The sequence below is a fragment of the Ectopseudomonas oleovorans genome, assembly GCF_003052605.1.
In the GTDB taxonomy this organism is placed as follows: domain Bacteria; phylum Pseudomonadota; class Gammaproteobacteria; order Pseudomonadales; family Pseudomonadaceae; genus Aquipseudomonas; species Aquipseudomonas oleovorans_A.
In genome coordinates, this window is sequence record NZ_QASO01000050.1 from 1 (window position 1) to 46,104 (window position 46,104).

At 64.0% G+C, this 46,104-nt stretch carries 39 protein-coding genes and 2 pseudogenes; 20 read left to right on the top strand and 21 right to left on the bottom strand.

The genetic code is table 11. The features are described 5' to 3' along the window. The first annotated feature begins 407 nt into the window (after positions 1-407). The gene (mapR, locus tag DBO86_RS09565; protein WP_108233556.1) at positions 408-1,820 is read left to right on the top strand and encodes a GntR family transcriptional regulator MpaR; all 1,413 of its coding nucleotides are present in this window, start codon (positions 408-410) and stop codon (positions 1,818-1,820) included. Positions 1,821-1,871: 51 nt separating this feature from the next. On the opposite strand, the gene DBO86_RS09570 is transcribed toward mapR, so the two are convergent. Beyond that, positions 1,872-2,837, bottom strand: coding sequence for a glucokinase (locus DBO86_RS09570; protein WP_108233557.1), 966 nt, complete (start codon positions 2,835-2,837; stop codon positions 1,872-1,874). 322 nt (positions 2,838-3,159) lie between these two features. On the opposite strand from DBO86_RS09570, the gene ubiM reads away from it, so the two are divergent. Next, positions 3,160-4,332, top strand: coding sequence for a 5-demethoxyubiquinol-8 5-hydroxylase UbiM (gene ubiM / locus DBO86_RS09575; RefSeq protein WP_108233558.1), 1,173 nt, complete (start codon positions 3,160-3,162; stop codon positions 4,330-4,332). A 4-nt stretch (positions 4,333-4,336) separates the two neighbouring features. On the opposite strand, the gene DBO86_RS09580 is transcribed toward ubiM, so the two are convergent. Both DBO86_RS09580 and DBO86_RS09585 read right to left on the bottom strand, forming a co-directional pair. Next, a complete protein-coding gene (locus DBO86_RS09580) occupies positions 4,337-4,993 on the bottom strand; it encodes a TIGR04211 family SH3 domain-containing protein (RefSeq protein WP_108233559.1) in 657 nt (218 codons plus the stop codon). A 231-nt stretch (positions 4,994-5,224) separates the two neighbouring features. Beyond that, entirely contained in the window at positions 5,225-6,406 is a 1,182-nt protein-coding gene (locus DBO86_RS09585; protein WP_244185531.1) for a putative bifunctional diguanylate cyclase/phosphodiesterase, read from the bottom strand. Between the two features lie 675 nt (positions 6,407-7,081). Between DBO86_RS09585 and DBO86_RS09590 the strand changes: the two genes are divergently transcribed. From DBO86_RS09590 to DBO86_RS09600, 3 genes are read left to right on the top strand one after another with little or no spacing between them, the layout of a single operon-like run. Further along, on the top strand, positions 7,082-7,624 hold the full coding sequence (locus tag DBO86_RS09590) for a chalcone isomerase family protein (protein WP_108233560.1): 543 nt from the start codon (positions 7,082-7,084) through the stop codon (positions 7,622-7,624). An 8-nt stretch (positions 7,625-7,632) separates the two neighbouring features. After that, the gene (locus tag DBO86_RS09595; protein ID WP_108233561.1) at positions 7,633-8,166 is read left to right on the top strand and encodes a DUF3833 domain-containing protein; all 534 of its coding nucleotides are present in this window, start codon (positions 7,633-7,635) and stop codon (positions 8,164-8,166) included. After that, positions 8,163-8,861, top strand: a complete 699-nt coding sequence (locus DBO86_RS09600; RefSeq protein WP_108233562.1) for an SDR family NAD(P)-dependent oxidoreductase — start codon at positions 8,163-8,165, stop codon at positions 8,859-8,861. Before DBO86_RS09595 ends, DBO86_RS09600 begins: the two co-directional genes overlap by 4 nt. 6 nt (positions 8,862-8,867) lie before the next feature. Here the strand turns inward: DBO86_RS09600 and DBO86_RS09605 are convergent, their stop codons facing one another. Further along, the gene (locus DBO86_RS09605) at positions 8,868-9,269 is read right to left on the bottom strand and encodes a hypothetical protein (RefSeq protein ID WP_075748802.1); all 402 of its coding nucleotides are present in this window, start codon (positions 9,267-9,269) and stop codon (positions 8,868-8,870) included. Between the two features lie 116 nt (positions 9,270-9,385). On the opposite strand from DBO86_RS09605, the gene DBO86_RS09610 reads away from it, so the two are divergent. Then, complete coding sequence (locus DBO86_RS09610) at positions 9,386-10,063, top strand: DUF4197 domain-containing protein (RefSeq protein ID WP_075748804.1); 678 nt, start codon at positions 9,386-9,388, stop codon at positions 10,061-10,063. Positions 10,064-10,284: 221 nt separating this feature from the next. Here DBO86_RS09610 and DBO86_RS09615 read toward each other — a convergent pair whose 3' ends face one another. From DBO86_RS09615 to DBO86_RS09635, 5 genes and pseudogenes are all read right to left on the bottom strand, one after another. Beyond that, on the bottom strand, positions 10,285-11,064 hold the full coding sequence (locus DBO86_RS09615) for an EAL domain-containing protein (protein WP_084341110.1): 780 nt from the start codon (positions 11,062-11,064) through the stop codon (positions 10,285-10,287). Positions 11,065-11,115: 51 nt separating this feature from the next. Then, positions 11,116-11,322 (bottom strand): annotated as a pseudogene (locus tag DBO86_RS09620) (methyl-accepting chemotaxis protein); the annotation flags it as partial. A gap of 210 nt (positions 11,323-11,532) precedes the next feature. Then, complete coding sequence (gene acs / locus DBO86_RS09625; protein WP_074858492.1) at positions 11,533-13,494, bottom strand: acetate--CoA ligase; 1,962 nt, start codon at positions 13,492-13,494, stop codon at positions 11,533-11,535. 268 nt (positions 13,495-13,762) lie between these two features. Then, a pseudogene (locus tag DBO86_RS09630) lies at positions 13,763-14,037 on the bottom strand (C4-dicarboxylate ABC transporter); the annotation flags it as partial. 117 nt (positions 14,038-14,154) lie between these two features. After that, complete coding sequence (locus DBO86_RS09635) at positions 14,155-15,075, bottom strand: LysR family transcriptional regulator (protein ID WP_108233563.1); 921 nt, start codon at positions 15,073-15,075, stop codon at positions 14,155-14,157. 168 nt (positions 15,076-15,243) lie between these two features. Here DBO86_RS09635 and DBO86_RS09640 point away from each other — a divergent pair, with 168 nt between their 5' ends. Together DBO86_RS09640 and DBO86_RS09645 are read left to right on the top strand one after the other, a co-directional pair. Next, positions 15,244-16,446 (top strand): CaiB/BaiF CoA transferase family protein, encoded by a 1,203-nt coding sequence (locus DBO86_RS09640; RefSeq protein ID WP_074858500.1) that lies wholly within the window; start codon positions 15,244-15,246, stop codon positions 16,444-16,446. 157 nt (positions 16,447-16,603) lie between these two features. After that, positions 16,604-17,539, top strand: a complete 936-nt coding sequence (locus DBO86_RS09645; RefSeq protein ID WP_108233564.1) for a hydroxymethylglutaryl-CoA lyase — start codon at positions 16,604-16,606, stop codon at positions 17,537-17,539. Between the two features lie 378 nt (positions 17,540-17,917). On the opposite strand, the gene DBO86_RS09650 is transcribed toward DBO86_RS09645, so the two are convergent. The 6 genes from DBO86_RS09650 to DBO86_RS09675 form a co-directional block, all read right to left on the bottom strand. Then, complete coding sequence (locus DBO86_RS09650) at positions 17,918-18,913, bottom strand: TRAP transporter substrate-binding protein (protein WP_108233565.1); 996 nt, start codon at positions 18,911-18,913, stop codon at positions 17,918-17,920. A gap of 130 nt (positions 18,914-19,043) precedes the next feature. Then, positions 19,044-19,865 (bottom strand): HpcH/HpaI aldolase/citrate lyase family protein, encoded by an 822-nt coding sequence (locus tag DBO86_RS09655; protein ID WP_003462158.1) that lies wholly within the window; start codon positions 19,863-19,865, stop codon positions 19,044-19,046. Between the two features lie 109 nt (positions 19,866-19,974). Beyond that, positions 19,975-21,177, bottom strand: coding sequence for a CaiB/BaiF CoA transferase family protein (locus DBO86_RS09660; RefSeq protein WP_108233566.1), 1,203 nt, complete (start codon positions 21,175-21,177; stop codon positions 19,975-19,977). A gap of 14 nt (positions 21,178-21,191) precedes the next feature. After that, on the bottom strand, positions 21,192-22,544 hold the full coding sequence (locus DBO86_RS09665; RefSeq protein ID WP_108233567.1) for an MmgE/PrpD family protein: 1,353 nt from the start codon (positions 22,542-22,544) through the stop codon (positions 21,192-21,194). 10 nt (positions 22,545-22,554) lie between these two features. Then, entirely contained in the window at positions 22,555-23,718 is a 1,164-nt protein-coding gene (locus DBO86_RS09670) for an acyl-CoA dehydrogenase family protein (RefSeq protein WP_084341116.1), read from the bottom strand. Positions 23,719-23,847: 129 nt separating this feature from the next. Then, positions 23,848-24,675 carry an HTD2 family dehydratase gene (locus tag DBO86_RS09675; RefSeq protein ID WP_108233568.1) on the bottom strand — a complete coding sequence of 276 codons (828 nt, stop codon included), beginning with the start codon at positions 24,673-24,675 and terminating at the stop codon, positions 23,848-23,850. Between the two features lie 200 nt (positions 24,676-24,875). Between DBO86_RS09675 and DBO86_RS09680 the strand changes: the two genes are divergently transcribed. Together DBO86_RS09680 and DBO86_RS09685 are read left to right on the top strand one after the other, a co-directional pair. Then, a complete protein-coding gene (locus DBO86_RS09680) occupies positions 24,876-25,763 on the top strand; it encodes a LysR family transcriptional regulator (protein WP_108233580.1) in 888 nt (295 codons plus the stop codon). 228 nt (positions 25,764-25,991) lie between these two features. Beyond that, positions 25,992-26,546, top strand: coding sequence for a nucleoside deaminase (locus DBO86_RS09685; protein WP_003462169.1), 555 nt, complete (start codon positions 25,992-25,994; stop codon positions 26,544-26,546). Between the two features lie 86 nt (positions 26,547-26,632). On the opposite strand, the gene DBO86_RS09690 is transcribed toward DBO86_RS09685, so the two are convergent. Further along, positions 26,633-28,186, bottom strand: a complete 1,554-nt coding sequence (locus DBO86_RS09690) for a sigma-54-dependent transcriptional regulator (RefSeq protein WP_104727579.1) — start codon at positions 28,184-28,186, stop codon at positions 26,633-26,635. Between the two features lie 256 nt (positions 28,187-28,442). Between DBO86_RS09690 and phhA the strand changes: the two genes are divergently transcribed. The 5 genes from phhA (at position 28,443) to ggpS (ending at position 34,923) form a co-directional block, all read left to right on the top strand. Beyond that, positions 28,443-29,228 carry a phenylalanine 4-monooxygenase gene (gene phhA, locus DBO86_RS09695; RefSeq protein ID WP_108233569.1) on the top strand — a complete coding sequence of 262 codons (786 nt, stop codon included), beginning with the start codon at positions 28,443-28,445 and terminating at the stop codon, positions 29,226-29,228. 176 nt (positions 29,229-29,404) lie between these two features. Then, the gene (locus DBO86_RS09700) at positions 29,405-29,758 is read left to right on the top strand and encodes a 4a-hydroxytetrahydrobiopterin dehydratase (RefSeq protein ID WP_108233570.1); all 354 of its coding nucleotides are present in this window, start codon (positions 29,405-29,407) and stop codon (positions 29,756-29,758) included. Then, positions 29,755-30,951, top strand: a complete 1,197-nt coding sequence (locus DBO86_RS09705; RefSeq protein WP_108233571.1) for an amino acid aminotransferase — start codon at positions 29,755-29,757, stop codon at positions 30,949-30,951. The genes DBO86_RS09700 and DBO86_RS09705 overlap by 4 nt, the downstream gene beginning before the upstream one ends. Positions 30,952-31,155: 204 nt before the next feature. Then, complete coding sequence (locus DBO86_RS09710) at positions 31,156-32,406, top strand: MFS transporter (protein ID WP_108233572.1); 1,251 nt, start codon at positions 31,156-31,158, stop codon at positions 32,404-32,406. A 258-nt stretch (positions 32,407-32,664) separates the two neighbouring features. Further along, the gene (gene ggpS, locus DBO86_RS09715; RefSeq protein ID WP_108233573.1) at positions 32,665-34,923 is read left to right on the top strand and encodes a glucosylglycerol-phosphate synthase; all 2,259 of its coding nucleotides are present in this window, start codon (positions 32,665-32,667) and stop codon (positions 34,921-34,923) included. A 77-nt stretch (positions 34,924-35,000) separates the two neighbouring features. On the opposite strand, the gene DBO86_RS09720 is transcribed toward ggpS, so the two are convergent. From DBO86_RS09720 to zwf, 4 genes are all read right to left on the bottom strand, one after another. Continuing rightward, positions 35,001-36,923, bottom strand: a complete 1,923-nt coding sequence (locus DBO86_RS09720; protein ID WP_108233574.1) for a methyl-accepting chemotaxis protein — start codon at positions 36,921-36,923, stop codon at positions 35,001-35,003. Positions 36,924-37,064: 141 nt separating this feature from the next. Continuing rightward, on the bottom strand, positions 37,065-37,736 hold the full coding sequence (locus DBO86_RS09725) for a bifunctional 4-hydroxy-2-oxoglutarate aldolase/2-dehydro-3-deoxy-phosphogluconate aldolase (protein WP_084341123.1): 672 nt from the start codon (positions 37,734-37,736) through the stop codon (positions 37,065-37,067). Position 37,737: 1 nt separating this feature from the next. After that, positions 37,738-38,451: a 6-phosphogluconolactonase gene (gene pgl, locus DBO86_RS09730; RefSeq protein ID WP_074858532.1), complete on the bottom strand. Its 714-nt coding sequence runs from the start codon at positions 38,449-38,451 to the stop codon at positions 37,738-37,740. Further along, positions 38,438-39,907: a glucose-6-phosphate dehydrogenase gene (gene zwf, locus DBO86_RS09735; RefSeq protein ID WP_108233575.1), complete on the bottom strand. Its 1,470-nt coding sequence runs from the start codon at positions 39,905-39,907 to the stop codon at positions 38,438-38,440. Before zwf ends, pgl begins: the two co-directional genes overlap by 14 nt. A 203-nt stretch (positions 39,908-40,110) precedes the next feature. Between zwf and DBO86_RS09740 the strand changes: the two genes are divergently transcribed. The 4 genes from DBO86_RS09740 (at position 40,111) to sugE (ending at position 42,536) form a co-directional block, all read left to right on the top strand. Further along, a complete protein-coding gene (locus DBO86_RS09740) occupies positions 40,111-40,980 on the top strand; it encodes a MurR/RpiR family transcriptional regulator (RefSeq protein WP_108233576.1) in 870 nt (289 codons plus the stop codon). A gap of 19 nt (positions 40,981-40,999) precedes the next feature. After that, complete coding sequence (locus tag DBO86_RS25995; protein ID WP_167399112.1) at positions 41,000-41,140, top strand: hypothetical protein; 141 nt, start codon at positions 41,000-41,002, stop codon at positions 41,138-41,140. Then, a complete protein-coding gene (locus DBO86_RS09745; protein WP_108233577.1) occupies positions 41,128-42,075 on the top strand; it encodes a bile acid:sodium symporter family protein in 948 nt (315 codons plus the stop codon). Before DBO86_RS25995 ends, DBO86_RS09745 begins: the two co-directional genes overlap by 13 nt. A 146-nt stretch (positions 42,076-42,221) precedes the next feature. Next, a complete protein-coding gene (sugE, locus tag DBO86_RS09750) occupies positions 42,222-42,536 on the top strand; it encodes a quaternary ammonium compound efflux SMR transporter SugE (protein ID WP_045735020.1) in 315 nt (104 codons plus the stop codon). Between the two features lie 75 nt (positions 42,537-42,611). Here sugE and DBO86_RS09755 read toward each other — a convergent pair whose 3' ends face one another. Next, positions 42,612-44,486, bottom strand: coding sequence for an MFS transporter (locus tag DBO86_RS09755; RefSeq protein WP_108233578.1), 1,875 nt, complete (start codon positions 44,484-44,486; stop codon positions 42,612-42,614). A gap of 461 nt (positions 44,487-44,947) precedes the next feature. Here DBO86_RS09755 and DBO86_RS09760 point away from each other — a divergent pair, with 461 nt between their 5' ends. After that, positions 44,948-45,652 carry a 4'-phosphopantetheinyl transferase family protein gene (locus tag DBO86_RS09760; RefSeq protein ID WP_108233579.1) on the top strand — a complete coding sequence of 235 codons (705 nt, stop codon included), beginning with the start codon at positions 44,948-44,950 and terminating at the stop codon, positions 45,650-45,652. Positions 45,653-46,104: the final 452 nt, after the last annotated feature.

Here is a 46,104-nt window from a genome sequence, read left to right on the forward strand (position 1 = left end):
CGTAGTAGAGATCCACTCGATTGCACAGTGACATGAACTGATGACGAACCGGTCGCACCGACCTGTGTGTAACCTGCTGCATCCATCGGCCCTCTGCTTTGCAAGGCCGCTAGCCCGGTTAGGCGCACAGGAGCGAAATTCATCATGGCTCAAGGCTAACGCCTTATCAGAAGTCGAATATACGGAAGCAGTCGTACCTAGGTTCAGAGGCAGATTATTTCACTGGCAAAACGGGAGGAGTCCATATACGGATGCAATCCGGGGCGGTTCGAGGACCTTCCCCGAATTGCATCCGGGCTACGGTTGCCACAACCGAGATACGTCCACCTTCACGAGACACTGCCATGTCTGCCGCTCACCCCGTAAAGTGTTCGCCCGTACCCTTTGCCTCGGTGAACCAGGACAGGATGAAACGCTACGAGAAATTCGCCGACGAGATCGCCGAGCTGATCCGCACCGGCGTGCTCGGCCCTGGCGAGAAGGTGCCCTCAGTGCGCCATGCCAGCCGCACCTACGGCGTCAGCCCGTCCACCGTGTTCCAGGCCTACTACCTGCTGGAAGATCGCGGCCTGATCCAGGCGCGCGCCCGCTCCGGCTACTTCGTGCGTGAACACGCCAAGCGCCCCTTGCACGAACCGGGGCTGACCGCCCACGCCGCGCAAACCACCGAGGTCGACGTCAGCGAGCTGGTGTTCTCCGTGCTCGCCTCGCTGAAGGACCCACACACCGTACCCTTCGGCTCGGCATTCCCCAGCCCGGATCTGTTCCCCCTGCCGCGTCTGGCCAAGAGCATGGCGCACGCGCTGCGCAGGCTCTCGCCGCACGAGATCATCGCCGACATGACCGCCGGCAACGCCGACCTGCGCCGGCAGATCGCCCTGCGCTACATGGTCAGCGGCGTGATGCTGCCGATGGAGGAGCTGGTGATCAGCAACGGCGCCCTGGAGGCGCTCAACCTCTGCCTGCAGTGCGTCACCCAGCCGGGCGACCTGGTGGCTATCGAATCGCCGACATTCTACGCCTGCCTGCAGGTGCTGGAGCGGCTGCAGCTCAAGGCCGTGGAAATCCCCGTGCACCCGCGCGAGGGCATCGACCTGGGCGCCCTGTCGGAGAGCCTGAAGCAACTGCCGATCAAGGCCTGCTGGTTCATGAGCAGCCTGCAGAACCCGCTGGGCGCGAGCATGAGCGAGGAGAAGAAGCAGGCGCTGTATGAGTTGCTGGTCGAACACCAGGTACCGCTGATCGAAGACGACGTGTACGCCGAGCTGTACTTCGGCAGCCACCCGCCCAAGCCGGTGAAGAGCTTCGACCGCGACGGGCTGGTGATGCATTGCAGCTCCTTCTCCAAGAGCCTGGCGCCGGGCTATCGCATCGGCTGGGTGGCCGGTGGGCGCTATGCCGAGCAGATCGCCCGGCTCAAGCTGATGACCACCATCTCGCCCTCGGTACCGGCCCAGACGGCATTGGCCGACTACCTGCAGCACGGCGGCTACGACCGCCACCTGCGCAAGCTGCGCCACGCCCTGGAAATGCAGCAAAGCGCGATGCTCGCCTCTGCCGCCCGGCACTTCCCCGCCAGCACGCGGGTCACGCGACCTTCGGGTGGCTACTTCCTCTGGTTCGAATTCCCCGAACGCCTGGATTCGCTACAACTGCTGCGCCTGGCCCTGGCCCAGGGCATAAGCCTGGCGCCGGGGCCGATCTTCTCCGCCAGCCAGGGCTTTCGCCACTGCGCACGGCTGAACTACGGCCACCCGTGGAACCCGCGCAGCGAACAGGCCATGGAAGTGCTCGGGCGCCTGGTGGCGGGATTGTTGTAGCCCGGATGAAATCCGGGAACCGGAGCAGGAATCGCCCCGGATTGCATCCGGCTACGGGCTACGCTCCGACGCCTGTTGCAAGGCCACGCCGGCGCCGGTCAGGCCGGGGTACTCAGCCGTCACCAGCCACACCGGAATGCCGTCAAGGTAATGGCTCATGCAACCCTTGTCGCGGAAACTCTTGGCAAAACCGCTGGCAAGAAAACGCTCGGCAAAACGCGGCACCACGCCGCCGACGATGTACACCCCACCGCGCGCGCCCAACGTCAGGACATTGTTGCCAGCAGCGCGGCCGAGCCAGCAACTGAACTGTTCCAGCACCGCAGCGGCGACGGGCTCGCCGGCCAGACCTGCGGTAGTGATGGCCGCTGGCGTCGCGTGCAGCAAAGGCTGACCGTCCAGCTCACAGATGGCTCGATACAGCACCAGCAGGCCGTTGCCACTGAGCACGTCTTCGGCGCGCACATGGCCCAGTTGCCGATAAAGAATCTGCCAGAGCTCGACCTCGCGCGGGCTGCCGATGGGTAGATCAACGTGACCACCCTCCCCCGGCAATACCAGCCAGCGACCATCTGCTTGCGCGAGCAGCGTACTGACACCGAGGCCAGTGCCGGCGCCGATCGCCAAGGCCGGATGGTCTGCCTGCGGCTCGCCCGGGCACACCTGCACACGCTCATGCTCGGCGATGCGGGTCATGCCCAGGGCCATGGCGGAGAAGTCGTTGATCATCTGTAAGCGGTCGATCTGCAATGCCTCGCAGAACGCCGTAAGATCGGTACGCCAGTGATTGTTGGTGAAGCGGAACAGCTTGCCGCTGACCGGCCCGGCGCAGGCCAGGCACACCGAGCCGATGGACCCCAGCGGCAGCCCCTGGGCTTGCAGATAGGCGACGATGGCCTGTTCCGGCCCTGCGAAATCGGCGGTCGGCAGAACCTGCACCGCCTCCAGTTGCTCGTCACGCCACAGGGCAAAGCGTGCGTTGGTACCACCGATATCGCCGACCAGAGCCAGTTTCACGAGAACGTCTCCTGAGCGAAGGCCGTTCGCTGATCGGCAACTGCAGAAAATTGAGGATGCATAGCATCGACTCCAAATCCGAATTATTTTTGTAGTTCAGACAACGCACACCACAGCAAACCCGATAATTACGCCTATCAAGCCAGATAAAGTTGTAATAACAACAATATTTAATGCCAACTCATCGCCTGCGCCCCACACAACAGATTCAGCCCTCGGCATGATCCCGGACAATATCGGCGGCGTTGCGGCGACCTAGACTCGCACCGGCGCATGGCGGGTTTCACCCGCCCTACTGGTCATCCGCACGGAGAGCTGCAGCATGTCACCCGATATCGTCATCGTCGGCGCCGGCCCGGCTGGCCTGTGTCTGGCACGCACCCTGTCCGGACATGGCCTGTCCATCGTGGTGCTGGAGCGCCAGGCCGAGCAGGCACTGGCCGAACCGGCCTTCGATGGCCGCGAGATCGCCCTCACCCATGGCTCGCAGACGCTGCTCGAACGCCTCGGCCTGTGGGCGCGCCTGCCCAGCAAAGAGGTTGCCGTGCTGCGCGATGCCCAGGTGTTCAACGGCCCCTCGCTGTTCGCGTTGAAGATCCGCGCCGAGCAAGCCGGCGCCGAGCACCTCGGCCATCTGGTGGCCAACCAGGCCATTCGTCGCACAGCCTATCAGGCGGTCAGCGACTGCGCCGACGTGCAATTGCTGTGCGACGCCAGCGTACGCACCATCGAACAGCGTGCAGGCGAAGTGAAACTGGTGCTACACGATGGCCAGGTGCTGCAACCACGCCTGCTGGTCGCCGCCGACAGCCGCTTCTCGGAGACGCGCCGCCAGCTCGGTATCGGCGCGCAGCTCAAGGACTTCGGCAAGAGCATGCTGGTGTGCCGCATGCAGCACGAACGGGAGCACCAGCAAATAGCCTGGGAATGGTTCGGCTATGGCCAGACCCTGGCCCTGTTGCCTCTGAACGGCCGGCAGTCGTCCACCGTGCTGACCCTGCCGCCGCGCGAAATAGAACGCCTGCAGAAACTCGACGAAGCCAGCTTCGCCCGCGAGATGGAGCGGCGCTTCGAGCGCCGTCTGGGTGCCATGCAACTGGTCAGCAGCCGCCACGCCTATCCGCTGGTGGGCGCCTACGCGCGACGCATGGTCGGCCACCGCTGCGCCCTGCTCGGCGATGCCGCCGTGGGCATGCATCCGGTCACCGCACACGGATTCAACTTCGGCCTGATCGGTGTGCAACTGCTCAGCGACGCACTGCTGGCCACCCATGGCAAACGCCGGGACATCGGTGCGCCTGCGCCATTGGCGCGCTACGAGCGCCAGCTACGCCTGGCCACCTGGCCGCTGTACCAGGCCACCAACCTGCTGGTGGAGCTGTACACCAACGATCAGCTGCCCGCGCGCCTGCTGCGCGGCGCTGGCCTGCGCGTGGCACAGGGCCTGCTACCGCTGAAGAAGGGCATCGCCCGTCATCTCACCGCTCGCGCCTGATCAATCACACCCACTGATCATTACGCTTGCGCTTGACCCGCAGCATGGTCGGCAGAATCAGCCCGAGCAGCAGCCCGGCACCAGCGATGCTGCCGCCATAGGCCATGTAGCGCATCAGCACCTGCTGCTGTTCTTCACCCAGTTGCGCCTGGGCATCGCGTAGCTGCGAACGGGTAGTGGTCAGCTCGGCGTCCAGCGCGCCACGGGCGGCCTGCAGCTCGTCGATGAGCTTCTTGCGCGAGTCCAGGGTTTCCTGCATGCCTTGCACACGCGCCTTCCAGGCGTCGTCGATGCCTTTGAGCTCAGCGCTGAGGTCAGCGACTTTCTGTTCCAGTTGCGGCAGACGCTCGGCCTGGCCTGGCACCGACTGCAGGTCGCGGCTGGGAATCCAGACGCTGCTGCCGCTGGCGCTACGCACCTGGCTGTAGTCGCCCTGGGTGCGCAACAGCTCCACTTTCTCACCGGAAACCAGGGTGCCGACGATGCGGTAGCCATCGGTAGGGCCACTGCGCACGTAGGTATTGAGGCTGTCGCTGACCCAGCGCTGGTTGCCAGACGTCTCTTCGGCCAGAGACGGTTGTGCGCCGCCGAGCAGGCCACCGAGCAGCAGACAGGCACCGAGAATGCGAGGTTGAAATGGAGTATGACGAGATAAAAACATGGGGCGATCTTCACGTGGCAGTCAGACGAACCCGGCGAACGGGATGGACGTTGCCGGCCACGCGCTGAACAAAACGCTCGAGCATGATCCAGGCAGAATCCGCGACGTAGACGCCACGCTAGCGGCCAATAGCCATCTATTTCTGCCGGTATGGGCCGACAGCAGACAGACATTGGCCGCTTGCCTGGAGTTCACTCCAGGCAGGAGATGGTAGATGGACGGAAGGTGGCGTCAGCCGTTGTGGCGCTGGACGAAGGTAGAGAAATCCACCAACGGCATCGGCCGGCCAAGCAGATATCCCTGGAACTGAGTGCAACCGTTGTCCGCCAGAAACCTATGCTGCGCCTCAGTTTCCACGCCCTCGGCGATCACCGTCATGCCCATGCTCTGCCCCAGAGCGATCACCGTGCGCACGATGGTTTCGCTGTTGGCATCGGTGAGCACGTCGCAGATGAACGAACGGTCTATTTTCAGTTTGCTCAGCGGCAGACGCTTGAGGTGGCTGAGGGAAGAAAAGCCGGTACCGAAGTCATCCAGCGAGAAGCGCACGCCATGTTCGACCAGCGCCGTCATCTTGCGCGTGAGGTCTTCCATGTCATGCACGATCAGCGTTTCGGTCAACTCCAGTTCCAGGCGCCGGGCATCGATACTGTGGTGCTCGATCAGACCGAGAATTTCGGCGACGAAACTGCTTTGCGAGAACTGCTTCTGGCTGATGTTCACCGCCAGGCCCAGGTCGCCGAAGAGCGGGTCATCCTTCCATTGCCGCAAGCGCGCGGCCGTTTGCTCCAGCACCCACTGGCCAATGGGGATGATCAACCCGGTGTTCTCGGCGTGATCGATGAACTCACCCGGCGCCAGCAAACCACGCTGTGGGTGCTGCCAGCGAATCAGCAATTCGGCACCGATCACCCGGTTGGCGTCATTGAGCTGCGGTTGGTAATACAGCACGAACTGCCGCTCACGCACGGCCGCGCGCAGGTCACGATCCAGCTCCGAGCGCTCGGCGGTATCGCTTTGCAGGATGTGCAGGAGCAGGAAAAACAGCGCCATGGCGGAAACGCCCTGCACCCAGGAGCCGACGATACGCACGTCGTCCGGCAACGCATAGAGATCGGTGGGCCGCCAGTTGGACGCGGCCAGTGCAACGAACAGCAGCAGACAGAGCAGGCACATGCCGTAACGCAGCCACGAGGTCTCATCGCGGAAGGCCATCAACGCACCGACGGCCACCGGCAGCAGATAGAGATGAGTCGCACGCGGCGCCATGAGGGTCGGCGGATCGAGCAGCAGGGTCGAGGCGACGACGATAAGGATCAGCGCGCTGAACAGGATCAGGTTGGCACTGCGTGCCCTGTCGCGCAGGGTCAGCGCGAAAACCGCCACACCACTGCAGACGATAGCCACATCCATGATGACGATGGCCCAGTAGCCGCGAGAGGAAAAGAACAGCCCCCCAGAGCAGGCCCATCACGATCATCACCACGCTCGACAGCATGCGCATCCGACGCTCACGGCGCTGGCCGACCAGAGCCAGGTCTGCACCATGCCAGAGTTTGCGAACGCGCCTGCCGAAGCTGGAGAGTGATGGCATGATGAAGTCCTGATCCGATCACTTCATTCTTGAAGCTGCCTGGCCGAATGCAAGTTTCCCAGATGCTTTTAATGCTGCCAGTGCGCCTCACTGGCCAAGCGTTCGGCCATCAAGTCCATCGGCCTCCGCCATGGTGATACCCCTCCCACCGCCTACAGCGCCCCCGTGCGCTGCTATTGCCCCACCTACCGCCGCGCCAGACGCGCCGCTCATATGAACGGTAAGGCCGACCTTCGCGCCCCATATCTATACAAAAACTGTACAACTTTATTTTTTGTACATATATTGGATTCAAACAGGGCTCGTACAACGCTTGCACACCTTGCTCCAGGCCTGCTTGCCACGACCGACGACAGCCCAAACAAGCTGCGCAATCCGGCAACACTCTCTCCCCTTTTTTGGTTGCCGGATTTTTTTACTCAATGCCCGTCGCCGCCGGGCTCCGAATCAACGGCTGGACGCGGCCCCCGTCAGCCGCCTCAGAGGCAACGACCATGGCCACCCTGATTCGACCTCTGCCCCCTGCCGTATTGCTGTTTCTGCTGCTCGGCCAGCCAGTGCAGGCCACCACCCAGGACGGCTGGCGTGAACAACTACCGCAGGCCAGTCTGGTGGGCAGCGGCGACTTCAGCTGGTTCGGTTTCTCGGTCTACAACGCCAAGCTGTGGAGCCCAGTGCAGCGCGTGGATTTCTCCCAGCCCTTCGCTCTGGAGCTAACCTACCGGCGCACCATCAGCCGGGAAACCCTGGTCGATACCAGCCTCGACGAAATTCGCCGGATCAACGGCGAGCCCCTCGACAGCGAACAGCAGGCCGAGTGGACGCAGCAGATGAGCCAGGCTTTCGTCGACGTGAAGGATGGTAGGCGCATAACCGGCGTATTCCTGCCCGGCGAGGGCTGCCGCTTCTACGTCGACGGTGAGTTGCAGCACGTGATCGACGACCCGGAGTTCGCCCGCGCCTTCTTCTCCATCTGGCTCGACCCGCAGACCCGCAGCCCGAAACTGCGTGCCGCCCTGCTTGGCCTTAACCCATGAGGTACTACATGAAAGCCCTATTGATCGTGCTGAGCAGCCTGCTGCTGATCAGCTGCGGCCAGGTCCCGGTCGAGCGTTACGCCAACGAGAAACCCGTGCTGGATCTGCCCACCTACTTCTCCGGGCCGGTGCAGGCCTGGGGCATGTTCCAGGATCGCTCCGGTGAGGTGATCAAGCGCTTCCACGTCGATATCCAGAGCCGCCGCGAGGGCGACAAGCTGATCCTCGACGAGCGCTTTCTGTACAGCGACGGCACCCGTCAGCGCCGGGTCTGGACCCTGACCCCGGACGGCAAAGGACGCTGGATCGGCACCGCTGACGATGTGATCGGCGAAGCCATCGGTGAAGTGGCCGGCAACGCCCTGCGCTGGCGTTATCACCTCAACCTGCCGGTGGACGATACAACCTATGTCGTTTACTTCGACGACTGGATGTACCTGATGGATGACGACACCCTGATCAACCGCTCAGCCATGAGCAAGTTCGGCATCGAGCTGGGCCAGGTCACGCTGTTCTTCCGTCGGGGCGCTGCCACACCATGACCCTGCACAGCCTGGGCAACGGCTACAAGGCGCTGGTGATTGGCGCCAGCGGCAGCATTGGCCAGGCCTTCTGCCGGTTACTGCGCGCCGACCCAAACTGCGCCAGCGTGCGTGAGCTGAGCCGCAGCAGCTCACCTGCGCTCGATCTCGAAACTCCCACCAGCATCGCCGAAGCTGCAGTCGCACTGGCCGGCGAAGCACCGTATCAGTTGATCCTGCACACGGCCGGTCTGCTGCACCGCGACGGTATCGCACCAGAGAAAAGCCTGGCTGCCATCGAGGCCGATGCGCTGCAGGCGGTATTTCAGGTCAACGCACTGGGACCGGCGCTGGTGCTGCGCCACTTCCTGCCTCTGCTGGACAATCAGGGTGCCATGGCCATGCTCTCGGCCAAGGTCGGCAGCATCGGCGACAACCGCCTCGGTGGTTGGTACGCCTACCGTGCATCCAAGGCGGCGCTGAACATGCTGATCAAGACCGCAGCCATCGAGCTGGCACGCAGCAAGCCCAAGGCACGACTGCTCAGCCTGCATCCCGGCACAGTGATTTCGCCCCTGTCACAGCCCTTTCGCGGCGCCACAGCGGCACGACCGGCCGAACAGGCAGCAGCGGAAATGCTGCGTGTGATCGATAGCCTGGGGCCGGAACACAGTGGCAGCTTCCACGCCTACGACGGCCAACCACTGCCCTGGTAGCACCACCTACAAGCCACCGAACAGGTCGAAAGAATCCAGCAGGCGCCAGGCGATTTCCGGCTTTTTCTCCATGGCTCGTCGAATTGCCGCCGGAATGTTCTGCCGGGTCTTGCGGCACAACCCCGGGTGCGCCTCGAAACGCATGTGAATACCGCGCATGCTGCGCACCTCGCCATGGGCCGGCTCGATGTGCAGGCGAATACCCAGGTTGTCGAACATGCGCTGTTGCATGCGCTCAAGGTCTTCCAAGCTCTGCAGGTTTTCCAGGCGTTCGAGCAGGCGCTGCTCCTCCTGCCGGGTCAACAGCAGCACGCGGGTATCGGCACCCGGCCTGTCCAGCAGCTCATCACGCTGGCAGTCGCAAGCGCCTGGCGGGCAAGGATTTCGGAACAGCAGCGGCGAATTCATGGCCCTGATCATAGCCATAGCGAAACGCGCTGCCCATCCACGGCTATCGGCCGACTTGCCAGTAACGCAGAGTCCGTTAAGCTCACAGCATTTCCCCCGATGCAAGGATCACCATCATGCTGCGCCTCACTACTCTTGCCGCTGGCCTGCTGCTCTCGGCCAACGTCTTCGCGCTGTCCCTCTCCGATCTGAGCCAGCAGGACGCCAGCGGCGGCCTGAAAGACGCGCTGATCCAGGGCGCTCAGGTGGCCGTCAAGCAGTTGGGCACGCCCGGCGGCTTCAGCAACAACCCGGACGTGCGCATCGAACTGCCCGGCAAACTCGGCAAAGCCGCCAAGACCATGAAGATGATGGGCATGGGTGCCCAGGTCGATCAGCTCGAAGCGAGCATGAACAAGGCTGCCGAAGCCGCCGTGCCGCAGGCTCAGGCTCTGTTGGTCGACGCGGTGAAGAAGATGACCGTAGCCGACGCCAAGTCGATTCTCAGCGGCCCGCAGGACTCGGCCACCCAGTACCTGAACAAGAGCAGCCGCGAGCAGATCCGCGCCAAGTTCCTGCCCATCGTCAAGCAGGCCACCGACCAGGTCGGCCTGGCCCAGCAGTACAACGCCTTCGCCGGCCAGGCCGCCAGCTTTGGCGTGGTCGACGCCAAGAGCAGCACGGTGGAAAGCTACGTCACCGAACAAGCACTCGATGGCCTGTTCGAGATGATTGCCAAGCAGGAAGCCAGCATCCGCCAGAACCCGGCCGGTGCCGCTACCAGCCTGGCGAAGAAGGTGTTCGGCGCGCTCTGAGAAGAGCCCTTGACGCAGCCTGAGTAGGAGCCCCGCCCCGGGGCGAAGCCTTTGGCTTTGCGGTGATCTTTCTATTCGCCGCGAGGCGCGGCTCCTACGGGGTGATGTGACCTGCGGGTTATCCGTTTTTGGCCATAGCACGCCGCCCTGATTCGCGGCAGGGTGCCGCTCACATTCGCTACGTCAGCACTTAACTGTCCCCACCAGCGGTGCGTTTGCGCTTAGGGCAGACAAAGCTTGTCCAACGCGGGCCTGGCGAAGAAAAAGCCCTGCATGTAGCGGATACCAAGCTCGATCAGCGCATCACGCTCACCAACACTTTCGATACCCTCGGCGATGATGCGAATGCCCAGGCGCTGCGCGACCAGCACGATACCGGCGACGATGGCCTGGCGCACCGGGTCCTGATCGATGCCGCGGGTCAGGGCCATGTCCAGCTTGAGCAGGTGCGGTTGGAATTCGGCCAGCAGATTGAGCCCGGAGTAGCCCGCGCCAAAATCGTCGATGGCGGTGGTGAAGCCCTGCTTGCCATACTCGGCGAAGATCCGCTTGAGGTGCTCCGCATCATGGATCTGCTCGCCTTCGGTCACCTCGAACATCAGCCGCTCGCGCGGGAAGTCAAAGCGCTGCGCCGCCTCCAGCGTGGCGCGAATGCAGGTCTCGGCGCGATACACCGCATTGGGCAGGAAGTTGATGCTGAGCAGACAATCCGGAATGTCGAGCAGCCCGAGCTTCGCAGCCTGCTCGATGGCCTTGACCCGGCAGGCCTGATCGAAACGGTAGCGGTTGCCATCGTTGACCCGTCCGAGAATCTCCCCCGCCGACTCGCCGTTGACACCACGCACCAGCGCCTCGTAGGCGAAGGGTCGCTGCTCCTCGACATCCAGAATCAGCTGAAAGGCCATGGTGAAGTCGAACCCCAGTGCCTCGGGGTTGCGACACTCGGCGCAGCCCACAGCCCGAAATGGCTGAGGAAAGATGCTCTGACTGACAATACCCATAGGCGCTTCCTTATAGAACAAGACGTGGAGACTCCGTCATTGTCATCCTAGTCAAAAACGAAAGGAAGCCACCTGTTTTTCCAGCAACAACGCCAGTTGCTGCAAGCCTTGTGCGGTACGCGATGTATCGGCCACCGCCTCACTGTTCTCCATCGACATCTGTGCGATGCGCTCGACATTGCGCGCCACGTCCTGACTGGCGACCGTCTGCTCACGCAGCGCCAGGGAGATCTGATCCACCACACCGACCACGCTGGCGGCTGCGTGGGACTGCTCCTGAGTGGACACCGACAGCTGGCTGGAGGCGCTGGAGATGTTCTGCGCGGCGCCGACCAGTTGTTCGGCGCCGCTGCGCCCTTGCGAGGCGCCGCCGGCTCCGGCAGAAGCCGACGGCGAAGGAGGGCATAACCCAAAACGAAAGCCCCGCCGGGCTTGTGGCCGGGCGGGGCTTTCGGTTGCCGTTACCGATCAGGCGCAGGCGGCTTGCATCTGCCGATGCGTGTCGATGAGGTGCTGCACCACGCCAGGATCGGCCAGCGTGGAGATGTCGCCGAGGGAGTCGTATTCGGCGGTAGCGATCTTGCGCAGGATGCGGCGCATGATCTTGCCCGAGCGAGTCTTCGGCAGGCCAGGCGCCCACTGAATGACGTCCGGCGTGGCAATCGGACCAATCTCCTTACGCACCCAGTTCTTCAGCTCCTGACGCAACTGCTCGGAAGACTCCTCGCCAGCGTTCAGGGTGACGTAGACGTAGATGCCCTGACCCTTGATGTCGTGCGGTACGCCAACCACCGCGGCCTCGGCCACTTTCGGGTGGGCGACCATGGCGCTTTCTACTTCGGCTGTGCCCATGCGGTGGCCGGAGACGTTGAGCACATCATCGACGCGACCGGTGATCCACCAGTAGCCATCTTCGTCGCGGCGCGCACCGTCACCGGTGAAGTACATGCCGCGGAAAGTCTTGAAGTAGGTGTCGACGAAGCGGTCGTGGTCGCCGTACAGGGTACGTGCCTGACCCGGCCAGGAATCGATAATCACCAGGTTGCCCTCGGCAGGGCCTTCGATGATGTTACCCAGGTTGTCCACCAGCGCCGGCTGCACGCCGAAGAACGGCCGTGCGGCAGAACCCGGCTTCAGGCCGTGAGCACCTGGTAGCGGGGTCATCAGGCAGGCACCGGTTTCGGTCTGCCACCAGGTATCGACGATCGGGCAGCGGCTCTGGCCAACGTTCTCGTAGTACCACTGCCAGGCTTCCGGGTTGATCGGCTCACCCACAGACCCCAACAGACGCAGGCTGGAACCATCGGCACCTTCGACTGCGGCCTTGCCCTCAGCCATCATGGCGCGGATCGCGGTCGGCGCGGTGTAGAGGATGTTGACCTTGTGCTTGTCGACGATCTGCGCCACGCGACGCACGTCCGGATAGTTCGGCACGCCCTCGAACATCAGGGTAGTGGCGCCGTTGGACAGCGGCCCGTAGACGAGGTAGGTGTGGCCGGTGACCCAGCCGATGTCGGCGGTGCACCAGAAGACCTCGCCCGGACGGTAATCGAACACGCGCTCATGGGTCAGCGAAGCGTAGGTCAGATAACCGCCGGTGGTGTGCAGCACGCCCTTGGGCTTGCCGGTGGAACCGGAGGTGTAGAGGATGAACAGGGCTTCTTCAGCACCCATTTCCTTCGGCGCGCAGACGCTGCCAGCGACCTTCATCAGGTCTTCGTACCAGATGTCGCGATGCTGGTTCCACTTGATGTCGGAGCCGGTGCGTTTGACCACGATGATCTTCTGCACGCTGGCGGTTTCCGGGTTGGTCAGCGCATCGTCGACGTTGGCTTTCAGCGGCACCTTGCGGCCACCACGCAAGCCCTCGTCGGCGGTGATCACCACCTTGGACTTGCAGTCGATGATGCGGCCAGCCAGCGCTTCCGGGGAGAAGCCGCCAAAAACCACGGAATGGATGGCGCCGATGCGCGCGCAGGCGAGCATCGCCACCACGGCTTCGGGAATCATCGGCATGTAGATGGTGACGACGTCACCACGGTGCACGTCCTGCCCACGCAGGGCGTTGGCGAACTTGCTCACCTCTTCGTGCAGTTGGCGATAGGTGATCTCGCGGTGCTCGGAAGGATCGTCGCCTTCCCAGATGATCGCGACCTGGTCACCACGCTCTTCCAGATGACGGTCGAGGCAGTTGTAGGAGACGTTCAGGGTGCCATCGGCGTACCACTTGATATCGACGTGGTGGTCATCGAAGGTGGTTTGCTTGACCTTGGTGTAGGGCTTGATCCAGTCGATCCGCTTGCCCTGCTCGCGCCAGAAACCCTCGGGGTTGACCACGGACTGTTGGTACATGGCCTTGTACGTGGCCTCGTCAGTGAGGGTCCGCGCGGCCACTTCGGGACGCACAGGGTAAAGAGACGCAGCACTCATGGAATCACCTCGACGGGGAGTTGTTTTTGTATGGTGCCTTTTGTATCCCCCGACCCTTCGTGAGGCCATTCGACCATGGTCTTACCGCTCTAAGACCATCGTCTTGAAGCCCTGCCTGGCATATGGCGAGCCAATTCGACAGCGTCATGGATACGTCGAGGCGCGCAGATAAAAAAACCGGCACAAGGCCGGGCGCAGAGGTAGACACAATTGCTCAGCTCATCCCCAGCCAGTTCGGCAGGGCCATGGACACGGCCGGGATGTAGGTGATGATCATCAGGAAGCTCAGCAGCAGGGCTTCCATTTCCTTGCCATCGCCATACAGCGAAGAGTTGGCATAGACATCGACCTTGACCTTGCCGGCCAGGCGCTCCTCTACCAGCTTCTTGAACAGCAGCGCACCCTGGCCCTTCGGCGTGCTGTCGGCGGTGATATGGGAGAACTTGATCAAGATAGGATCGGCTGCGTGTGCCGAGAGTGCGCCGAGAGTGCGCAACCGGCAAGCACACCGGCCAGGCCACGACGGACGAAATAAAACTTCATGGAAGGCTCCTGTTGTTTTTGTCTGAGCGTCGAGGGAGAAACCCTTCGATTGGCCCGGACTCTACTGCGCCCTCCCCCCGCCTGAAATTCACATTTGAACAACCGAGCCTTCGGCATTCACGAAGGCAGTGTTGAAAGATCCTCTGTTGATGAGCTGTTACGCAGATGGTCGAGCATCTGCTTCGCGGTCAGCGAAAGGTTGTCCTGGTTACGCACCGCCACCTTGAGTTCGCGCCGAGCCCAGGGATCGTGCAGCGGGATCACTCGCACATCGAGCGCCGGCAAATAGGTACGCACCGCCAGGTCCGGCAACACACCGACGCCCATACCGGTGTGGATCATCCGGCAGATGGCTTCGAAGCTGCGTACCTGAATACGCAGGCGCAGGGCCACGCCCTGGCTCTGCGCCGAATGCTGCAACAGGCCATGTAATGAGGCGTCCTGCTGCAGGCCGATGAAATCGAAGCCTACCGCCTCGCGCAGGAACAGGCCGTCGCGTTCGGCCAGTGGATGCTCATGCGGGGTGACCAGCACCAGCTGGTCGTGACGGTAGGTGAACACCTGCAGATCCTCGGCCGGCACATGCCCGGCGAAGATGCCGATATCGGTCAGGCCCTCGCGTACGGCGCGGATGGTCTCGCTGCTGACCCGCTCCTCCAGGTCGATCTTCACCTGCGGGTGCAGGCGGCTGAAACTGGCCAGATCCTCGGGCAGAAATTCGATCACCGCCGAGGTGTTGGCGTGAATGCGCACATGGCCCTTGACCCCTTCACTGAACTCACTGAGGTCGGCGTTGAGCTGTTCGAGGTTGTCCATCATGTTGCGCGCGTGGTGCAGCAATGCATGGCCGGCCGGAGTCAGTTCGACGCCCTTGAGCTGGCGATAGAGCAGCGCGATGCCGAGCTGGTTTTCCAGGTCGCTGACGCGCTTGCTCACCGCCGCCAGGGCCAAGTGCTCGCGCTCGGCAGCGCGGGTCAGGCTGCGCTCATCGGCGATGGCGACGAACAGCTTGAGGGTGACGAAATCGATGCGGCGCATGAGGGTCTCCATTTCGTGCCTGGCGAAGCGAAGCTACCAGAAAGCTGATTTACAGCATGCCACTTCGTGATACGCGAAGCCTAGCTTGACCATTGGGCAATTGTCGGCACCGCGCCGCTGCGCCATTCTGCGCACCACGAGAAACGCACAGGCAAATCAGGTGCAGCCATGACTCAAAACAACACCCGCAACATGGCCCTGCAGGGGCTCAAGGTGATCGAGATGGGCCAGCTTATCGCCGGTCCCTTCGCCAGCAAACTGCTCGGCGAATTCGGCGCCGACGTGATCAAGATCGAGCCGCCGGGCGTCGGCGACCCACTGCGCAAATGGCGCAAGATCAAGGACGGCACCTCGCTCTGGTGGCACGTGCAGTCGCGCAACAAGCGCTCGCTGACCCTCGACCTGAAGCAGGCCGAAGCCCAGGACATCGTGCGCAAGCTGGTGGCCGAGGCCGATGTGCTGGTGGAGAACTTCCGCCCCGGCACACTGGAAGGCTGGGGCCTGGGCTATGAGGCGCTGAAGGCGATCAACCCGCGGCTGATCATGCTGCGCATCTCCGGCTATGGGCAGACCGGCCCCTACCGCGACCTGCCAGGTTTCGGCGTGATCGGCGAAGCCATGGGCGGCCTGCGCCACCTTTCCGGCTACCCCGGCCAGGCACCGGTACGCGTGGGCATCAGCATCGGCGACTCGCTGTCCTCGCTGTACGGTGTGATTGGCGTGCTGCTGGCCCTGCAGGAGCGTGCGCGCAGCGGCGAAGGCCAGGAAATCGACGTGGCACTGTACGAGTCGGTATTCGCCATGATGGAAAGCCTGATCCCCGAATACGACGCCTTCGGCTACGTCCGCGAGCCGGCCGGCAGCGCCCTGCCCGGTATCACGCCGTCCAACTCCTACCCCTGCAACGACGGCAGCTACGTGCTGATCGCCGGCAATGGCGACAGCATCTACAAGCGCCTGATGAGCCTGATCGGCCGTGACGACCTGGGCAACGACCCGCGCCTGGCGCAGAACGACGGACGCAGCCAGCATGCCGAGCTGATTGACGGCGCCATCGCCGAATGGACCACGCAGCGTGGCCGCGATGAGGTGATCGAAGCGCTCAAGAGCGCCCGCGTGCCGGCCGGCTACCCTTACACCGCCGCCGATATCGTCAGCGACCCGCACTACCTGGCGCGGCAGATGATCGAGCAGGTGCAGACCAGCGTCGGCCCGCTCAAGGTGCCGGGCGTACTACCGAAGCTCAGCCGCACGCCAGGCCGTATCGGCACCGGCGGCCCGCAGCTCGGAGAGCACAACGACGACATCCTCGCCGGGCTTGGTCTGAGTGCTGAGCAGGTCGCTGGGCTGCGCGAACGCGGGATCATCTAGCCAGATGGCTGCAGATAGTTCCCACGCTCTGCTGCGTGGGAACTCAGCCCAGGACGCTCCGCGTCCACCCCTTAGAGCAGACGACGCAGAGCGTCTGCCGGATGCATTCCCACGCGGACGGTTCGACGTGGGAACGATCAAAGATTGAGGATTACCCATGAGCAAACGCCTTTATATCCAGGACGTCGCCACCCGTGACGGCTTCCAGATCGAAGCGTCCTTCGTGCCCACCGAAGACAAGATCGCCCTGATCGACCGCCTGTCCCACACCGGCCTGGCCAAGATCGAGGTCACCTCCTTCACCTCGCCCAAAGCCATCCCCAACCTGCGCGATGCCGAAGAGGTGATGCGCGGCATCCAGCGCGTGGCTGGCGTGGAATACACCGTGCTGGTGCCCAACGTGAGGGGCTGCGAGCGCGCGTTGTCGTGCGAAGTGGATGAGATCAACCTGGTGATGTCGGCCAGCGACACCCATGGCCTGGCCAACCTGCGCATGACGCCGGAGCAATCGCTGGCGCAGTTCGCCGAGATCATCGAGGTGACGCGTGGCAGCGGCGTGCTCATCAACACCTCGCTGTCGACCACCTTCGGCTGCCCGTTCGAGGGCGAGGTGCCCGAGACGCGCGTATATGAACTGACCGAGCGTCTGCTGGAGATCGGCGTACAGGCCGTGACCCTGTGCGACACCACCGGCATGGCCGACCCGGCACAGGTCGAGCGTATCTGCCGCGAGGCCCTGCAGCGCTGGCCCGAAGCAGTATTTACCGCGCATTTTCACAACACCCGTGGCATGGGCCTGGCCAATGCACTGGCGGCGCTGAATGCTGGCATCGACCGCTTCGACGCCTCGCTCGGCGGCCTTGGCGGCTGCCCCTACGCGCCGGGTGCCAGCGGCAATATCTGCACCGAGGATCTGGTGCACATGTTCCAGCGCATGGGCCTGGACACCGGCGTGAACCTCGATGCCCTGCTCGACGCCGCCGCCACCCTGCCCGACCTGATCGGCCACGAGGTGCCGGGCGCCATCCTCAAGGCGGGCAAATCCGATCGCCGCTATCCCAAGCCGAAGTGGATGCAGGAGGCCGGGCTCTGAGGTTCGGCTACCAAATCGCGGCTAAAGCCCCTCGCACAAGATAGCGTCGGTCCGTCTGCATACCACTTTCATCGCCTGCCCCCGAAGGCTAAGCCCAAAAGCACGGAGTTGATGCTTATCGTGGGAGTCGCGCCCCGCGACGAATGCCATGGCCAACGCTAAAGTCACTCAATGGCTGCAATCGCTTCGCCCCGAGGCGGAGCTCCTACACGGGTAATGAGGTCACACCGTCGCGGCGTTAGGGTCTGCGCCGAGTTGCAACAGCCAATTGCGGTCAGGGGCTGACAAAATAATGTGGGAGGGGCTTTAGCCGCGACGCCCTCATTCGACATGAAAACGCCCGGCACAAGCCGGGCGTTTTCATGCCAGGGGGAACACTCAGCCCTGGTTGGACTTCTCTGCCGCCTGGATCAGCTCGGCGCCGATCTCCTTCTCGAACTTCTGCCACACCGGGCGCATCGCCTCACGCCATTCGGCGCGCTGCTGCGGGGTCAGCTCGATGATCTCGGTGGTGCCAGCCTTGGCAATATCCTCTTTGGCTGTGCGGTTGAGTTCGTCAGCCTGCTTGTTCACCTCGACGGAAACCTCGGCCATGATGGTTTCCAGCTCGCTGCGCACGTCATCCGGCAGGCCCTTCCAGAATTTGGTGTTGGTGATCACCATGTAGTCGATCAGGCCATGGTCGGACTCGGTCATGTACTTCTGCACCTCGTGCACCTTCTGGCTGAAGTAGTTCGACCAGGTGTTCTCGGTGCCGTTGACCACGCCGGTCTGCAGGCCCTGATAGACCTCGGCAAAACTCATCTTGCGCGGGTTGGCGCGCACCGCCTTGAACTGTTCCTCCAGCACCGCCGACGCCTGCACGCGGAACTTCAGACCCCGGGCATCGGCCGGATCGCGCAGCGGCTTGTTGGCCGACATCACCTTCAGACCGTTGTGCCAGTAGGCCAGGCCAGTGATGTTCTTGTCTTCCATTGAGGTCAGCAGCCCACGACCCTCCGGGCTGGCCTGGAAGCGATCGACCGCCTCCATGTTGTCGAACAGAAATGGCAGGTCGAAGATCTGCATCGGTTTGGCGTACTGCTCGAACTTGGCCAGCGACGGCGCCAGCATCTGCACGTCGCCGAGCAGCAGCGCCTCCATTTCCTTGCCGTCGCCAAACAGCGACGAGTTGGGGTAGACCTCTACCTTCACCCGGCCTGGCAGGCGCTCTTCGGCCAGTTGTTTGAGCAGCAGCGCGCCCTGCCCCTTGGGTGTGTTGTCTGCCACCACATGGGCGAACTTGATCAGGATGGGCGCATCGGCAGCCTGAGCCAGGCCTGCACAGGACATAATGGCGGCGCAGGCGAGCGCCTTGGCGGTGAGTTTGAACATGACGTTACCTCATTGTTTTTGTAGGTTGGTACGTGGTTACAAGGTGGCTGACTGCCTTGGCAGCCAGCCGTTTTTTGTAGGAGCCGGCTTGCCGGCGATCGGCTGAGAAGCATCGCCCGCAAGCGGGCTCCTACGGTTCTCCTGCGCGTTGCAGCAGACGACGAGCGCGACCGAGTACGGGGGCGTCGACCATCTGGCCGTCGACCACGAAGACTCCGTCGCCGCGGCTGGCTGCCGTCATCACCCGGCGCGCCCAGGCCAATTCCTGGTCGGTCGGGCGCAAGGCGTCGTGGACGAGCGCCACCTGAGTCGGGTGGATGCAGAGCAAACCGTCGAAGCCCATGTCGCGGGCATCGCGCGTCGTGCGGGCAAGGCCGTCGCGGTCCTCGATGGCGGGAAATACGCTGTCGAGCGGTGCGGCCAGGCCGGCCGTGCGCGAATGCAGCAGCAAGGCATAACGGGCCTGGTCGAGGATGCGTTCGGCCGCGGCGCTGCCGCTGCTCAGGCCCAGGTCCAGCCCCAGGTCGAGGGCGCCGAAGGACAGGCGCTCGACGCCTTCGCTGCGGGCGATCTCCGCCAGCGCCAGCAGCCCCGCTGCACTCTCGATGATCGGCCACACCGGCTTGCCGCAGGCCGCCACACGCGCCACCTGCGCAGCACTTTCCACCTTGGGCAGCAGCACGCCGATGACACCGGCATGACGGCCGCACAGTTCGATATCGGCGCCATGGCCGGCATGCTCTGGCGCGTTGATGCGCACCAGCAAGCGAGCCTCTGGATTGGCGGTGAGAAAGCCATCGAGATGGGCGCGGGCCTCGACCTTGAGGCTCTCCTGCACGGCGTCTTCCAGGTCGACGATGACCGCGTCGGCACCGACGGCGAGCGCCTTGGGGATGCGCTCCGGGCGGCTCGCCGGCACGAACAGGGCGCTGCGAATGATCTGTGAATTCATACCTTGCCCCGTAGGGTGCGCCGTGCGCACCAGCTTCTGGATTCATCGGTGCGCACAGCGCACCCTACGCAACGACACGCAACCGGATTGAATCCGCAAACAGGCGAGTTCATACCGCCCCCTGTTCATGCAGGCGCTGGATATCGCCAGCGGCATAACCCAGCTCGGCGAGCAACGCATCGGTGTGCTGGCCCAACGCCGGGATGGCATCCATGCGCGGTTCGAAGGCGCTGTTGCGCCCCGGCGGCAACAGCGCCGGCAGGCTGCCGCTGGGGCTGTCGACCTGGCGCCAACGCTGGCGCGCTTCGAGTTGCGGGTGAGCCCAGACGCCAGCCATGTCGTTGACCTGGGCATTGGCGATCTGCGCCAGCTCCAGGCGCTCGATGACCTGCGCCGTACTCATGCGCGAGAAGGCTTCGACGATCAGCGCACGCAGTTCGGCGCGGTTGGCCGAGCGCTTGAAGTTGGCCGAGAAGCGCTCGTCGCCAGCCAGCTCCGGCTGCTCCAGCACCTTGGCGCAGAACGCCTGCCACTCACGCTCGTTCTGCAGGCCGAGCATCACCGTACCGCCGTCGCCAGCCGGGAACGGGCCGTAGGGGTAGATGGTCGAGTGCGCGGCGCCAGCGCGCGGCGGCGGCGTGGCGCCGTCGTAGGCGTAGTACAGCGGGTAGCTCATCCACTCCACCAGGCTTTCCAGCATCGATACGTCGACGCGGCTGCCGATACCGGTCTTGCCGCGCAGCATCAGAGCCGACAGCACGCCGGTGTAGGCGTACATGCCGGCGGCGATATCGGCGATGGAGCAGCCGGCCTTGGCCATCTCCTCCTCGCCCGCGCCGCCGGTAACGGAGAGAAAGCCGCCCTCGCTCTGGATCAGCAAGTCGTAGGCCTTCTTCTGCTCGTACGGGCCGCCCTCGCCATAGCCGGAGATGTCGCAGACGATCAGTTGCGGGAAGCGCTCGTGCAGCGCCTCGAACGACAGGCCCATGCGCGCGGCGGCGCCCGGCGCAAGGTTCTGCACCAGCACGTCGGCCTTGGCCAGCAGGCTGCCGAGCACCTGCATGGCGTCGTCCTGCTTGAGGTCGAGGGTCAGGCTTTCCTTGGAACGGTTGGTCCACACGAAGTGCGAGGCCAGGCCATTGACGCGCTCGTCATAACCACGGGCGAAATCGCCACTGCCGGGACGCTCGACCTTGATCACCCGAGCGCCGAGGTCGGCGAGCTGGCGGGTGCAGAACGGCGCAGCGATGGCGTGCTCCAGGCTGACCACGGTGATGCCATCCAGTGGCCGGGGTTGTTGTGCGTTGTTCATGTCCATGTCCTCGGTCAGGCCAACTGGCTCAGGTCGTCGGTTTCGCGCAGGCGCCAGACCCGCTCGATCAGCACGCCGGCCTCATCGCTGCTGCGCTGGCCGGCGAAGGCCAGCAGGCGGCGGAACTTGTCTTCCAGCTCGGAGCGGCTGAGGGTGTTGCCGGGGTCGCCCTTGGGTTCATCGATGGCGCCACGCAGGGTGCGGCCATCGGTGGTGATCACCTCGACGCGGCCCAGCCAGCGCTGCGGGTAAGCCACATCCACCTCCGGGTCCAGGCGCATCTGCACCTTGTCGCGGAAGGCGGCCACGGCCGGGTCCTGCAGCGCCAGGTTGGCGAACTCGGTCAGTTGCGCGCTGCCATGTACGGCGATCAGGCCGAGCACGGTGCCCATGGAGAACTTGGCCTGGTGCACGGTCTGCGGCACGGTCACGCGGCCGAGCACATCGATGGCGCCTTGATGCACACGGGCGATGACTCGCTCGATCTGCTCGTGGCGCAGACCTTCGCGCTGCATCAGGTCGAGCAGCGCGTCAGCCGCCGGATGGGTATGGCGGCAGGAGGCGTGGAACTTGAACGAGGTCTCCACCAGCGCCCAGCGCCGGCCGAGACGGTCCGACAGCTTGCTTGGATTGGCGTCACTGGACATGCCCGCAGCCATGCCCTGCTCGCCTTCGAGAATGTTCTGCGCGCCGGTCAGGCCCTGCTCGGTGAAGTACGCGGCGAGCAGACCGTCGGCCGCCGCCTTGGCGGTGTGCAGCTGCTTGGAATCGGCGGCATCGCGCAGGAACTCCCACAAGCCTGCAGCCTGGGTACCGGCATTACCGAGCAGGTGGATGAACTGCTGCTGGTCGAAGTCCAGCAGCTTGCCCACGGCCACCGCAGCGGCCAGGGTGCCGACCGTGGCCGTGGTGTGAAAGATGCGGTAGTGCGAGCGACCAAGGAATTCGCCGATGCGAATGCCCGCCTCGTAGCCGGCCACCGAGGCCAGCAGCAGCTCGCGCCCGGACTTGCCGAGATCCTGCGCCGCCGCCAGGGCGGCCGGGAACACCACGGTGGCCGGGTGCAGCACCGAGCTGTTGTGCAGGTCGTCCTGCTCCACCAGATGAGACGACGCACCGTTGACCAGGGCGGCGAAGTACGCCGAGGTGCCGCGGCCGTTGACCAGGATGCGCGCCGGGCCGTCGGCCGGGCCCATCCGCTGCGCATAGGCCTCGAACAGCGGGATCGGCCGCGCGCCCTCGCTGGCTATGGCCGAACCCAGCCAGTCGAGGAACAGGTCTTCGGTGCGGTCCAGCACGTGGCCAGGAATCTGCTCGTAGGACAGCTCGGCAAGGAACGCGGCCAGTTGTTGAGTATGTTTGCTCATGGTCGCGGCCTCAGAAACTGCGTGGCAGCTCGAGCAGGTGCTCGGCTACATAAGAGAGGATCAGGTTGGTCGAGATCGGCGCCACCTGGTACAGGCGGGTTTCGCGGAACTTGCGCTCGACGTCGTATTCGTTGGCGAAGCCGAAGCCGCCATGGGTCTGCAGGCAGGCGTTGGCCGCCTCCCAGCTGGCCTTGGCCGCCAGGTACTTGGCCATGTTGGCCGCCGCCCCGGCGTTGCGCCCGGCGTCGTATTCCTCGCAGGCGCGCCAGCGCATCAGGTCGGCAGCCTCGATCTCGATATGCGCCTCGGCGATGGGGAACTGCACGCCCTGGTTCTGGCCGATGGGCCGACCGAACACCACACGATCGCGGGCGTACTGCGCGGACTTCTCGATAAACCAGCGACCATCGCCGATGCACTCGGCGGCGATCAGCGTGCGCTCGGCATTCAGGCCGTCGAGGATGTAACGGAAACCTTTGCCTTCTTCACCAATCAGGCTGCTGGCGGGAATCTCCAGGTTGTCGAAGAACAGCTCGTTGGTCTCGTGATTGACCATGTTGGCGATCGGCTGCACGGTCAGGCCGTTGCCGATGGCTTCACGCAGGTCGACCAGGAAGATCGACATGCCTTCGGACTTGCGCTGCACCTCGGCCAGCGGCGTGGTGCGCGCCAGCAGGATCATCAGATCGGAATGCTGGACGCGCGAGATCCACACCTTCTGCCCGTTGATCACGTACTTGTCGCCCTGACGCACGGCGGTGGTCTTGATCTTGGTGGTGTCGGTGCCGGTGGTCGGCTCGGTGACGCCCATCGACTGCAGGCGCAGCTCGCCGCTGGCCAGCTTGGGCAGGTAGTAGCGCTTCTGCTCTTCGCTGCCGTTACGCAGCAGGGTGAACATGTTGTACATCTGCCCGTGGATGGTGCCGGAGTTGCCGCCGCAGTGGTTGACTTCCTCGAGGATCACCGAGGCCTCGGCCAGACCCAGGCCCGAGCCGCCGTACTCTTCCGGGATCATCGCCGACAGCCAGCCGGCCTCGGTCATGGCCGTGACGAAGGCTTCCGGGAAACCCCTCTCCTCATCGATCTTGCGCCAGTATTCGGCGGGAAACTCCGCACAGAGGGCGCGCACGCCTTCGCGGATAGCGTTGAGTTCTTCGTTATTGTTGTGGTTCATCAGTCGCCCTCGGGTCGTGCGCTATTTGCTATGTAGGAGCCCGCTTGCAGGCGATGCTCTTCGTTTTTGATCGCCCGCAAGAGCTAGCCGCCCGCCGGGCTCCTACGGATCAGTGTTTGCCGTCAGAAATCAGTCGAATTGCACCTCGGCTCGCTGCGCCAGGCCGGCCTCGTTGCCCGCCCACAGCTCGGCCTGGCCCTCGCCGCTGATGCGCCCACCGACCTCGAACGGCTGCGGCGCAATCAGCGGGCGCAGGCCGCGATAGGCGAAATGACGCAGGCGCGCCTGCGGGTTGGCGCGGCAGAAGGCGCGCAGGTTCAGGGTGGCGATCAGCGGGCCGTGCACCACCAGGCCGCTGTAGCCTTCGGTTTCGGTGACGTAGGGCCAGTCGTAATGGATGCGGTGGCCGTTGAAGGTCACTGCGCTGTAGCGAAACAGCAGCGTGCTGGACGGCGTGACCGCCTCGCGCCAGTCACCAGCGACCAGCGGCTCGCCGCTGCTGGCCTTGGGCGGGCTGGGCTCGCGGTAGACGATGTCCTGCTCTTCGCGGATGGCCAGTTGGCCGTCCTGCAGATAGTCGTGCTGCACGGTGACGAACAGCAGCGCGCCGGTGCGGCCGTGCTTTTCCTCGATGTGCTTGATGGTCGATACCCGGCTGGCTTCGCCACCCACCCGCAGCGGCTGGATGAACTCGATACGGCCGCCAGCCCACATGCGGTTGCGATTGTCGGCCGGCGGCAGAAAGCCACCACGCGCCGGATGGCCGTCCTCGCCCAGACCGTTCTCGGCGACCGGCTCTTGAAAAAACGCCCAGTGCCACAGCGGCGGCAGCGCCTCGCCATGGGCCGGCGTGGCTTCGCCGAAGGTGGCGGCGATGCGCTTGACCAGGTTGCGGCTGAGTTGGTCGTGGACTTCTTCACTACGACCGATCCAGGCGGAAAAAGCAGAATCACTCATGGGGCAGGTTCCAGCTCGGTTCTTGTGTGAGCTGGAGCATGCGATGCTGCACGCGTTCAGAGAATCCGCATTTATTTAAACCAGCGTTCGGATATGCTTAACACGAATCCTGTAGGAGCCCGCTTGCGGGCGATGCTTTACAGATCGCCAGTGATCGCCCGCAAGCGGGCTCCTACGAATGACCTCAGGAAATGGCCACCATGCATTTCGATCTGCCCGACCTGCGCCTGTTCATCCACATTGCCGAGTCGCCAAGCCTGACCCAGGGCGCGCGCAAGGCGTTTCTCTCGCCGGCCGCCGCCAGCGCGCGGATCAAGTCACTGGAAAGCCAGCTCGGCAGCCGCCTGCTGTATCGCGACAGCCGTGGCGTCGAGCTGACCCCGGCCGGCCAGCGCCTACTGCAGCACGCGCGGCTGATCATGCGCCAGGTGGATTATCTGAAGAGCGAATTCACCGAATACGGCACCGACGCAGCAGGGCATATCCGCATCTTCGCCAACACCACGGCAGTGACCGAATTTCTCCCTGAGGTGCTGGCCGGTTTTCTCGCCGAACGTCCCGGCGTTACCGTCGACCTGCAGGAGCGTCTGAGCCGCGATATCGTCCGTGGCGTACTCGATGGCGCGGCGGATCTCGGCATCATCGCCGGCCCGGTGCAGGCGCCAGGTTTGCAGGTGCTGCACTTCAGCACAGACCGCCTGGTGCTGGCCGTGCCGCTGGGCCATGCCCTGGCGCAGCGGCAGTCGGTGAGTTTCGCCGACACTCTCGCCTACCAGCACATCGGCCTGCACGAAGGCAGCACCCTACTGAGTTTTTTGCGTGAGCAAGTGGAAGAACTCGGCGGCAACCTGGCCCTGCGCATCCAGGTCTCGAGCTTCGAGGCGATCTGCCGGATGATCGAAGGCGGCGTCGGCATCGGTATCATTCCCGAGTCGGCCGCACGCCGGCACAGCCGCACCATGCAACTGGCCATCCTGCAACTGGACGAAGCCTGGGCGGTGCGCGAGCGCAGCATGCTGGTCCGTGAGCTGGATGCGCTGCCGGGCAGCGTACGCGCGCTGATCGACCGGCTGAACCAGGGCGTGTAGCGCCAGGTAAAATTCCGGGCAAAAAAAGGGCGACCAAATTGGTCGCCCGCCCATTCAAGGCACTCCTCGAAAGGAATGCGGAAACGCTTGCACCCAAATCACGCAGGATGATCGGGACGGCCTCAGTGTCGCCGCCGGTGCCTGCCCTGCCTATTGCACCAAGGTCGTAGGGCACGTGACCAATGGCGGGCCATACTCCGACAACATTTCGCCGGCCATGGAGACGCCATGAACACCGAGCACCTCGCCCTGTTGCAGCAGGCGCCAGCCAGCACTCACGACGATGACACCTGGGCCAGGCTGTGCTGCGAACAAGCCCTGCTGGCACTCGAAGAAGGTTGTTATGCGGTCGGCGCACTGCTGGTGGATGGCGCAGGTGAATTGCTGTGCAGCGCTCGCAACCAGGTGTTCACCTCGACTTACAGCAGCGCCGCCCACGCCGAGATGCAGGTGCTCGACCAGCTCGAAAGCGAACATGCGCAAGTCGACCGCCGAGGTCTGACCCTGTACGTCAGCCTCGAACCCTGCCTGATGTGCTACGGCCGTATCCTGCTGGCCGGCATCACCCGCGTACGCTACCTGGCGCGTGACCGTGACGGCGGATTCGCCCTGCGTCACGGCCGCCTGCCTCCGGCCTGGGCCAATCTCGCTTCCGGCCTTGCGGTGGTTCAGGCCAAGGTCGATCCCTACTGGCTCGACCTAGCCGAGCAACTGATCGAGCGCCTGCAAGACCGACGAGCCATGCGCGAGCGCGTGCTCGCGGCATGGCGCGGCGGTCGTTGAAAACCGTAGGGGGCGCCGTGCGCACCCAAAATCGCAGACATCAACCAGAGCTAGCGGAGCGTTGGTGCGCGCGGCGCACCCTGCGTCTACTCCTTGCCCAACCCGTGCTGCCGTAGCTTGTTGGCGATGGTGGTATGGGAGACACCGAGGCGCTTGCCCAACTGACGGCTGCTCGGGTGATCGCGGAACAGCCGCTCCAGCACCGCCTTCTCGAAGCGGCCGAGGATATCGTCGAGGTTGCCGTCGACAGAGAACTCACCGAGCGGCTGTGGCGCGCCGTAGTCCGGCAGGCGGATATGCTCGGCCTTTACCGTACCGCCATCGCACAGCGACACCGCCTGGAACAGCACGTTTTCCAGTTGCCTCACGTTGCCCGGCCAATGATAATGGGCCATGCGCTCGAAGGCCTGCGGCGCCAGTTTCGGCAGCGCACAACCGATCTGCCGGCTGGCGGAATCGAGAAAGTGCTCGACCAAAGGTGCCAGGCCATCGAGGCATTCGCGCAGCGGCGGGATATGCAGGCTGAGCACGTTAAGGCGGTGGTAGAGATCCTGACGAAACTCGCCATGGGCGCAGAGTTCGGACAGATCGACCTGGGTGGCGCAGATCACTCGCACGTCCAGGTACACCTCCTCGTCGCTGCCCACACGGCGGAAGCAACCATCCTGCAGAAAGCGCAGCAGCTTGGCCTGCAGACGCGGGCTCATCTCGCCGACGCCATCGAGAAACAGCGTGCCGCCTGCAGTCAGCTCCAACAGTCCGAGCTTGCCTTCCGGGCGCGCGCCTTCGAAAGCACCGGGGCCGTAGCCGAACAGCTCGGTCTCAGCCATGGACTCTGGTAACCCTGCGCAGTTAAGTGCCATGAACGGCGATTGCCCGCGCGGGCTGGCCAGGTGACAGGCGCGCGCCAGCAGCTCCTTGCCGGTGCCGGTTTCGCCCTCGATCAGCAGCGGCGCGTCCAGCGGCGCCATACGGCGCGCTTCCTTGACTACCGCGGCCATCACCTTGGAGCTCTGGAAGATCGAGTCGAAGCCGCGCAGCTCCTGCTTGCGCACGTGGTAGATGCGCTCGCCGACGCGGTCGGCGCGGTGCAGGGTCAGCACCGCGCCGGCCAGCGCCTCGCTGTCGTCGTGCTCGTTCTGCAACGGCGCGATATCGGCGAGAAACACATCGCCCTTGATCTTCACCCGCAGGCCGTTGATCCGCGCCTTGTTGGCGCGCACCAACTCGGGCAGGTCGAAGTCCTCGGCATAACGCGACAGCGCCATGCCCGGCACCTCGTCGACGCGCACGCCGAGCAGCTGCGCGGCGCTGCGATTGGCGGCGACGATGCTGCCGCCCATGTCGATCGACAGCACCGGGAAATCCAGCGCACCGAGCAGCGCGTTGAGCTCCAGATGACGGCGCTCGCTGGGCATCAGGCCGACGCGCTTGACCCCGAACACCCCGGGGATGGCCTCGAATTTGGGCCGCAGCGACTGGAACTGCAGGTTGATCAGGTTCGGGCAGTGCAAGTAGATGGCGTTGCCCTGCTCGCCGCCCACTTCGCCGCGGGCGACATTGATGCCGTAGTCGACCAGCAGGTTGAGGATGTCACGCAGGATGCCAACACGGTTTTGGCAGTGGACCTTGATACGCATGGCTCAGGCTCTTGTTGTTATGGCCGCCGCCAGGTCGCTGAAATCGACGATGGCAGCATAATTTCCGTCAAGAATATGTGACACCAAAACCAACCAGCAAGCTGGATATTCGCCATTCCGGCAAAATCGTAATCAAAATTTTACAGTTTCTGGACCCTGCGTAAGGCACCGCCTCTCACTCGCCTGCTTTCAACCCGAGCAATCAGCGGCATGCTCGGGTCAAGACAAGAACAACAGCCCCCAGAAGGAGGCAGCGATGAAGAGTACGCAGTACCTGGCCCGGGAACCGGACGAGAGTGGCTTTATCCATTACCCGGAAAGCGAGCATCAGGTGTGGAATACCCTGATCACCCGCCAGCTGGAGGTGATCGAGAATCGCGCCTGCCAGGAATACCTGGACGGTATAGAGCAACTCGGCCTGCCCATGGAGCGCATTCCGCAGCTCGGCGAGATCAACCGTGTGCTCGAAGCCAGCACCGGCTGGCGCGTGGCGCGGGTTCCGGCGCTGATCCCGTTCCAGACCTTCTTCGAGCTGCTGGCCAGCAAGCAGTTTCCCGTCGCCACCTTCATCCGCACGCCCGAGGAGCTGGACTACCTGAAGGAACCGGACATCTTCCACGAGATATTCGGCCACTGCCCAATGCTCACCAACCCCTGGTTCGCCGAATTCACCCACACCTACGGCAAGCTCGGCCTTCAGGCCACGAAAGAGCAGCGCGTCTATCTGGCGCGGCTGTACTGGCTGACCATCGAATTCGGCCTGCTCGACACCCCAGAGGGCCGGCGCATCTACGGTGGCGGCATCCTCTCCTCGCCGAAGGAAACTCTCTACGCGCTGTCCGACGTGCCCGAACACCAGCCCTTCGATGCACTCGAAGCGATGCGCACGCCGTATCGCATCGACATCCTGCAGCCGGTGTACTTCGTCCTGCCCGAGCTCAAGCGCCTGTTCGAGCTGGCTCAGGAAGACATTATGGCGCTGGTGCATCAAGCCATGGCGCTCGGCCTGCACGCGCCGAAATTTCCGCCGAAAGCCGCGTAGACCGTGACGGCCCATTACCAACAAATGGCGTTGCCCTATCAATTCGCCGCCCCGGCGCGAAACGATTGCGGCCTGACTCCCTTATCGGCGTTGCCCCCGCGATTCGCCGCGAGGGCGCGGCCCCTACACTCGATGATCAACTACTGTCATTACATTGTTTACCCAGGAGAACCCCAATGAGCCTTGCCCAAACCCAATGCGAAGCCTGCCGCGCCGATGCGCCGAAAGTGACCGATGAAGAACTCGCCGAGCTGATCCGCGAGATCCCCGACTGGAACATCGAGGTACGCGGCGACCATATGGAGCTGGAGCGCGTGTACCTGTTCAAGAATTTCCGCCATGCCCTGGCATTCACCAACGCCGTTGGCGCCATCGCCGAGGAAGTCGGCCATCACCCTGCGCTGCTCACCGAATGGGGCAAGGTCACCGTCACCTGGTGGAGCCACGAGATGCGCGGCCTGCACCGCAACGACTTCATCATGGCCGCGCGCACCGACGTGCTGGCCGCCAGCGCCGAGGGCCGCAAGTGAACCATTTCGCCCAGATCGCCCGCGTCCCGGGTGATCCCATCCTCAGCCTGATGGAAGCCTATCGCCTCGACAGCAACCCGGCGCGCCTGGACCTTGGCGTCGGCGTCTACAAGGACGCCCAGGGCCTGACGCCAATCCCCCACGCGGTGAAACTCGCCGAACAGCGCCTGATCGACGACGAACAAACCAAGACCTACGTCGGCGGCCATGGCGACGCCGCGTTCGGCACGCTCCTGAGCCAGCTGGTGCTGGGCGCTGACTCGGCACTGCTCGCCGAGCAGCGCGCCGGCGCGACGCAAACACCGGGTGGCACCGGCGCCCTGCGGCTGGCGGGTGATTTCATTCGTCACTGCCTGCCGGGGCGCGGTATCTGGCTGAGCGATCCGACCTGGCCAATCCATGAAACCCTGTTCGCCGAAGCCGGGCTCAAGGTCGGCCACTACCCCTACGTCGGCGCCGACAATCGCCTCGACGTCGAGGCCATGATCGCCGCCCTCACCCACCTGCCCAAGGGTGACGTGGTACTGCTGCATGCCTGCTGCCACAACCCCACCGGCTTCGACCTCACTCCGCGCGATTGGAAACGCGTGCTGGAGGTGGTCAAGGCGCGCGAACTGCTGCCGCTGATCGACTTCGCCTACCACGGCTTCGGTGATGGCCTGGAGCAAGACGCCTGGGCCGTGCGCCTGTTCGCCGCCGAACTGCCGGAGCTGCTGATCACCAGTTCCTGCTCGAAGAACTTCGGCCTGTATCGCGAACGCACCGGTGCCCTGCTCGTCTGCGCCAGCAACGCCGAAAAGCTTGCCGACATCCGCAGTCAGTTGGCCTGCATCGCCCGCAACCTGTGGTCGACGCAGCCCGCCCATGGCGCTGCGGTGGTGGCGCAGATACTCGGTGACGACGAGCTGAAAGGGCTCTGGCTGGACGAGCTGGAAAGCATGCGCCTGCGCGTCGCCAGCCTGCGTCGCGGCCTGGTCGAAGCGCTGGCACCCCACGGCCTGAGCGAACGCTTCGCGCATATCGCCGAACAGCGCGGCATGTTCTCCTACACCGGTCTGTCAGCTATACAGGTGCAACGTCTGCGCGAGGAATTCAGCGTGTACATGGTCGGCAGTGGCCGCGCCAACGTCGCCGGACTGGACGCCACACGGCTCGACCAATTGGCCAGCGCCATCGCCCAGGTCAGCCTTTGATGCAGCCAACGCAACGGGCCGGAATCGGTGCACGCACAGGTTCCGGCGCCCCGGCAGCGCGCAGCGTAGCGACTCAGAAAATACTCAACTACCGTTTATCGATAAAAATAAATCTTATAAATCAATAACTTAAACAAACAACCCGGCAGGCACTGGCCTGCTTCATGCTTGCCATCGGCGGCATAGTCCCCTAGGGTGGTTTGCATGTTGTCTCTCATTGCCCCCATCAGCTCGTTGCTGAGCGGCGTGGCTCTGCTCCTGCTCGGCAATGGTCTACTCAACACCCTCCTGACCCTGCGTGGCGTCGCCGAAGGCTACTCCACCACGATGCTCGGCCTGATCATGTCCGGGTACTTCGTCGGGTTCCTCCTCGGCACCTGGCTGGCGACTCCGCTGGTTCGACGCATCGGACATATCCGCGCGTTCGCCTGCTGCGCCGCCCTGGCTGCCATTGCCGCCCTGCTCCATCTGCTGCTGATCGATCCGTGGGTCTGGCTGCTGCTGCGTGTGCTCTACGGTCTGGCGCTGGTGACGCTGTACATGGTCATCGAGAGCTGGCTCAACGCCAAAGCGCCCAACGAGAAGCGCGGCCAAGTGTTCGCCCTGTACATGGCGGTCAACCTCGGCGCCCTGGCCCTGGCTCAGCAACTGCTGCACCTGGCCGACCCGGTGCAATTCACCCTCTTCGCCATCGCTGCCATCCTCATTAGCGCCGCGCTGATGCCCATCACCCTTACCCGCCAGGCACAGCCGAGCCTGCCCGAGACACCGCCGAGCAACCTGCGCCAACTGTGGAATATTGCGCCGCTAGCGATAGTCGCAGCCGGCCTCTCCGGCCTTGCCATGGGCGGCTTCTGGGGCATGGCGCCGGTCTATGCCAGCCTGGCCGGTTTCGATACGCCGGGCGTCGGCCTGCTGATGACCGCGACCATTCTCGGTGGCGCCCTGCTGCAATGGCCCATCGGTATCTACTCGGATCGCCACGACCGGCGCCAGGTACTGCTCTGGGTGGTGATACTGGCAGTCGCCCTGGCGCTGATCATGAGCCTGCTGCCGGCCGGCCCACTGCTGCTCGGCGCCATCTTCATCTGGGGCGGCCTGGCTTTCGCCATCTACCCCATCGCCGTCGCACAACTGATCGACCAGTTGCACAGCGACGAGATCCTCTCTGGCTCCGCCAGCTTGCTGATGGTCAATGGCATCGGCTCGGTGTGCGGCCCGCTATTGGCCGGTCTGCTGATGGAGCAGTTGGGCGCCAGCGCGCTGCCGCTGTACTTCGCTTGCACCCTCGGCCTGCTGGCCGCCTACACCTTTTACCGGCTGCGCCATGTCAGCGATCTGGTCAGCGGCGACGCTGCGCACTTCACGCCCATGCTGCGCACCAGCCCCACGGTATTGGAGCTGATGCCCGATGCGCCGCCGCACGAATCGACAGAGGAGACGATTCAGTCCTGAAGTCATAGAACCTGTTCAAAGACTCGCGAGCTAGAGCCAGGCAAGGCGAAGTCGAGCGAAGAAGCGGAGTTTACGTGCTGTAAATGAGCATTCTGAGCTCGACTTCAACGCAGCATGGCCGACGCGCAGCAGTCTTTGGACGGGTTCTTAAAGGCTGTTTCGGCAAGGCCTTGAGCCTACCCCAAGCAGCCAGAAACCCGGCCCGTCGGCCGCTCGCCACCGAGCAACGCCGCAGCGGCCACTTCTGGAGAAACAACGATGCTATTAGCTACCGACCTGGATGGAACCTTTCTCGCTGGCGACCCCGAAGATCGCCTGAGCCTCTACCAGACCATCGCCGCCCACCCCGAGATCAAGCTCGCCTATGTCACCGGGCGCAGCCTGGAGGCAGTGCTGCCGCTGCTGGCCGACCCGACACTGCCGCAGCCGGACTACATCATCGCCGACGTCGGCGCGACCCTGGTGCATGGCGACAGCCTGCAACCGATCCAGCAGTTGCAGAGTGTGGTCGATGCCCGCTGGCCCGGCGAAACCCAGGTAGCCAGCGTCATCGAGCCGTTCGGCCTGGAGCGTCAGGACGTGCCGCAGGCGCGCCGCTGCTCCTACTTCTGCACGCCTGAGCAGGCAGCCAACCCGGCGCTACGCAAGATCGCCGATGAACTGGGCTGCGACCTGCTCTACTCCGCCGAGCTGTACCTGGACTTTCTGCCCAAAGGGGTGAACAAGGGCAGCAGCCTGCAGGCCCTGGCCGACTGGCTGGAGCTGGATCACGACCAGGTGCTGGCGGCCGGCGATACGCTCAATGACCTGTCCATGCTCAGCGCCAGCTTCCATGGCGTGTGTGTCGGCCAGTCGGAAGCCGCGCTGCTGGACGCCACGCGCAGCCACTCGCGCACTCTGCACGCCAGCCGCCCTGGCTGCGGCGGCATTCTCGAAGCCTTCGCCCATTTCGGCTTCCTTGGCGAGCACGGCATCGCCGCCGAACGGCGCCAGGCCGCGCAGCCGGGTAAGGCCGAGCTGGTGATGGTCTATCATCGCCTGCCCTATGAGGAATACCGCAACGCGGCCGGCAAGCTGCAACGTCGTCGCCCGACCTCACCCAACGGCATCATTCCCACCCTGCTCAGCTTCTTCGGCGACGGCCGCCCCGGCTCCTGGGTTGCCTGGGCCGTGCACGAGGACGGCGACGAACCGTTCGACAGCCACACCACCGTGGACGCCGAGCGCTATCCCAAGCTCACCGCCGCGCGGGTCAAGCTGAGCAAGGAAGAAGTCGATATCTTCTACAAGCGCTTCTCCAAGGAAGCCTTCTGGCCGACCCTGCACACTTTCTGGGAGCGCGCCGTCTTCAACGAAGACGACTGGCAGGTATTCCTCAAGGTCAACCGCGCCTTCGCCGAACGCACCGCGCTGGAGGCCGCCGAAGGCGCCATCGTCTGGCTGCACGACTACAACCTGTGGATGGTGCCGGCCTACCTGCGCGAGCTGCGCCCGGATCTGCGCATCGCCTTCTTCCACCACACCTACTTCCCCTCGGCGGACGTGTTCAACGTGCTGCCCTGGCGCCGGCAGATCGTCGGCAGCCTGCTGCAGTGCGATTACATCGGTTTTCACATTCCACGCCAGGTGGAGAACTTCGTCGATGTGGCCCGTGGTGTATTCCCACTGAAAACCCTGGATCGACAGAACTGCGCACCGCGCTTCATCACCTACGGTTGCGCCGTCGGCCTGGAGCGCATGACCACCGCGCTGGATACCGGCACGCGCCAGGTCAAACTGGGTGCGCACCCGGTGGGGCTGGATATCGACCGCGTGCGCAATGCATTGGAGGCACCGAAGATCAAGGAGCTGATGGCCCAGCTACGCGAAGAGATGAAAGGCGTGAAGCTGATCCTCTCGGTCGAACGCCTCGACTACACCAAGGGCATCCTGGAAAAACTCAACGCCTACGAACGCCTGTTGGCCGACAACCCCGAACTGCTCGGCAAGGTCACCCTGGTAACGGTCTGCGTACCGGCCGCGCGCGAGATGACCGTCTACAACGAACTGCAAACGCAGATCGAACAGGCGGTCGGTCGCATCAACGGCCGCTTCGCCCGCATCGGCTGGACGCCTTTGCAGTTCTTCTTCCGCAGCCTGCCCTTCGAGGAAGTCAGCGCCTGGTACGCCATGGCCGACGTGATGTGGATCACCCCGCTGCGCGACGGGCTGAACCTGGTGGCCAAGGAGTTCGTCGCAGCGCAAGGCCTGCTCGGCGGGCGTGGTGTGCTGGTGCTGTCGGAGTTCGCCGGCGCGGCAGCCGAACTCAAGGGCGCCCTGCTGACCAACCCGCACGACCCGGCCGACCTGGCACAGACCTGCTACCTGGCGCTGAACCTGCCCAAGAGCGAAGCCCAGGCGCGCCTGCGCGAGCTGTTCGATATCGTCTGCTTCAACGACATTCGCCGCTGGGGCGAGGACGTCCTCGCCGGCGTACAAGTGCAGGAAGAGCCAGAACCGCTGACCTTGGCCAGTTGAGTTCGGACAGGCGATGCGCGCCGCGCACACTACTGGTCGACGTAGGGTGCGCTGTGCGCACCGACACGACTGCAGGCTTAGACGCGGAAGCGGCTGACCATGGCCTGCAACTGACCGCCCAGACGGGCTAGTTCGGCGCTGGAGGCAGCGGTTTCTTCGCTGGCGCTGGCAGTTTGTTCGGAGATGTCACGCACGCTGATCACGCTGCGGCTGATCTCCTCGGCCACGGCGCTCTGCTCTTCGGCGGCCGCCGCGATCTGCTGGTTCATCGACTGGATGTTGGACACCGCCTGGGTGATGCTGGCCAGCGACACACCGGCCTTGCGGGTCAGCTCGACGCTGCTGTCGGTGATGTCGCGGCTGGTGCGCATCGCCGCTGCCACCTGCTGAGTACCACTCTGCAAGCCGGCGATCAGCGCTTCGATTTCCTCGGTGGACTTCTGCGTACGCTGGGCCAAGCCGCGCACTTCATCGGCCACCACGGCAAACCCACGACCGGCCTCACCGGCCCGCGCCGCCTCGATGGCAGCGTTGAGCGCCAGCAGGTTGGTCTGCTCGGCCACCGACTTGATCACGTCCATCACGCTGCCGATCTTGTCGCTTTCCTGCTGCAGGCCAGTCATGGCCTCGGAGGAACGCCCCACTTCGGCAGCCAGACGCTCGATCTGCGACACCACCTGAGCCACCACCTGATCACCCTGACGCGCTTCGGCATCGGCAGCGGTCGCGGCATCGGAGGCCTGCTCGGCATTGCGCGCCACTTCCTGCACGGTGGCGGACATTTCATGCATGGCCGTGGCCACCTGATCGGTTTCCTGGCGCTGATGATTGGCACCCGCGCTGGTCTGCTCGGTCACGGCGGAAAGCTGCTCGGCAGCGCTGGCGATCTGCGCCACGCCATCGCGAATGCCGCTGATCAGCTCTCGCAGGGTGCCGGCCATCTGCGCGATGCCCTGCTGCAACATGCCCAGCTCGTCACGACGCGTGATGCGCGCCGACTCGGTCAGGTCGCCATCGGCAATACGCTGCACGGCGCCTAGGGTGTCCTGCAGCGGACGCGTGATCTGGCGCGTGATCAGCCAGGCTGCCAACACACCGAACAGCAGCGCCAGCAGCACGGCGATGATCTGCCAGGTGCGCGCCTCGGCGCTCTCGATGGCCAGACGCTCGATCTGGAACTTGTACAGGGTGTCACTGATGCGGACGATCTCGGTCTGCTGGTCGGTCATTTCCTGACGGGTGCGGGCGATATCGGCCGTGGCGCCCTTGAACGCCTGCACGGTCTGCTCGAACTGCGCCAGGGCCGCCTCGATACGGCGTACGGCTTCTTGCTGGGTGCTACCAAAAACCTGCTCCAGGGTATCCAGGCTGGCACGGGCCATGGCGATACGCTCGGACAGCGCCTGTTCGATTTGGGCATCGGGGGCGCTGTCATAACGTTCAAGCAGATAGCGCAGGCGCAACAATTCGCCATGCGTAGCGGTCAGCGCCTGCAGTTGCGGGAAGCGATTGGCGTCGTATTCCGGCAGCTGTTCGATACTGCGCCGCATCGTGGCCAGCAGCTCACTCAATTGCTGGTCTTCGACAGCGACCTGATCACGCACCTTGGCCGCTACTGCGTAGGCGGCGCGCATGCCGGCCAGAGAGCGCTGGTAGTCCTGGTTATAGCGGTCCTGCTCCTGCAGCAGCTTGACGTTCACTGGATTGGTGAAGGTGCCGAGCAATTTTTTCTGCTGCTGCAGATAGATGTCGAGGTTGGTCAGCAAACGCTCGGTGCTGGGGGCATCGCCCTTGGCCAGCATGAACTGCAGACGGGCGATCCGCAGATTGGTCAGCGTGGCGTTCAGTTGCGTAATTTCGCTCATCCAGCTGCTGCGCTGGATAACGCTGCCCAGGCCGCTCCAGGCAGTCCAGGCCAGCGCCAGGGTCAACGCCAGCACCAGGCCGAAGCCGAGAGCAAGCTTGCGGGTCACGCTGAGATTAGCGAACCAGGTGTTCATAAAAATTCTCCAACTGCGGATGTTTCAGGTTTAGCTGGAGAATTTTTTTTATTGACGCCAGCACAATGACATTACCTGACGTCACAGGCGTCCAACGCGGCACAGATTTTAAGTCGATCCGACAATCGGCAGCGACGCGTTTCAGTCCAACAGCTGCAGTGCCTCGGCGCTGCATTGCTGGATACGCGCCCAGTCGCTGTTTTCCACCCATTCGCGCTGGAACATCCAGGTACCGCCGACACACATGACGTTGGGCTGCGCCATGTAGCGCTGCAGGTTATCCAGGGTGATACCGCCGGTCGGGCAAAACCGCACGCCAGCGAACGGCCCGGCCAGCGCCTTGAGCGCCGCCACCCCGCCGCACACCTCGGCGGGGAACAGCTTGAAGCGGCGATAGCCCAGGGCGTAGCCGATCATGATCTCCGACGCACTACTGATGCCCGGCAACAGTGGCAGCGGATTGTCCAGCGCGGCCAGCAGCAGCTCGCGGGTACTGCCCGGGGTGACGATGAACTGCGCCCCAGCATCCGTGGCGGCGGCCAGCATGTCCTCGTCCAGCACGGTGCCGGCACCGACACACAGCTCAGGACGCTCGGCGCGCAGACGACGGATCGCCTCCAGGCCGTGCTCGGAACGCAGGGTCACCTCCAGCACGCGCAGGCCACCGGCAGCCAGCGCATCGGCCAGCGGCAGGATGTCCGCCTCACGGGCGATGGTGATCACCGGCATGATCCGTGCCTGGGCGCAGATGCGGTCGATCTCGGCGATTTTGTCGGCCATGCGCGCGCGCTGGCCTTGGTCGAGGCTGGTCATGTCAGGGGCACCAATAGATTTCGAGAGGGGAATGCAGGAAGGCGCGGATCGGCATGCGCGCCACCTCGCCGGGCGCCAGCGCCTCGGCCAGGGTGGCCAGCTTGGCCTGGCCCTGGATCGCAAGCAGCGGCAGGCGCGCGCCGGCCAGCAGCGGCAGGGTCAGGGTCAGGCGCTGTGCGGGCTGGCTCGGCGCCTGCATCGGCAATACCCGGCGCGAGCAGTCGGCGCGTAGCGCCAGATCGAGATTGGGGCTGTCCGGGAACAACGAGGCGGTGTGGCCGTCGTCGCCCATGCCGAGCACCAGCACGTCGATCGGCGGCAGTTCGGCAAAGGCCGCATCGGCCAACTCGGCCGCCTGCTCCAGGCTACCGGCGACCCGGTACAGGCCGAGGAACTTCGCCTCGGAGGCCGCGCCACGCAGCAGATGACGGCGCACCAGCGCCTCGTTGCTGCTGGCGTGATTGACCGGCACCCAACGCTCGTCGGCCAGGCTGACCCGCACCTGCGCCCAGGGCAGATCCTGCTGCGCCAGCGCCTCGAAGAACGACACCGGACTGCGCCCGCCGGACACCACCAGGGTCGCCTGACCGCGAACGGCGATGGCCTCACGCAAGGCATCAGCCACGCGCACGGCCAGCGCCTGAGCCATTGGTCCGGCAGCGTCATGCGTACAGGCCCGGACGCCTGGCGGCAGTTGCAGTTCAGAGATCGCCATACCAGCTCCTGCCATCACGGGTGATCAAGGCAACCGACGCCATCGGGCCCCAACTACCGGCGGTATAGGGTTTCGGCGCCTCGCCGAGCTGCTTCCAGCCGGCGATCAGCTGATCGCACCACTGCCAGGCATATTCGATTTCGTCCTTGCGCACGAACAGGTTCTGGTTGCCGCGCATCACTTCCAGCAGCAGACGTTCGTAGGCATCGGGGATGCGCGCGCTGCGGTAGGTATCGGAAAAACTCAGTTGCAGCGGACCACTGCGTAGCTGCATGCCCTTGTCCAGGCCCTGATCCTTGGTCAGCACCTGCAGGGCGATACCCTCGTCCGGCTGCAGGCGGATGATCAGCTTGTTGCCGATCAGCTGGCGTTGCTCCGGGGCGAAGATGTAGTGCGGCGGCGCCTTGAAGTGGATGACGATCTGCGACAGCTTCTGCGGCATGCGCTTGCCGGTGCGCAGGTAGAACGCCACGCCGGCCCAGCGCCAGTTGCGGATGTCGGCACGCAGGGCGACGAAGGTTTCGGTGTCGCTCTGAGTGTTGGAATTCTCTTCTTCCAGATAGCCGGGCACCGGCCGACCGTCGCTGCTGCCGGCCACGTACTGGCCGCGCACCACGCGCTGGCCAAGCTGTTCGGCGCTGATCGGCTCCAGAGCCTTGAGCACCTTGACCTTCTCGTCGCGGATGCTGTCGGCGGACAGGTCGCTGGGCGGGTCCATGGCGATCAGGCAGAGCAACTGCAGCAGGTGGTTCTGGATCATGTCGCGCAGCTGGCCGGCCTGGTCGAAATAGCCCCAACGCCCCTCGATGCCGACCTTCTCGGCCACGGTGAATTCCACGTGGGAGATGTGGTTCTGGTTCCACTGGGTTTCAAACAGGCTGTTGGCGAAGCGCAGGGCGATCAGGTTCTGCACCGTCTCCTTGCCCAGGTAATGGTCGATGCGATAGACGCGGTTCTCCGCGAACACCTGCGCCACCGCATCGTTCACCGCACGCGAAGAGGCCAGGTCGTGGCCGATGGGCTTTTCCAGCACCACCCGGCAGCGCTCGGCCAGGCCCACCGCGGCCAGGTTGGCGCAGATGCCGCCATATACCGAGGCTGGCGTGGCGAAGTAGGCGATCAACTGATCCTGCGGGCTGACCTGCTCGAGCAGCGCCGAGTAGTCCTCGGCCTTGAGAAAGTCCATGGTCAGGTAGCTCAGACGCGCCAGGAACCGCGCCATGTCGGTTTCCGTCAGCTCCTTGGCTGGCACATGCAGGCGCAACGCCTGCTCGATGGCACGCAGGTGGTCGCTCGGCTCGCCCGCTTCACGGGCCAGGGCGAGAATGCGCGTGGCATCGTGTAGCAAACCAGCGCGATCAAGCTGGTAAAGCGCGGGAAACAACTTGCGCAAGGCCAGATCGCCCAGCGCTCCGAACAAGGCAAAGGTGCAGGATTCAAGCTTTATCGCGGGCATGGAGTTTGTTCTTTTATCAAGATGCACTAGAAATACCGGGTGATACTGCTTTTATCAAGGAAAAATGTTGTGATAGCAACAACATCATTCACTGCATCCGATAAGTCAGTGGTGACCTTGAGGCGGCATCAGTAGGATAGGCCGGTTGTTTTACCGCCCATCGCCTGTCGCCAAGCCCGTTCAACCGCCTGTTAGGAGCCCTTATGGACCGCGTGCGCAACCTGCTGGAACAGATCCAGAGCCGCCTGGACGACCTGAACAAGGCCGAACGCAAGGTCGCCGAAGTGATCCTGCACGACCCGCAGCAGGCCACGCGCTTCAGCATCGCCGCACTGGCCCAGGCGGCGGGTGTCAGCGAGCCGACGGTCAACCGTTTCTGCCGCTCCTTCGGTGCCAACGGCTACCCGGAACTGAAGATGCAGCTGGCGCAGAGCCTGGCCAGCGGCGCCGCCTACGTCAGCCGTGCGGTATCGGCCGACGACGGCCCCGAGGCCTACACGCGGAAGATCTTCGGCAGCACCATCGCCTCGCTAGATACCGCCTGCCAGAGCCTCGATGCGCAGCTGGTCAGCCGCGCCGTCGACCTGTTGATCCAGGCGCGGCAGATCCACTTCTTCGGCCTCGGCGCCTCGGCCTCGGTGGCGCTGGACGCGCAGCACAAGTTCTTCCGCTTCAACCTGGCGGTGTCGGCGCATTCCGACGTGCTGATGCAGCGCATGATCGCCTCGGTGGCGCACACCGGCGATCTGTTCGTGATCATTTCCTATACCGGGCGCACCCGCGAACTGGTGGAGGTGGCACGCCTGGCGCGCGAGAACGGCGCCTCGGTGCTCGGCCTCACCGCTGCCGGCTCGCCGCTGGCCAGGGCCAGCACCCTGAGCCTGGACATTCCACTGCCGGAAGACACCGACATCTACATGCCGATGACCTCGCGCATCATCCAGCTCACCGTGCTCGACGTACTCGCCACCGGCGTTACCCTGCGCCGTGGCGTGGACTTCCAGCCGCACCTGCGCAGGATCAAGGAGAGCCTGACCGCCAGCCGTTATCCGGCGGATGAAGAGCCGCTCTAGGGCTTTTGTAGGAGCCCGCTTGCTGGCGATCGGTTCTATCGACATTCCTTGGAAAAGCATCGCCGGCAAGCCGGCTCCTACAGTTCTGGTGCGCTGGACGCTTCTGGTAGGCTTGCCGGCTTTTCCGAACCTGCCAGGAAATCTGCCATGCAAGCACTGATCGCCCTCAGCCGTTTTATCGGCAACACCTTCGCCGTCTGGGTGTTGCTGTTCGCCGTCATGGCCTTCTTCCAACCCAGCTGGTTCCTGCCACTGACCGCCTGGATCGTCCCGCTGCTCGGGCTGATCATGTTCGGCATGGGCCTGACCCTCAAGGGCGCGGACTTTCAGGAAGTCGCCCGTCGCCCGCTGGCCGTGCTGCTTGGCGTACTGGCCCAGTTCATCATCATGCCCAGCACAGCCTGGCTGCTGTGCCAGGTATTCGCGCTGCCGCCGGAAATCGCCGTGGGCGTGATTCTGGTCGGCTGCTGCCCGGGCGGCACCGCCTCCAACGTGATCACCTGGTTCGCCCGTGGCGACCTGGCGCTGTCGGTGTCGATCACCGCCGTCACCACCCTGCTCGCCCCGCTCGTGACCCCGGCACTGATCTGGCTGCTGGCCTCGGAGTGGCTGCCGGTGTCCTTCAACGCCATGTTCATCTCCATCCTCAAGATGGTGCTGCTGCCCATCGCCCTAGGCCTGATCGCCCAGCGCCTGCTCGGCGAGCGGGTGAAGACCGCGGTCGAGGTGCTGCCGCTGATTTCCGTGGTGAGCATCGTCGCCATCGTCGCTGCGGTCGTCGCCGCCAGCCAGGGCAAGATCGCCGAATCCGGCCTGCTGATTATGGCCGTGGTGATGCTGCACAACGGCATCGGCCTGGGCCTGGGTTACCTGGCCGGGCGCCTGTTCGGCATGTCGCTGGCGCAGCGCAAGACGCTGTCCATCGAAGTCGGCATGCAGAACTCCGGCCTCGGCGCCGCCCTGGCCAGCGCCCACTTCAGCCCGCTGGCCGCCGTGCCCAGCGCCTTGTTCAGCGTCTGGCACAACCTGTCCGGCCCGCTGCTGGCGACCATTTATCGTCGAATGAGTCAGGATTCAGAGAAAAGTTCCAGCTGAATCAACAAGTTCCGCTGATCTGGGGCGCCTTGCCCCGAGCTCGTCAATGTGCACAATAATGGCGCACGCGAGGACGACCTCCGCACCCTGAACTCAGGGTGACCCACCCGGGGACGGCCCCTTTCAGGGCTCACTGGAGGTTAGCTATGTCCTGGATCATTCTGCTGCTCGCCGGCCTGTTCGAGGTCGGCTGGGCCATCGGCCTGAAATACACCGAAGGCTTCACCCGTCCCCTGCCAACGCTGCTGACCGTCTGCGCCATGCTGGTCAGCCTGGCCCTGCTCGGCCTGGCCATGAAGGAACTGCCGCTGGGCACCGCCTACGCCATCTGGACCGGCGTCGGCGCCGTGGGCACGGTGATCGCCGGCATCATCCTGTTCGGCGAATCCATGGCCCTGCTGCGCCTGGCCAGCGTGGCGCTGATCGTCTGTGGGTTGATCGGGCTCAAGATGAGCCATTGAGAAAGCAGGAACCCAGCTTCGTGGGAGCGGCTTCAGCCGCGATTCGCCGCTAAAGCGCCTCCCACATGATTCAAATCAACGCCAATCCCCACGCAACTCGGCCACCTGCACCTGCAACGCCTCGCGCTTGGCCTGCTCCGGCGCAATCGGCGTTCCCGCCACCAGGCACACCCGCGACCACAGGCGCTTGAACAGCCCCTTGTGCGGATCGCGACTGAAGAAGCTGCCCCACAAGCCCTGCAGCGCCATGGGAATCACCGGCACCGGATTCTCTTCGAGAATGCGCTCGACGCCCGACCTGAACTCGTCAAGCTCACCATCAGCAGTCAACTTGCCTTCGGGGAAGATGCACACCAGCTCGCCATTGCGCAGGTACTCGGCGATCTTCTTGAACGCGGCGTCGTAGATCAGCAGATCCTCGTTGCGCCCGGCGATCGGCACCGTACCGGCGGTGCGGAAGATGAAGTTGAGCACCGGCAGGTCGTAGATCTTGTAGTACATGACGAAGCGCACCGGCCGCCGCACCGCGCCACCGATCAGCAGCGCATCGACGAAGGACACGTGGTTGCACACCAGCACTGCCGGCCCCTCGTCGGGAATGGCGTCCAGGCCCTTGTGCTCGACCCGGTACATCGAATGCCCCAGCAGCCAGATGAGAAAGCGCATGCTGAATTCGGGGACGATCTTGAAGATGTAGCTGTTGACCGCGATGTTCATCAGCGACACCACCAGAAACAGCTGCGGAATCGACAGCCCGGCGACGCTCAAGAACAGGATCGCAACGATGGCCGACGCCACCATGAACAGCGCATTGAGGATGTTGTTCGCCGCGATCACCCGCGCCCGCTCGTGCTCGGCGGTGCGCGACTGGATCAGCGCATACAGCGGCACGATATAAAAACCGCCGAACAGGCCGATGCCGAGGATGCAGCCGAGAATCCACCAGGCCTGGCCGTAGCCCAGCAGCGCCAGCCAGTCATGTGGCGCAGCGCCCTGCGGGAAGCCGCCGGAGAACCACCACAGCAGCATGCCGAACAGGGTCAGACCGATGGAGCCGAATGGCACCAGACCAATCTCCACCTTGTGCCCGCTCATGCGCTCGCAAAGCATCGAGCCCAGACCGATACCCAGCGAAAATACGGTGAGAATCAGCGTCACCACGCTCTCATCACCGTACAGCCACTCCTTGGCGTAGGCCGGAATCTGCGTCAGATAGATCGCACCGAGAAACCAGAACCAGGAGTTGCCCACCAGCGAGCGCGACACCGCCGGACGCTGGCCCAGGCCAAGCTTCATGATGGCCCAGGACTGACGAAAGATGTTCCAGTCCAGCGGCAACTCAGGCATCGCCGCCGACGCCCTTGGAATACCCAGGCTGGCTAGGTAGCCAAGCAGCGCCACAGCCACCACCGAACCGGCGACGATGGGCGCATAACTGCTGCTGGCCATCATGATCCCGGCGCCGATGGTGCCAGCCAGAATCGCCAGGAAGGTGCCCATTTCCACCAGGGCGTTGCCACCCACCAGCTCCTCTTCCTTCAGGTGCTGCGGCAGGATCGAATACTTGACCGGGCCAAACAGCGCCGACTGCGTGCCCATGGCGAACAACACGACAAGCATCAGCGGCAGGTTGTCCAGCAGCACCCCGACGGCACCGGCGAGCATGATCAGGATCTCGGCGAACTTGATCTTGCGAATCAGCGAGTCCTTGGCGAATTTCTCGCCGAACTGGCCACCGAGGGCGGAGAATAGAAAGAACGGCAGGATGAACAGCAAGGCGCAGAGGTTGACCAGCAGATCGCGGTCGGCGCCGGTGTTGAGCTTGAAGAGGATGGCGAGAATCAGCGACTGCTTGAAGATGTTGTCGTTGAAGGCGCCGAGCAATTGCGTCAGAAAAAACGGCAAGAAGCGCTTCTTGCCGAGCAAGGCGAATTGCGATTGTTGGGTCATCGTCCATGGTCCTCGCGGGAGTCGGTTTTTGCCCGCACAGGCATTTGACTGTAAATCCCCCCACGAAAGCCACAGGGCAAATGCGAACGCCTTGGCGATCACACGAAGGGGGACCGTAGGGTGGATGTCGCTCTTTACATCCACCAGAGCGGTGGGTCGGTGAAGCGTGATCCACCTTACGCAGCTCGAAATTGCACAGGCTGCGCCGCACTCGGGCAAACCTCGACCGCGCCGCCAAACGCAGCGCAAAAAAAACGGCAGCCCAATCGGGCTACCGTTCTCGAACTCGGAGAAAACGTCAGTGCCCTCGCACTGACTACAACCTCACCTGCACTCCCTGGGGAATGCTAGCGCAGTCTGACAAAAGCCAGCCTCAGCGTCCGTTTAGCTTTGTTAACTGCCTGCAAAGAAATGTAAACGGCGGATGACTGCACGGTCCACGGCGCGGCACAATCGCGCCCATGAATGCCTACCACCCGGCCTGCTGCAGCCCCCTCGACACGCACAACCCGCTGCCCCGCGTACTGCCCGGCGCGCAGTTGATCAGCACCCGTTTCGACCCAGCCCTGCTCGCAGAAGATGACTTCGCTCGCTGCGATATCGCCCCGGTGCGCGGCGTCGCCAAGCGCCAGGCCGAGTACCTGGCCGGACGCCTATGTGCCCGCGAGGCACTACGCCGCGTGACCGGCCAGCCCAGCGTGCCAGCCGTAGGTGAAGACCGCGCGCCACAATGGCCGCTTGGCGTGGTCGGCTCCATCACCCACGGTGACAACTGGGCTGCCGCGCTGGTCGCCCAGCGCGAGCAATGGCGCGCCCTGGGCCTGGACGTCGAGCGCCTGCTACCGGCCGAACGCGCTCAGCGCCTACAGGGCGAAATCCTCACCCCAACCGAACTGCAGCGCCTGCAAAATCTGGACGACGAGACCCGCGCCGCGCGCATCAGCCTGACCTTCTCGCTCAAGGAGAGCCTGTTCAAGGCGCTCTACCCGCTGACCCTGACGCGCTTCTATTTCCATGATGCCGAGTTGCTGGAGATCGACCACGACAGCGCACGCCTGCGCCTGCTGATCGACCTGCATCCGGACTGGCGAACGGGCGCCGAGCTGGATGGCCAATTCGTGCTGTTCGATAACAAGGTGCTGAGCCTGGTGGCCGTGGCGGCGTGATCAAGCGCCCCGACGTACATGGATAAGCCGGTGCGCGCGGCGCACCCTGCAAAGCCGGCGGCGGTCACGGCGTAGCCCGGATTTCATGCGGGCTGGATAGAGCTATCGCGGCTGAAGCCGCTCCCACGGGACCTGTGAGCGTCTGTAGGAGCGGCTTCAGCCGCGATGCTTTTGGCCGCGCTCAATCGCCCCGGATTGCATCCGTATATGGACTCCTCCCGTTTTGCCAGTGAAATAATCTGCCTCTGAACCTAGGTACGACTGCTTCCGTATATTCGACTTCTGATAAGGCGTTAGCCTTGAGCCATGATGAATTTCGCTCCTGTGCGCCTAACCGGGCTAGCGGCCTTGCAAAGCAGAGGGCCGATGGATGCAGCAGGTTACACACAGGTCGGTGCGACCGGTTCGTCATCAGTTCATGTCACTGTGCAATCGAGTGGATCTCTACTACG

Bases quoted from the DNA above. Each gene is read 5' to 3' on its own strand.
- mapR (WP_108233556.1), top strand. From the start codon at position 408: ATGAAACGCTACGAGAAATTCGCCGACGAGATCGCCGAGCTGATCCGC.
- ubiM (WP_108233558.1), top strand. From the start codon at position 3,160: ATGTCACCCGATATCGTCATCGTCGGCGCCGGCCCGGCTGGCCTGTGT.
- DBO86_RS09580 (WP_108233559.1), bottom strand. From the start codon at position 4,993: ATGTTTTTATCTCGTCATACTCCATTTCAACCTCGCATTCTCGGTGCC.
- DBO86_RS09585 (WP_244185531.1), bottom strand. From the start codon at position 6,406: ATGGATGTGGCTATCGTCTGCAGTGGTGTGGCGGTTTTCGCGCTGACC.
- DBO86_RS09590 (WP_108233560.1), top strand. From the start codon at position 7,082: ATGGCCACCCTGATTCGACCTCTGCCCCCTGCCGTATTGCTGTTTCTG.
- DBO86_RS09595 (WP_108233561.1), top strand. From the start codon at position 7,633: ATGAAAGCCCTATTGATCGTGCTGAGCAGCCTGCTGCTGATCAGCTGC.
- DBO86_RS09600 (WP_108233562.1), top strand. From the start codon at position 8,163: ATGACCCTGCACAGCCTGGGCAACGGCTACAAGGCGCTGGTGATTGGC.
- DBO86_RS09605 (WP_075748802.1), bottom strand. From the start codon at position 9,269: ATGAATTCGCCGCTGCTGTTCCGAAATCCTTGCCCGCCAGGCGCTTGC.
- DBO86_RS09610 (WP_075748804.1), top strand. From the start codon at position 9,386: ATGCTGCGCCTCACTACTCTTGCCGCTGGCCTGCTGCTCTCGGCCAAC.
- DBO86_RS09615 (WP_084341110.1), bottom strand. From the start codon at position 11,064: ATGGGTATTGTCAGTCAGAGCATCTTTCCTCAGCCATTTCGGGCTGTG.
- acs (WP_074858492.1), bottom strand. From the start codon at position 13,494: ATGAGTGCTGCGTCTCTTTACCCTGTGCGTCCCGAAGTGGCCGCGCGG.
- DBO86_RS09635 (WP_108233563.1), bottom strand. From the start codon at position 15,075: ATGCGCCGCATCGATTTCGTCACCCTCAAGCTGTTCGTCGCCATCGCC.
- DBO86_RS09640 (WP_074858500.1), top strand. From the start codon at position 15,244: ATGACTCAAAACAACACCCGCAACATGGCCCTGCAGGGGCTCAAGGTG.
- DBO86_RS09645 (WP_108233564.1), top strand. From the start codon at position 16,604: ATGAGCAAACGCCTTTATATCCAGGACGTCGCCACCCGTGACGGCTTC.
- DBO86_RS09650 (WP_108233565.1), bottom strand. From the start codon at position 18,913: ATGTTCAAACTCACCGCCAAGGCGCTCGCCTGCGCCGCCATTATGTCC.
- DBO86_RS09655 (WP_003462158.1), bottom strand. From the start codon at position 19,865: ATGAATTCACAGATCATTCGCAGCGCCCTGTTCGTGCCGGCGAGCCGC.
- DBO86_RS09660 (WP_108233566.1), bottom strand. From the start codon at position 21,177: ATGAACAACGCACAACAACCCCGGCCACTGGATGGCATCACCGTGGTC.
- DBO86_RS09665 (WP_108233567.1), bottom strand. From the start codon at position 22,544: ATGAGCAAACATACTCAACAACTGGCCGCGTTCCTTGCCGAGCTGTCC.
- DBO86_RS09670 (WP_084341116.1), bottom strand. From the start codon at position 23,718: ATGAACCACAACAATAACGAAGAACTCAACGCTATCCGCGAAGGCGTG.
- DBO86_RS09675 (WP_108233568.1), bottom strand. From the start codon at position 24,675: ATGAGTGATTCTGCTTTTTCCGCCTGGATCGGTCGTAGTGAAGAAGTC.
- DBO86_RS09680 (WP_108233580.1), top strand. From the start codon at position 24,876: ATGCATTTCGATCTGCCCGACCTGCGCCTGTTCATCCACATTGCCGAG.
- DBO86_RS09685 (WP_003462169.1), top strand. From the start codon at position 25,992: ATGAACACCGAGCACCTCGCCCTGTTGCAGCAGGCGCCAGCCAGCACT.
- DBO86_RS09690 (WP_104727579.1), bottom strand. From the start codon at position 28,186: ATGCGTATCAAGGTCCACTGCCAAAACCGTGTTGGCATCCTGCGTGAC.
- phhA (WP_108233569.1), top strand. From the start codon at position 28,443: ATGAAGAGTACGCAGTACCTGGCCCGGGAACCGGACGAGAGTGGCTTT.
- DBO86_RS09700 (WP_108233570.1), top strand. From the start codon at position 29,405: ATGAGCCTTGCCCAAACCCAATGCGAAGCCTGCCGCGCCGATGCGCCG.
- DBO86_RS09710 (WP_108233572.1), top strand. From the start codon at position 31,156: ATGTTGTCTCTCATTGCCCCCATCAGCTCGTTGCTGAGCGGCGTGGCT.
- ggpS (WP_108233573.1), top strand. From the start codon at position 32,665: ATGCTATTAGCTACCGACCTGGATGGAACCTTTCTCGCTGGCGACCCC.
- DBO86_RS09720 (WP_108233574.1), bottom strand. From the start codon at position 36,923: ATGAACACCTGGTTCGCTAATCTCAGCGTGACCCGCAAGCTTGCTCTC.
- DBO86_RS09725 (WP_084341123.1), bottom strand. From the start codon at position 37,736: ATGACCAGCCTCGACCAAGGCCAGCGCGCGCGCATGGCCGACAAAATC.
- pgl (WP_074858532.1), bottom strand. From the start codon at position 38,451: ATGGCGATCTCTGAACTGCAACTGCCGCCAGGCGTCCGGGCCTGTACG.
- zwf (WP_108233575.1), bottom strand. From the start codon at position 39,907: ATGCCCGCGATAAAGCTTGAATCCTGCACCTTTGCCTTGTTCGGAGCG.
- DBO86_RS09740 (WP_108233576.1), top strand. From the start codon at position 40,111: ATGGACCGCGTGCGCAACCTGCTGGAACAGATCCAGAGCCGCCTGGAC.
- DBO86_RS09745 (WP_108233577.1), top strand. From the start codon at position 41,128: ATGCAAGCACTGATCGCCCTCAGCCGTTTTATCGGCAACACCTTCGCC.
- sugE (WP_045735020.1), top strand. From the start codon at position 42,222: ATGTCCTGGATCATTCTGCTGCTCGCCGGCCTGTTCGAGGTCGGCTGG.
- DBO86_RS09755 (WP_108233578.1), bottom strand. From the start codon at position 44,486: ATGACCCAACAATCGCAATTCGCCTTGCTCGGCAAGAAGCGCTTCTTG.
- DBO86_RS09760 (WP_108233579.1), top strand. From the start codon at position 44,948: ATGAATGCCTACCACCCGGCCTGCTGCAGCCCCCTCGACACGCACAAC.